This is a genomic window from Microbacterium bovistercoris, from assembly GCF_003387575.1.
Taxonomy (GTDB): Bacteria; Actinomycetota; Actinomycetes; order Actinomycetales; family Microbacteriaceae; genus Microbacterium; species Microbacterium bovistercoris.
Map to the genome: position 1 here is coordinate 1 of NZ_QUAB01000047.1, position 56,251 is coordinate 56,251.

54 protein-coding genes, 1 pseudogene and 1 riboswitch (2 of these 56 running past the window's edge) are annotated in these 56,251 nt (G+C 69.0%); of the genes and pseudogenes, 30 read left to right on the forward strand and 25 right to left on the reverse strand.

Annotation, left to right across the window (positions count from 1 at the left end; genetic code table 11):
- Positions 1-105: 105 nt before the first annotated feature.
- A complete protein-coding gene (locus DY023_RS14835; RefSeq protein WP_425453468.1) occupies positions 106-879 on the reverse strand; it encodes an IclR family transcriptional regulator in 774 nt (257 codons plus the stop codon).
- Between the two features lie 52 nt (positions 880-931).
- On the opposite strand from DY023_RS14835, the gene hutH reads away from it, so the two are divergent.
- From hutH to DY023_RS14855, 4 genes are read left to right on the forward strand one after another with little or no spacing between them, the layout of a single operon-like run.
- Complete coding sequence (gene hutH, locus DY023_RS14840) at positions 932-2,473, forward strand: histidine ammonia-lyase (protein ID WP_116243122.1); 1,542 nt, start codon at positions 932-934, stop codon at positions 2,471-2,473.
- On the forward strand, positions 2,466-4,136 hold the full coding sequence (hutU, locus tag DY023_RS14845) for a urocanate hydratase (protein WP_116243123.1): 1,671 nt from the start codon (positions 2,466-2,468) through the stop codon (positions 4,134-4,136). Before hutH ends, hutU begins: the two co-directional genes overlap by 8 nt.
- Positions 4,136-5,302, forward strand: a complete 1,167-nt coding sequence (gene hutI / locus DY023_RS14850) for an imidazolonepropionase (protein ID WP_220347333.1) — start codon at positions 4,136-4,138, stop codon at positions 5,300-5,302. Before hutU ends, hutI begins: the two co-directional genes overlap by 1 nt.
- 29 nt (positions 5,303-5,331) lie before the next feature.
- Entirely contained in the window at positions 5,332-6,219 is an 888-nt protein-coding gene (locus DY023_RS14855; RefSeq protein ID WP_116243125.1) for an arginase family protein, read from the forward strand.
- Between the two features lie 33 nt (positions 6,220-6,252).
- Here DY023_RS14855 and DY023_RS14860 read toward each other — a convergent pair whose 3' ends face one another.
- Both DY023_RS14860 and DY023_RS14865 read right to left on the reverse strand, forming a co-directional pair.
- Entirely contained in the window at positions 6,253-6,594 is a 342-nt protein-coding gene (locus DY023_RS14860) for a hypothetical protein (RefSeq protein ID WP_116243126.1), read from the reverse strand.
- 4 nt (positions 6,595-6,598) lie between these two features.
- Positions 6,599-6,826, reverse strand: a complete 228-nt coding sequence (locus DY023_RS14865) for a hypothetical protein (RefSeq protein WP_220347334.1) — start codon at positions 6,824-6,826, stop codon at positions 6,599-6,601.
- 145 nt (positions 6,827-6,971) lie between these two features.
- On the opposite strand from DY023_RS14865, the gene DY023_RS14870 reads away from it, so the two are divergent.
- Positions 6,972-7,619, forward strand: coding sequence for an NAD(P)-dependent oxidoreductase (locus tag DY023_RS14870; protein WP_116243128.1), 648 nt, complete (start codon positions 6,972-6,974; stop codon positions 7,617-7,619).
- 6 nt (positions 7,620-7,625) lie between these two features.
- Here DY023_RS14870 and DY023_RS14875 read toward each other — a convergent pair whose 3' ends face one another.
- From DY023_RS14875 to DY023_RS14890, 4 genes are all read right to left on the reverse strand, one after another.
- Entirely contained in the window at positions 7,626-9,995 is a 2,370-nt protein-coding gene (locus DY023_RS14875) for a LamG-like jellyroll fold domain-containing protein (protein ID WP_116243129.1), read from the reverse strand.
- A gap of 140 nt (positions 9,996-10,135) precedes the next feature.
- The gene (locus DY023_RS14880) at positions 10,136-10,438 is read right to left on the reverse strand and encodes a YrdB family protein (RefSeq protein ID WP_181905866.1); all 303 of its coding nucleotides are present in this window, start codon (positions 10,436-10,438) and stop codon (positions 10,136-10,138) included.
- 116 nt (positions 10,439-10,554) lie between these two features.
- Positions 10,555-11,217: a hypothetical protein gene (locus DY023_RS14885; protein WP_116243131.1), complete on the reverse strand. Its 663-nt coding sequence runs from the start codon at positions 11,215-11,217 to the stop codon at positions 10,555-10,557.
- A 33-nt stretch (positions 11,218-11,250) separates the two neighbouring features.
- Positions 11,251-12,546, reverse strand: a complete 1,296-nt coding sequence (locus tag DY023_RS14890) for a DUF445 domain-containing protein (RefSeq protein ID WP_116243132.1) — start codon at positions 12,544-12,546, stop codon at positions 11,251-11,253.
- A gap of 34 nt (positions 12,547-12,580) precedes the next feature.
- Here DY023_RS14890 and DY023_RS14895 point away from each other — a divergent pair, with 34 nt between their 5' ends.
- From DY023_RS14895 to DY023_RS14920, 6 genes are all read left to right on the forward strand, one after another.
- On the forward strand, positions 12,581-12,853 hold the full coding sequence (locus tag DY023_RS14895; protein WP_116243133.1) for a metal-sensitive transcriptional regulator: 273 nt from the start codon (positions 12,581-12,583) through the stop codon (positions 12,851-12,853).
- Between the two features lie 114 nt (positions 12,854-12,967).
- Positions 12,968-14,098: an ABC transporter ATP-binding protein gene (locus DY023_RS14900; RefSeq protein WP_116243134.1), complete on the forward strand. Its 1,131-nt coding sequence runs from the start codon at positions 12,968-12,970 to the stop codon at positions 14,096-14,098.
- A 41-nt stretch (positions 14,099-14,139) separates the two neighbouring features.
- On the forward strand, positions 14,140-15,318 hold the full coding sequence (locus DY023_RS14905; RefSeq protein ID WP_181905867.1) for a polyamine ABC transporter substrate-binding protein: 1,179 nt from the start codon (positions 14,140-14,142) through the stop codon (positions 15,316-15,318).
- Entirely contained in the window at positions 15,311-16,237 is a 927-nt protein-coding gene (locus tag DY023_RS14910; protein WP_116243136.1) for an ABC transporter permease, read from the forward strand. Before DY023_RS14905 ends, DY023_RS14910 begins: the two co-directional genes overlap by 8 nt.
- Complete coding sequence (locus DY023_RS14915) at positions 16,234-17,151, forward strand: ABC transporter permease (protein WP_116243137.1); 918 nt, start codon at positions 16,234-16,236, stop codon at positions 17,149-17,151. Before DY023_RS14910 ends, DY023_RS14915 begins: the two co-directional genes overlap by 4 nt.
- A gap of 1 nt (position 17,152) precedes the next feature.
- Positions 17,153-18,808 carry an amidohydrolase gene (locus tag DY023_RS14920; protein WP_116243138.1) on the forward strand — a complete coding sequence of 552 codons (1,656 nt, stop codon included), beginning with the start codon at positions 17,153-17,155 and terminating at the stop codon, positions 18,806-18,808.
- 61 nt (positions 18,809-18,869) lie between these two features.
- Here the strand turns inward: DY023_RS14920 and DY023_RS14925 are convergent, their stop codons facing one another.
- Positions 18,870-20,222, reverse strand: coding sequence for an aspartate aminotransferase family protein (locus DY023_RS14925; RefSeq protein WP_116243139.1), 1,353 nt, complete (start codon positions 20,220-20,222; stop codon positions 18,870-18,872).
- Between the two features lie 28 nt (positions 20,223-20,250).
- Positions 20,251-21,750, reverse strand: coding sequence for a CoA-acylating methylmalonate-semialdehyde dehydrogenase (locus DY023_RS14930; protein ID WP_116243351.1), 1,500 nt, complete (start codon positions 21,748-21,750; stop codon positions 20,251-20,253).
- A 108-nt stretch (positions 21,751-21,858) separates the two neighbouring features.
- Between DY023_RS14930 and DY023_RS14935 the strand changes: the two genes are divergently transcribed.
- Positions 21,859-23,370, forward strand: coding sequence for a PucR family transcriptional regulator (locus DY023_RS14935; protein WP_181905868.1), 1,512 nt, complete (start codon positions 21,859-21,861; stop codon positions 23,368-23,370).
- On the opposite strand, the gene DY023_RS14940 is transcribed toward DY023_RS14935, so the two are convergent.
- From DY023_RS14940 to DY023_RS14960, 5 genes are all read right to left on the reverse strand, one after another.
- Positions 23,371-23,715, reverse strand: coding sequence for a cupin domain-containing protein (locus tag DY023_RS14940; RefSeq protein WP_116243141.1), 345 nt, complete (start codon positions 23,713-23,715; stop codon positions 23,371-23,373).
- Positions 23,712-25,115, reverse strand: a complete 1,404-nt coding sequence (locus DY023_RS14945; RefSeq protein ID WP_116243142.1) for an NAD(P)/FAD-dependent oxidoreductase — start codon at positions 25,113-25,115, stop codon at positions 23,712-23,714. The genes DY023_RS14940 and DY023_RS14945 overlap by 4 nt, the downstream gene beginning before the upstream one ends.
- Positions 25,116-25,183: 68 nt before the next feature.
- On the reverse strand, positions 25,184-25,603 hold the full coding sequence (locus DY023_RS14950) for a DUF3237 domain-containing protein (RefSeq protein ID WP_116243143.1): 420 nt from the start codon (positions 25,601-25,603) through the stop codon (positions 25,184-25,186).
- The gene (locus tag DY023_RS14955) at positions 25,600-26,841 is read right to left on the reverse strand and encodes a flavin-dependent oxidoreductase (RefSeq protein ID WP_116243144.1); all 1,242 of its coding nucleotides are present in this window, start codon (positions 26,839-26,841) and stop codon (positions 25,600-25,602) included. The genes DY023_RS14950 and DY023_RS14955 overlap by 4 nt, the downstream gene beginning before the upstream one ends.
- A gap of 22 nt (positions 26,842-26,863) precedes the next feature.
- Complete coding sequence (locus DY023_RS14960) at positions 26,864-27,535, reverse strand: TetR/AcrR family transcriptional regulator (protein WP_116243145.1); 672 nt, start codon at positions 27,533-27,535, stop codon at positions 26,864-26,866.
- Between the two features lie 147 nt (positions 27,536-27,682).
- Here DY023_RS14960 and DY023_RS14965 point away from each other — a divergent pair, with 147 nt between their 5' ends.
- From DY023_RS14965 to DY023_RS14985, 5 genes are read left to right on the forward strand one after another with little or no spacing between them, the layout of a single operon-like run.
- Complete coding sequence (locus DY023_RS14965) at positions 27,683-29,374, forward strand: amidohydrolase (protein ID WP_116243146.1); 1,692 nt, start codon at positions 27,683-27,685, stop codon at positions 29,372-29,374.
- A complete protein-coding gene (locus tag DY023_RS14970; protein WP_116243147.1) occupies positions 29,371-31,020 on the forward strand; it encodes an ABC transporter substrate-binding protein in 1,650 nt (549 codons plus the stop codon). Before DY023_RS14965 ends, DY023_RS14970 begins: the two co-directional genes overlap by 4 nt.
- A 19-nt stretch (positions 31,021-31,039) precedes the next feature.
- On the forward strand, positions 31,040-31,996 hold the full coding sequence (locus tag DY023_RS14975; protein ID WP_116243148.1) for an ABC transporter permease: 957 nt from the start codon (positions 31,040-31,042) through the stop codon (positions 31,994-31,996).
- Positions 31,993-32,859, forward strand: a complete 867-nt coding sequence (locus DY023_RS14980) for an ABC transporter permease (RefSeq protein ID WP_116243149.1) — start codon at positions 31,993-31,995, stop codon at positions 32,857-32,859. The genes DY023_RS14975 and DY023_RS14980 overlap by 4 nt, the downstream gene beginning before the upstream one ends.
- Entirely contained in the window at positions 32,856-34,436 is a 1,581-nt protein-coding gene (locus DY023_RS14985) for a dipeptide ABC transporter ATP-binding protein (RefSeq protein WP_116243150.1), read from the forward strand. Before DY023_RS14980 ends, DY023_RS14985 begins: the two co-directional genes overlap by 4 nt.
- A gap of 55 nt (positions 34,437-34,491) precedes the next feature.
- Here DY023_RS14985 and DY023_RS14990 read toward each other — a convergent pair whose 3' ends face one another.
- Positions 34,492-35,874 (reverse strand): aspartate aminotransferase family protein, encoded by a 1,383-nt coding sequence (locus DY023_RS14990; protein WP_116243151.1) that lies wholly within the window; start codon positions 35,872-35,874, stop codon positions 34,492-34,494.
- The gene (locus DY023_RS14995; RefSeq protein ID WP_116243152.1) at positions 35,871-36,338 is read right to left on the reverse strand and encodes an Lrp/AsnC family transcriptional regulator; all 468 of its coding nucleotides are present in this window, start codon (positions 36,336-36,338) and stop codon (positions 35,871-35,873) included. Before DY023_RS14995 ends, DY023_RS14990 begins: the two co-directional genes overlap by 4 nt.
- A 121-nt stretch (positions 36,339-36,459) precedes the next feature.
- Here DY023_RS14995 and DY023_RS15000 point away from each other — a divergent pair, with 121 nt between their 5' ends.
- On the forward strand, positions 36,460-37,896 hold the full coding sequence (locus DY023_RS15000; protein WP_116243153.1) for a gamma-aminobutyraldehyde dehydrogenase: 1,437 nt from the start codon (positions 36,460-36,462) through the stop codon (positions 37,894-37,896).
- Between the two features lie 7 nt (positions 37,897-37,903).
- On the opposite strand, the gene DY023_RS15005 is transcribed toward DY023_RS15000, so the two are convergent.
- Positions 37,904-39,070, reverse strand: a complete 1,167-nt coding sequence (locus tag DY023_RS15005; RefSeq protein WP_116243154.1) for an MFS transporter — start codon at positions 39,068-39,070, stop codon at positions 37,904-37,906.
- 376 nt (positions 39,071-39,446) lie between these two features.
- Between DY023_RS15005 and nrdH the strand changes: the two genes are divergently transcribed.
- The 4 genes from nrdH to nrdF are packed head-to-tail and all read left to right on the forward strand — an operon-like array spanning position 39,447 to position 43,288.
- Positions 39,447-39,680 carry a glutaredoxin-like protein NrdH gene (nrdH, locus tag DY023_RS15010; protein WP_116243155.1) on the forward strand — a complete coding sequence of 78 codons (234 nt, stop codon included), beginning with the start codon at positions 39,447-39,449 and terminating at the stop codon, positions 39,678-39,680.
- Between the two features lie 10 nt (positions 39,681-39,690).
- Complete coding sequence (gene nrdI, locus DY023_RS15015) at positions 39,691-40,125, forward strand: class Ib ribonucleoside-diphosphate reductase assembly flavoprotein NrdI (protein ID WP_116243352.1); 435 nt, start codon at positions 39,691-39,693, stop codon at positions 40,123-40,125.
- A complete protein-coding gene (gene nrdE, locus DY023_RS15020; RefSeq protein ID WP_116243156.1) occupies positions 40,107-42,266 on the forward strand; it encodes a class 1b ribonucleoside-diphosphate reductase subunit alpha in 2,160 nt (719 codons plus the stop codon). Before nrdI ends, nrdE begins: the two co-directional genes overlap by 19 nt.
- A 41-nt stretch (positions 42,267-42,307) precedes the next feature.
- The gene (nrdF, locus tag DY023_RS15025; protein ID WP_116243157.1) at positions 42,308-43,288 is read left to right on the forward strand and encodes a class 1b ribonucleoside-diphosphate reductase subunit beta; all 981 of its coding nucleotides are present in this window, start codon (positions 42,308-42,310) and stop codon (positions 43,286-43,288) included.
- An 84-nt stretch (positions 43,289-43,372) separates the two neighbouring features.
- On the opposite strand, the gene DY023_RS15030 is transcribed toward nrdF, so the two are convergent.
- Genes DY023_RS15030 through DY023_RS15040 form a run of 3 tightly spaced genes read right to left on the reverse strand, consistent with a single transcriptional unit; the run spans position 43,373 to position 45,965 of the window.
- Positions 43,373-43,918: a flavin reductase family protein gene (locus DY023_RS15030; RefSeq protein WP_425453473.1), complete on the reverse strand. Its 546-nt coding sequence runs from the start codon at positions 43,916-43,918 to the stop codon at positions 43,373-43,375.
- Positions 43,919-43,923: 5 nt separating this feature from the next.
- Positions 43,924-44,952 (reverse strand): methionine synthase, encoded by a 1,029-nt coding sequence (locus DY023_RS15035; protein WP_116243159.1) that lies wholly within the window; start codon positions 44,950-44,952, stop codon positions 43,924-43,926.
- Between the two features lie 20 nt (positions 44,953-44,972).
- A complete protein-coding gene (locus DY023_RS15040) occupies positions 44,973-45,965 on the reverse strand; it encodes a DUF1852 domain-containing protein (RefSeq protein WP_116243160.1) in 993 nt (330 codons plus the stop codon).
- Between the two features lie 119 nt (positions 45,966-46,084).
- On the opposite strand from DY023_RS15040, the gene DY023_RS15045 reads away from it, so the two are divergent.
- Positions 46,085-47,026, forward strand: coding sequence for a LysR family transcriptional regulator (locus DY023_RS15045; protein WP_116243161.1), 942 nt, complete (start codon positions 46,085-46,087; stop codon positions 47,024-47,026).
- Between the two features lie 30 nt (positions 47,027-47,056).
- Here DY023_RS15045 and DY023_RS15050 read toward each other — a convergent pair.
- Positions 47,057-47,500: pseudogene (locus DY023_RS15050) on the reverse strand (6,7-dimethyl-8-ribityllumazine synthase); the annotation flags it as partial.
- A gap of 7 nt (positions 47,501-47,507) precedes the next feature.
- Positions 47,508-47,652: riboswitch (FMN riboswitch) on the reverse strand.
- 136 nt (positions 47,653-47,788) lie between these two features.
- Here DY023_RS15050 and DY023_RS15055 point away from each other — a divergent pair.
- Positions 47,789-48,049, forward strand: coding sequence for a DUF6458 family protein (locus DY023_RS15055; RefSeq protein WP_116243163.1), 261 nt, complete (start codon positions 47,789-47,791; stop codon positions 48,047-48,049).
- Between the two features lie 49 nt (positions 48,050-48,098).
- On the opposite strand, the gene DY023_RS15060 is transcribed toward DY023_RS15055, so the two are convergent.
- Complete coding sequence (locus DY023_RS15060) at positions 48,099-48,479, reverse strand: VOC family protein (RefSeq protein ID WP_116243164.1); 381 nt, start codon at positions 48,477-48,479, stop codon at positions 48,099-48,101.
- A gap of 109 nt (positions 48,480-48,588) precedes the next feature.
- Here DY023_RS15060 and DY023_RS15065 point away from each other — a divergent pair, with 109 nt between their 5' ends.
- Positions 48,589-49,101 (forward strand): GNAT family N-acetyltransferase, encoded by a 513-nt coding sequence (locus tag DY023_RS15065; protein ID WP_181905870.1) that lies wholly within the window; start codon positions 48,589-48,591, stop codon positions 49,099-49,101.
- Here the strand turns inward: DY023_RS15065 and DY023_RS15070 are convergent.
- The gene (locus DY023_RS15070; protein ID WP_116243166.1) at positions 49,098-49,382 is read right to left on the reverse strand and encodes a hypothetical protein; all 285 of its coding nucleotides are present in this window, start codon (positions 49,380-49,382) and stop codon (positions 49,098-49,100) included. The genes DY023_RS15065 and DY023_RS15070 overlap by 4 nt on opposite strands.
- 194 nt (positions 49,383-49,576) lie before the next feature.
- Here DY023_RS15070 and DY023_RS15075 point away from each other — a divergent pair, with 194 nt between their 5' ends.
- Complete coding sequence (locus tag DY023_RS15075) at positions 49,577-50,005, forward strand: VOC family protein (protein ID WP_116243167.1); 429 nt, start codon at positions 49,577-49,579, stop codon at positions 50,003-50,005.
- Positions 50,006-50,025: 20 nt separating this feature from the next.
- On the opposite strand, the gene pgi is transcribed toward DY023_RS15075, so the two are convergent.
- Positions 50,026-51,705 carry a glucose-6-phosphate isomerase gene (pgi, locus tag DY023_RS15080; RefSeq protein WP_116243168.1) on the reverse strand — a complete coding sequence of 560 codons (1,680 nt, stop codon included), beginning with the start codon at positions 51,703-51,705 and terminating at the stop codon, positions 50,026-50,028.
- Positions 51,706-51,735: 30 nt separating this feature from the next.
- Positions 51,736-52,623 (reverse strand): LysR family transcriptional regulator, encoded by an 888-nt coding sequence (locus tag DY023_RS15085; protein ID WP_116243169.1) that lies wholly within the window; start codon positions 52,621-52,623, stop codon positions 51,736-51,738.
- A 111-nt stretch (positions 52,624-52,734) separates the two neighbouring features.
- On the opposite strand from DY023_RS15085, the gene DY023_RS15090 reads away from it, so the two are divergent.
- Positions 52,735-54,339, forward strand: coding sequence for an ABC transporter substrate-binding protein (locus DY023_RS15090; RefSeq protein ID WP_116243170.1), 1,605 nt, complete (start codon positions 52,735-52,737; stop codon positions 54,337-54,339).
- Between the two features lie 4 nt (positions 54,340-54,343).
- Positions 54,344-55,360, forward strand: coding sequence for an ABC transporter permease (locus tag DY023_RS15095; protein ID WP_116243171.1), 1,017 nt, complete (start codon positions 54,344-54,346; stop codon positions 55,358-55,360).
- Positions 55,357-56,251: the 5' portion of an ABC transporter permease gene (locus tag DY023_RS15100; protein WP_116243172.1), read on the forward strand. Its footprint extends 2 nt past the window's final position; the window shows 895 of its 897 coding nt (coding positions 1-895); the start codon lies at positions 55,357-55,359; its stop codon straddles the right edge of the window (only 1 of its three bases is visible, at position 56,251). The genes DY023_RS15095 and DY023_RS15100 overlap by 4 nt, the downstream gene beginning before the upstream one ends.
- Positions 56,250-56,251, forward strand: partial view of an ABC transporter ATP-binding protein gene (locus DY023_RS15105; protein WP_116243173.1) — a 2-nt sliver only. The gene runs 958 nt beyond the window's last position; just 2 of its 960 coding nucleotides fall inside the window; only part of the start codon is in view: it crosses the right edge, with 2 bases visible at positions 56,250-56,251; the stop codon falls past the right edge of the window. Before DY023_RS15100 ends, DY023_RS15105 begins: the two co-directional genes overlap by 4 nt.

Sequence of the window (56,251 nt, forward strand, 5' to 3'; positions counted from 1 at the left end):
TGGTACTGCAGGGGGGACCCTGTGGGAGAGTAGGACACCGCCGAACTCCTTCTAAACGAAAGAGCCACCCAAAGCTGGGTGGCTCTTTCGCGTTAACACGCCCTTTCAACGCACCCGCTGTGACAACACCTCCGCCGCTTCCACGACCGCATCGGCGGTGCGGCCGGCGTCGACCGCAGTGTCCGTCCACGTCACGGCGATCGCCGCGGCCGGCCAGCCGGCGTGATCCGTGACGGCAGCGGCGACCGATCGGAAACCCTCGGTGATCTCGCCGTCTTCGGTGGCCACACCGCTCTGACGGACCATCCGGAGCAACTCGCGAAGCTCGGAGGGCTTCCTTGGACCCCGGCCTGTGCGCTCGGTGAACGACGAAGCATCCGGGTACAGCGCGCGCACCTGTACCTTCGGCAGCGCGGCGAGCATCGCGCGCCCGGTGGCCGTGAGGTGTGCGGGCAGCCGTACGCCGACATCCGTCACCAGAGCCGGCCGTCGCACCGCGCGCTCCTCGACGATGTAGAGCACGTCGCGTCCGCTCATCACGGCGAGGTGTGCGCTCTCGCCGAGTCTGTCCGCGAGTCCTGCGACCAGCGGCCGCCCCAGACGCGCGAGGGGCTCCTGCCTGGCGTATCCGCCGGCCAGCTCGAACGCGGACGTGCCGAGGCCCCACCGCCGGTCCTGCGCGAGATGGACGACGAAGCCGTGCTCTTCGAGCGTCGCCAGCAGGTGATAGACGGTTGAGCGCGGGATATCGAGATCCCGTGCCAGGGCGGATGCCGCGATCGGCGCCGGTCTGCGGGCCAGGTGCCGCAGGATGCGCAGGGTCTGGTCGGCCGCGGGCACCTGAGGACGTCGATCCACTTCGTCTGAGATCACAGACAAAGGATGTCACATCCCCCTGTTACGCGGGGGAGAGGGGGTGTGGAATCGTCTTATGCCTCAGAACTCCTCGGTCGTCGTCGGCGCCGCCCCTCTCGCGCCGGCTGACGTCGTCGCCATCGCCCGTCATCACGCCCCCGTCGTCATCGACCAGGGCGCGCTCGGTCGGGTGGCCGACTCGCGTCGTGTCATCGACGCCATGGCCGCCGACCCGGTGCCGCACTACGGCGTCTCCACCGGGTTCGGTGCTCTGGCCACCACCTTCATCGCGCCTGATCGCCGCCGTCAGCTGCAGGTCAGCCTGATCCGCTCGCACGCGGCGGGGACGGGCCCCGAGGTCGAGACCGAGGTCGTGCGCGCGCTGCAGCTGCTGCGTCTGCAGACCCTGGCATCGGGTCGTACCGGCGTACGCCCCGTCGTCGTCGAGACCTATGCCGCCATGCTCAACGCCGGCATCACCCCGCTGGTCCGCGAGTACGGATCGCTGGGCTGCTCCGGCGACCTCGCGCCCCTCGCGCACGTCGCCCTGGCCGCCATGGGCGAGGGAGAGGTGCGCAACTCCGACGGCGACCTCGTCCCGGCCGCGGACGCCCTCGCCGCCGCCGGCATCGCGCCGCTCGTGCTGGAGGAGAAGGAGGGCCTCGCCCTCATCAATGGCACCGACGGCATGCTCGGGATGCTCGTGCTGGCCCTGCACGACCTCGAGATGCTGGTCACGACCGCGGACCTCTCGGCCGCGATGTCGATCGAGTCCCAGCTCGGCACCGACGCCGTCTTCGCGGAAGACCTCATGGCCCTCCGCCCGCAGGTGGGACAGGCGGCATCCGCGGCCAACCTGCGCGCGTTCCTCGGCAACTCTCCCATGGTCGCCAGCCACAAGGGACCCGACGACGGCCGGGTGCAGGACGCCTACTCGCTGCGCTGCTCGCCGCAGGTCCACGGCGCCGCACGCGACACCATGGCGCACGCCACGATGATCGCCGAGCGTGAGCTCGCCTCGGTCGTCGACAACCCCGTCGTCACCCTGGACGGGCGCATCGAGTCCAACGGCAACTTCCACGGCGCACCGGTCGCCGTGGTGCTCGACTTCCTCGCGATCTCGGTCGCCGACGTGGCATCCGTCTCGGAGCGCCGCACCGACCGCGCGCTCGACCCGGCGCGCAGCCACGGACTGCCGCCGTTCCTCGCCTCCGAGGTGGGCGTCGACTCCGGCCTGATGATCGCGCAGTACGCTGCAGCCGGCATCGTGTCCGAGCTGAAGCGTCTCGCCGCCCCCGCATCCGTCGACTCGATTCCGTCGTCGGCCATGCAGGAGGACCACGTCTCGATGGGCTGGGCCGCCGCCCGCAAGCTGCGTCGCGCGATCGACGGGCTGGCCCGCGTGCTCGCCATCGAGATTCTCACCGGCGCCCGGGCGCTCGACCTGCGTGCGCCGCTCGTCGCCGGACCCGCCACCGGCGCGGTGCGCGACCTGGTCCGCACCGTCGCCGGCGGTCCCGGCCCCGACCGCTTCCTCTCGCCCGAGATGGAAGCCGTCTTCGAACTCGTCATCTCGGGCGCCGTCGCCCGCACCGCCAAGGAGAACGCGAATGTCTGACGCCACCCTGCACGACCCGACCCGCACCATCCGCGCCCCGCGCGGCAACGAGCGCACCGCGAAGAGCTGGGGCGCAGAGGCCGCCAAGCGGATGCTGATGAACAACCTCGACGCCGAGGTCGCCGAGCACCCCGAGGACCTCGTCGTCTACGGCGGCACCGGCCGCGCGGCCCGCTCCTGGGAGGCGTACGACGCGATCGTGCGCACCCTCGACGAGCTCGAGGCCGACGAGACCCTGCTGGTGCAGTCCGGCAAGCCGGTCGGCGTGTTCCGCACCCACGAGTGGGCGCCGCGCGTGCTCATCGCCAACTCCAACCTGGTGGGCGACTGGGCCACCTGGCCGGAGTTCCGCAAGCTCGAGGCCGAGGGCCTGATGATGTACGGCCAGATGACCGCAGGATCCTGGATCTACATCGGCTCGCAGGGCATCCTGCAGGGCACCTACGAGACCTTCGCCGCCGTCGCACGCTCGCTCGGTAAGGACTCGCTCAAGGGAACCCTCTCGCTCACCGGTGGCGCGGGCGGCATGGGCGGCGCGCAGCCGCTCGCCGTGACGCTCAACGAGGGCGCCTGCCTCATCGTCGACGTCGACGAGACCCGCCTGTCGCGGCGTGTCGACCACGGCTACCTCGACGTGTACTACACCGACCTCGACGAGGCGATCGCCCGCGCGGTTGCCGCGAAGGAGGCCGGCGAGGCGCTCTCGGTCGGCATCGTGGGCAACGCAGCCGAGGTCTTCCCCGAGCTGCTGCGCCGCGGTGTGCCGATCGACATCGTCACCGACCAGACCAGCGCACATGACCCGCTCGCCTACCTGCCGATCGGTGTCTCCGTCGCAGACTGGAAGGCCGAGGCCGAGCGCGATGCGGAGGAGTTCACCCGTCGCTCGCGCGAGTCGATGGCCGCGCACGTCGCCGCGATGGTCGCGTTCCAGGATGCCGGCGCCGCCGTGTTCGACTACGGCAACTCGATCCGCGCCGAAGCGGTGCTCGGCGGCTTCGACCGTGCCTTCGAGTTCCCGGGCTTCGTGCCGGCGTACATCCGGCCGCAGTTCGAAGAGGGCCGTGGCCCGTTCCGCTGGGCAGCGCTCTCCGGGAACCCGGAGGACATCTACAAGACCGACCGTGCCATCGCCGAGCTGTTCCCCGAGGACAAGGCGCTGCACCGCTGGCTCGAGAAGGCCGGCGAGAAGGTGCACTTCGAGGGCCTCCCCGCCCGCATCTGCTGGCTCGGATACAAGGAGCGCCACCTGGCGGGCCTGAAGTTCAACGAGATGGTCGCCTCCGGCGAGCTGTCCGCGCCGATCGTCATCGGCCGCGACCACCTGGACTCGGGCTCCGTCGCGAGCCCTTACCGCGAGACCGAGGCGATGAAGGACGGCTCCGACGCGATCGCCGACTGGCCGCTGCTGAACGCGCTGCTCAACACCGCCTCCGGCGCCAGCTGGGTGTCGCTGCACCACGGTGGCGGCGTCGGCATCGGCCGCTCCATCCACGCCGGTCAGGTGACCGTCGCAGACGGGTCCGAGCTGGCGGCCGAGAAGCTGGAGCGCGTGCTGACGAACGACCCCGGCACCGGAGTCATGCGTCACGTCGACGCCGGCTACGACCACGCGAAGGACATCGCCCGCGAGCGCGGCCTCAAGGTGCCGATGGGGCTGTGATGTCGACGCTCATCACGAACATCGGGGAGCTGACGACCAACGCCGGCTCCCCGGACGACCGCCTCGGCACCCTGCACGACGCCGCGGTGCTCATCGAGGACGGCAGGATCGCGTGGGTGGGGGCCTCGGGGGATGCCCCCGCCCACGCGGATGAGTTCGTCGACGCCGGCGGCCGTGCCGTCATCCCGGGCTTCGTGGACAGTCACAGCCACCTGGTGTTCGGCGGCGATCGAGCCGCGGAGTTCGAGGCGCGGATGGCCGGCCAGAAGTATGCCGCCGGCGGCATTCGCTCGACGGTGGCAGCCACCCGCGGCGCCACGGACGACGAGCTGCGCGCGCGGCTGCGCGGCTTCATCGCGGAGCTGCTCGCTCAGGGCACCACGACCGTCGAGATCAAGAGTGGCTACGGTCTCGACGTCGCCACCGAGGAGCGCCTCGTGCGCCTGGCATCCGAGGTGACCGAAGAGGTCACCTACCTCGGCGCGCACGTCGTGCCCGCCGAGTACGCCGACCGGGGCGACGAGTACGTCGACCTGGTGGTGGGGGAGATGCTGGATGCCTGTGCGCCTCACTCCCGATGGATCGACGTGTTCTGCGAGACCGGTGCCTTCACCGTCCCGCAGTCCCGGCGGGTGCTCGAAGCCGGCATCGCCCGCGGCCTGAAGCCGCGCGTGCACGCCAGCCAGCTCGGCCCGGGCGACGGCGTCCGACTGGCCGTCGAGCTGGGCGCGGCATCCGTCGACCACGGCACCTACCTGACCGATGACGACATCGCAGCGCTCGCCGCGTCGGACACCGTGCTCACGCTGCTGCCCGGCGTGGAGTTCTCCACGCGGCAGCCCTATCCCGACGCGCGCCGGCTGATCGACGCCGGTGTGACAGTCGCGATCGCCTGCGACACCAACCCGGGGTCGAGCTTCACGAGTTCGATGCCGTTCTGCATCGCCGTAGCCGTGCGCGACATGCGGATGACGGTGGCCGAGGCGGTCTGGGCGGCCACCGCCGGGGGAGCGGCGGCCCTGCAGCGCGAGGACGTCGGGGTGATCGCGCCCGGCAAGCGCGCCGACGTCGTGCTGCTCGACGCCCCGACCCGCGTGCACCTGGCCTACCGGCCCGGCGTGCCCCTGGTGAAGCAGGTCTGGAAGGACGGGGTCGCGGCGCTCTGAGCGTCCGGCCCGGAAGCGGAGGAGAACACATGGCACTGTCGCACGACGACCTCTGGCCCCGCGCGGGAGGCTGGCCCGCGTTCGACGGCGCGGCCGATGCCGTGCTTCTCGGCATCCCCGCGTGGCGCTCTTCGCTCTCGCCCACCGGTGCGCACGCCACGCCGTCCGCGGTGCGCGAGGCGCTGCAGCGCTACAGCGCGACCCTGATGACGAGCCCACCGCTCGACCTGAACGCTGCGCTGCGCATCGCGGATGCCGGCGACGTGACCGAGCCCGACGGTGACGAGGGAGTCGAGCGCGCGGTGGCGCGCGTCGCGGGGATCGCCGCGGCCGCCGATCTCACCATCGCGATCGGCGGTGACAACTCGGTGACCTATGCCGCAGCCCGTGGATCGCGTGCGGACGGCCTCATCACGATCGATGCGCATTTCGACCTGCGCGACGGGGTGTCCAACGGATCGCCGGTACGCCGTCTGGTCGAGGATGCCCCGGAGCCGATCGACCCGCGCAGGATCGTGCAGATCGGCATCGCCGACTTCGCGAACTCGGCCGCCTATGCCCAGCGCGCGGCGGACTGGGGGATCCGCGTGATCACCCTCGACGAGCTGCGCCGGCGCGGGATCGAGGACGTCGCCTCCGAGGCCCTCGAGATCGCGGGAGCCGGGTCGCGGATCCACTTCGACATCGACGTGGACGTGTGCGACCGCTCCGTCGCTCCCGGATGCCCGGCGAGCGTCCCGGGTGGACTCGCGGCGTGGGAGCTGCGTGCGCTGACGCGCCGCATCGCCGCCGATCGGCGAGTGGTCAGCGCGGACATCGCCGAGGTCGATGCGACGGCGGACACCGAGGATGCCAGGACCGTGCGCCTCGCGGCGCTGTGCGTGCTCGAACTGCTCGCGGGTCTCGCCTCGCGCTGAGCCGCCCGCTTCGGGGCGTCGTCCTGCGGCGGGTCAGGGGACCCGCGACCAGGCGATCATGGTGCACACCGTCAGCCCGGCCAATGCCACGACGGCCATGCCGAGCATCAGCACGGCCAGCCACCGCAGCCGCCGGGCGTGGTCGGCTGCGCCGAGGCGCACGGCGATCATTCCGGCGTAGAGCAGCATCGTCGCGATCAGCGTGATCCAGGCCATCGGTCGCGCGGCGCCCGGTGACATCAGGACCAGCGTGAGCGGGATCGCGCACAGGACGAGGAAGACCCCTCCGGCGACGAGCCAGATCCGGCCGCTCGACGTACGGAGCGCCGGCTGGTTGCGCACCAGCGTGGGGTCGGCCTCCTGGTCCTCGGTCACGGCATCAGCGCTCTTCTCCCGGCTCGGCGAGCCGGTCGCGCAGCATCCGCTTGCCCTGCTCCCCGGCCTTGAGGCTGTTGTGCTGGATCTTGCGGAACCATTCGGCCAGCTCCGCGTCCTCGGCGAACTCCGCGTCCTCGATGTAGGTCTGCATGGTCCAGGCGTTGCGCAGCGACGCCTCCAGCACGCAGACGAGGTTGTAGTTCTTGTCCTTCATCGTGCTCTCGGGCATGTCGTCCATCTCCTTCTCTCGTCTTCCGTGACCACTCAGCGTCGGTCCCGCATCGGGTTCCGTGCAGGGGGTGGCGTCCGGCGGCCGGGCGGCGTATCCTCGGTGGCCGGTGACGCCGCTCCTCCGGACGAGTAGCGTGGGCGCCATGGCTCGGATCCTGATCGTCGGCGGCCACGGAAAGGTCGCGCTGCTGCTCGCTCCGCTTCTCGTCTCGCGTGGTGACGAGGTGACCGCGGTCATCCGCAATCCGGCGCATGCGGCCGAGGTGCGCATCACGGGCGCGGATCCCGTGGCGTTCGACGTCGAGCACGAGGATCGTCCGGCGCTCGCGCGTCTGGTCACCGGGCACGACGCCGTGGTCTGGTCGGCGGGAGCAGGCGGCGGTGACCCGGCGCGCACGCACGCCGTCGACTTCGAGGCCGCCGTGCGGTCGATGGACGCGGCGAAGGATGCCGGGACGCGTCGCTACGTGATGGTGTCCTACTTCGGCTCCACTCCGGAGCACGGTGTCCCTGCGACCGACTCCTTCCACGCGTACGCCGAGGCGAAGGCTGCGGCGGACGAGTATCTGCGCGCGACCGCGCTCGACTGGACCGTGCTCGGACCGAGCCGCCTCACCGCCGGGGAGGGAACCGGTCGCATCGACGTCGAGCCGCCGGTCTCCGGCGAGGTGTCCAGGGCGAATGTCGCACAGGTCGTCGCGCAGACCCTCATCGAGCCCGCGACGATCCACCGGACGATCCGCTTCAACGACGGCGAGCGCCCCATCGCTGAGGCGCTCGCCGGTCATTGAGCGCGCTCAGCGCGTCGGTGCCGCTGCCAGCTCGGCGACGTCCTGCGGCGACAGCGCCGAGTTCCACACGGTCAGCTCGTCCACGTCGCCCTGGTACGGGGCATCCCACCAGTTCACGCCGACCGCGAAGAGGCCGGAGTCCGTCGTCAGCACGTCGGGGAATCCCGTTCCCTGGAAGCGGCGCTCGCCGTCGACGTAGACCGTGACCGAGCCGTCGTCGACGACGTAGGCGAGGTGCGACCAGTCGTCCAGCGGAAGGTCTGCGCCGGTGCCGGCGTCGTACCAGGCCGTGCCCGACCACACCATGGCCGAGCCGCCGACCCCGCTGTGCCCGCGCGGCACCAGGCTGACCCAGTGATCCGCGTCGCGTGCGGCGAAGAACGCCGAGGTGTAGGCGGTGAGCTGATCCGGGCGCAGCCAGACGCTCACCGAGTACGATCTGCCGCGCAGCAGGCCGTCGGGAAGGCGCACCCCGGTGCTGCCGTCGAGATGCAGCGCCGAGCCGGACACACCGTCGGCGACGTAGGACACGGTGCCGCCCGCCGCATCGACACGTGCCCCCGTCGGGATGCCGGTGCCGGCTGAGCCCGAGGAGTCCGAGAGATCGCCCGCGAAGGTCCACTCGCCGGCGATCACACCCGCCGTGCGGGCCGGCACGACGACCTCGAACACGCGGGTGCCTGTCGCCGTGCCGTTGGTGGCCGTGGCGCTCAGGGTGACATGGGCGTCGGGTTCGCCGACCTCGGGCCGGGTCACCGTGCCGTCTGCGGCGATCGCCGCATCGTCGGAGGACCACGCGATCGTCGTGCCGCCGGTGCCGGAGGTCGGCAGATCGAGGTCGACGGCGGCGGTGCCGCTCAGCGCGATGTCCGCGAGGACCGCATCGACCGCGGTCTGTCCGCTGCGCTCGACGCTGCGTCGCGCCCACACGGTGACCCCCGATGCGGAGACCGCGGTGAGGCCGGTGGACCATGCCTTCAGGTCGGGGTCCCAGATCGGTGCGAACACACCGACGTAGCGTTCGCCGTCGATCGACAGTGTCGCGGTGTGCTGCCCGGTGAGCTTCCAGCTGCCACGGACGGATCCCGTGATCCGGCCGGTGGTGTCGAGGGTGACGGGCGCCGCCTGCGCCGCCGCGGCGGTGATCTCCTTGCCGAGGTTGACGAGCTGCCAGGTTCCGGCCACATCGGCACGCCTCACCTTGCCGGCGGTCTCGCCGGCATAGCGCATGGGCGAGACCACGGGCCATCCGTCGGCGTTCATCCACATCTGATGCACGCGCACCTGGTGCATCTCGCCGGTTCCGGGGAAACGGGAGTGGAACACCATGAATCTCCGTCCGGCGTCATCGACGTACCAGGAGGTGTGGCCGGGGGAGACGTACCCGGTGCCTGCGCCCGTACCGGGGTCTCCGAGCTCGCGGCCGAACAGGTGCCCGCCCATCAGCTTGACACCGAACGGCTGCACCGAGGCGTCGTCGAAGATCGGCAGCGACGGGTCGGCCTTCACCTCGCGCATGTCGTTGCCCTGCGCGTCGAGGTACGGGCCTGCGACGTTCTTCGACCGGGCCACGCGCACGTCGTAGCCGCCCGCGGCGTCCAGCCCGCCGAACGACAGGTACAGGTAGTAGTAGCCGGTCTGGGCGTCGTACTGGATGGTCGGACCCTCGATACGGCTGTGGTTGCCGCCGACCAGGTGGGTGCCGTAGCCCTGGCCGGGGAGCGGCGTGCCGGTCGCGGCATCCATCTCGAGCAGGAAGATCCCGCCGGAGTACGAGCCGTAGACCATCCAGAGCTTCCCGTCGGCGTCGTAGAAGGCATCGGGGTCGACGGTGTTGGGGTGCTTCCTGGCGTCGTAGATCTCGCCGGGATTCTCGGACTCCCCGGTCATGCCGGACTTGAGCAGGATGCCCTGGTTCTCATACGGCCCGTCCACGGAGTCGGAGGTCGCCAACCCCAGGGCGGACAGCGGCCGGCTGCCCTCGCAGGCGTTGTAGTACATCGCGAAGCGGCCATCCGGCAGCTGGATCACGTCCGCCGCCCAGAGCGTACTGGTCCGGGCCCAGGCGAAGGTGTCGGCGAGCTCCGTGCGGACGTCGTCGAAGAGCGCGTTGTCGGCGTTCTGCGACAGGTCGACGGTGTACTGCTCCCAGTTCATCAGATCGGTCGTACGGGCGGAGGCGCCGTGCGAGCCGAATACCCAGATGTCGTCGCCGGAGGCGACGATAGACGGATCGTGCACGCTGACGTCCTGGAACTGCGGAGGTGGGGGTGTCTGCTCGGCGCCGCCGAAGGCGGGCGGCGCGATCAGAAGCGCTGCGGCGACCGAGGCGGCCGCGGTCAGCGCCAGAACGGCGCGGGTCGTGCGTCTGGGCATGGGGATCCTGTTCATCGTCGGACGGATGCTGCGGATGCCGGTGTCGGCGTCAGCGGCAATCTACAACGATGTAGAACCGTTGTGCAACGATGTAGAGAAATCCCGGAGTTGAATGGCGACTCGGGACGCGGTCTGAACGATCAGCGCAGGACGGTTATCGCGATCCGGTCGAGGGCCCAGGCGCCCCACAGCGCGATCCCTGCGCCGCCGAGTCCGGTCGTCCACAGAGCCACGCCGACAGCGCCGAAGAGCACGGCCTCGAGGATGATGCGCGCAGCGACCGGGATCACGAGTCGTGCCTTGGGTGAGAGGAACGTCCCCCAGATGAGAGTCACCATCACGACCGCGGTGGGCGCGAGCACCCACGCCCAGACGCCCGGTGCCAGACGCCAGACGGTGACGGCCGCGCCGGCGAGCAGTGCGAGCTCCAGAAGGAAGCGCACGACGAGCGCGGTTCGAAGGCCGGGACCCCCGTCTGTGAACGCGTCTCCGCCGGTCATATGTCGGTGCGGGCCGCGGCGAGACCGCGCGAGAAGGGCAGCGTCAAGGGCGCCGCTGCTCAGCTGTCGCGGGTGAGCGCGAATCCATGCTGGGCACCGGCGGCGTGCAGCAGCTGCAGCAGCTGCTGCATCTCCGCATCGCTGCGGCCCATGAGGCCGACCATCACCGTCGCGGGGTCGCCGAGCATCGGCCCGTAGAGCACCATCTTCCGCGCCTTGGTGGTCGCCCGTGCCTTGACGGCGTCGTAATCCTTCAGCGAGATCGTGACGGACTTCTTGGATCGGTCCACGCCGGCGGAGTCCATGGCCTTGCCCGCGGCGTTGGCGGCCACTCCGGCGAGGCCGCCCGTGAACGAGGGGGCAGCGCTCCACAGATAGTTGATGCGCGCGACTTCCGACCACAGGACGGGGAGACCGCCCTGTACGAGCAGGCCCTCGTCGGCCACCACGATCTCGATGAGGTCATCGCCGGTCATCTTCGCCGCGGCTTTCGAGTTGAGCGCGATCAGAGACCACACCAGCGCGCCGATCACGCCGAGGGCCACGACGATCCAGCCGAGGATCGGGCGCCCGAGGGCGATGAGCGCGACGCCGATCCCGACACCGACGATCGAGATGAGCGCGATGATGATGCCCTTGGACCCGAGGGACTTCTGCGTCGACGGATCGGTCACGAGCCGGTAGCGCTCGGTCCAGGTCTCAGGGCGTGCGAGGTCAGTCATGGCATCATCCTAGGGGACGGGCACGCCGCCCCGTCACACCGGGATCAGCGCATGCGCGACGGCGAAGATCGCGAGACCCGCGAGGGCGCCCACGACGGTTCCGTTCAGGCGGATGTACTGCAGGTCGCGCCCCACCATGAGCTCGATCTTCTCCGTGGTCTCGGCGGGATCCCAGCGCTCGATGGTGTCGGTGATGATCGACGCGATGTCGTGACGGTAGCGATCGACGGCGAAGACCGCGGCATCCGTCACCCAGCCGTCCACGCGGCGCTGCAGCGCAGCATCCGTCGTGAGCCGCGTGCCGATGTCGGCGATGGCCGACGCGGCCCTGGTGCGCAGTCCGCTGTGCGGGTCCTCGAGCGAGCGGATCAGGCCGGTCTTCGCCGCCTGCCACGCCTCGGCGGCCAGCGCCGCGACGCGCGGGCTGTCGAACAGCCCGCTCTTCGCGTTCTCGAGTCTCGCCCGCATCGACGGGTCGTGCTGCAGCCGATCGGCGAGGCGCTCGAGGTAGCCGTCGATCGCGACCCTCGCCGGATGCCGCGGATCTGCCTGCACGGCGTGCGCGAACTTCACCGCCTCCCGGTACACCGTCTCGTCCACCATCCGATGCCCGATCGACGGCACCCACGACGGCAGGCGCCGCGACACCAGCCCGCGGAACGCCTGCGCGTTCGCATCCAACCAGGTCACGATGCTGTCCACGGCCAGGTCGACGGCGCCGTGGTGCGCGCCGGCGTCCACGATGCGCTCCAGCCACGCGCCGGCCGGCGGGCCCCACTCCGGGTCGACCAGGTGCTGGCGGGCGAGGTCAGCGATCACGTCGCGCACGTCGTCGTCGCTGAGCGCGTGCAGGACGGCGGTCGCGATCGTCGCACCCTCGGCCGCGACCCGCTCGGCATGAGTCTGGGTCCCTGAGCCTGTCGAAGGGTCGCTGAGCCACTCACCGAGCCGCTTCGCGACCCGGGTCTGCTCCAGCTTGGTGCGCACGACCTCGGCGGAGAGGAAGTTGGTCTCGACGAACTCGCCCAGGCTGCGCCCGATCTCGTCCTTGCGGTTGGGGATGATCGCGGTGTGCGGGATCGGCAGGCCGAGCGGATGCCGGAACAGCGCCGTCACCGCGAACCAGTCCGCGAGCGCACCGACCATCCCGCCCTCGGCCGCGGCGCGCACGTAGGCGAGCCACGGCTGGCGGTCCTCGAGCGCGAAGGCGATCACGAACGCGACCGCCATGAACAGCAGTGCGCCGAGCGCGACGGCCTTCATGGTCCGCAGCCCGCGCAGCCGCTCCTGATCGGCGGCGGACAGCAGCGCCATCGGGGTACGCGACATGCCCTCATCCTGCCACGCCGGGTACCCTCGATCTGTGATCGAAGACATCAAGAAGCGTGCTCTGCACCGCACCAGCATCCTCGAAGGTCAGCTGCGCGGTATCGCGCGGATGATCGAGAACGACGAGTACTGCATGGACATCATCACGCAGTCGCGCGCCGTGCAGCGCTCCCTCGAGTCGCTGAACCGCCTGCTGCTCGAGAACCACTTGCGCACCCACGTGACGCACATGTTCGAGGAGGGCGGCGACCAGCGGGAGCAGGCCGTCGACGAACTGCTGAAGGCATTCGACTTCCATAGCAAGTAAGGCGTGAAGCGACGGATATCGTCGCTTTGAGACTGTTTCGCAACTGTTTCCGCTTCCGTTGCGCCACCAGGTGTGCAAGACTCCTTCGACCGAGATTCTCGATGAGGAGGATGAATGGCTGAGACCCTGGCCACCGCCGGCGGCGTTGACATCGCCGGTATCACGAAGCGCTACGGTGACGCGACCGCGGTCGACGACCTGACACTGCAGATCAGGCAGGGCGAGTTCCTCTCGCTGCTGGGTCCCTCGGGATGCGGCAAGACGACCACACTGCGGATGATCGCGGGCTTCGAGCACCCCGACGAGGGCGACATCCGCATCTCCGGACGGAGTGTCCTCGGCGAGCCGCCGTACAAGCGCGAGGTGAACACGGTCTTCCAGGCATACGCGCTGTTCCCGCACATGACGGTCGCCGAGAACGTCGCCTACGGCCTGCAGCAGCGCAGGACGCCGAAGGCCGAGATCCGCACCAGGGTCGCCGAGGCCCTCGACCTCGTGCAGATGCGCCATCTCGCCGACCGCAGGCCCACCCAGCTCTCCGGCGGCCAGCAGCAGCGCATCGCGCTGTCCCGCGCGCTGGTCAACCGCCCCGCGGTTTTGCTGCTCGACGAGCCCCTCGGCGCCCTCGACCGGCAGCTGCGCGAGGAGATGCAGCTCGAACTCAAACTGCTCCAGTCCCGCCTGGGAATCACATTCGTGTTCGTCACTCACGACCAGGGCGAGGCGCTGTCGATGAGCGACCGCATCGCGATCATGAGGCACGGAGTCGTCGAGCAGATCGCCGACCCGGACACGATCTACTCGCGCCCGGCATCCGCCTACGTCGCCGCGTTCGTCGGCCAGCAGAACTTCTTCACCGGCCCGGTCGCCGAGGGCGGCACGGCCGTCGAGACGCCCGAGGGCCTGATCCGGGGCGCAACCGCCGATCTCGCCGGTGTCGCCCGCGGCCAGGCCGCCGTGCGGCCCGAGTTCGTGCGCATCGCCGCCGAGCAGGATGCCGCGAGCACGGCCCCTGTCAACAGCGTGCGCGGGACGCTGCTCGGCGTCGCCCACCTCGGCGAGACCATGCAGTACCTGGTGCGCGTCGGCGACGACACCAGCCTCATCGCCCGGCGCCCCACGCCGGAGGCGCCCTCCCTGACCGTCGGCGACGCAGTGCTGTGCTCGTGGGAAGCCGCGAACGTGCTGCTCTTCCCGGCGGACGACGCCGCCGCCGACGGCGGTTACGTCGCCCCTCCCGCCTGACCCTTCCGGAACCCGTCCACCCACCCGACCTGGAGACAATGATGTCCGAGACCCCGATCCGCATCCTCGCCAGCAGCGAAGCCGTTCCCGTCATCCGCCGCGAGCTGTCCCGCCGCGGCTTCCTCAGCGTGGCAGCCGCCGCCGGCGCCGCCGCGCTCCTCACCGCATGCTCGCCCGGAGGCGGCGGCTCGCCCGCGCCGGGCGCCACCGGAGGCGCGCTCGAGAGCGACCTGTCCGTGTACACCTGGGGCGACTACGACAGCCCCGACGTGCTCGAGGCGTTCACGAAGGAGCAGGGCCCGAAGATCGAGCTGTCCTCGTTCAACTCGAATGAGGAGATGATCGCGAAGCTCACCGCGGCCAAGGGCAGCGCGGGCTACGACATCGTCGTGCCGACGGGCGTCTACATCCCGCAGATGGTGCAGAACGGGCTGCTGCAGAAGCTCAACCACGACCTCATCCCGAACCTGAAGAACGTCGACCCGGCGTTCTCCGGCCGCGGCTGGGACCCCGACAACGAGTACTCCATCTGCAAGGCCTGGGGTACCACGGGCTTCGTCTACGACAAGACCGTCATCACGCGCGAGCTGACGGGCTGGGCGGACTTCCTCGACGCGGCGCAGAACGAGGCGAGCGGCAAGACCTCGATGCTCGACGATGCCAGCGAGCTCACCGGCGTGTACTTCTGGGCCAACGGCATCCCGTGGACGACGCAGGACACGGCCGACCTCGATGCCGCCGAGGACTTCCTGGTCAACACCCTCGCACCGCACATCGAAGCCTTCGACTCCTACCCGGGCGGCGGAGCGATCCAGCAGGCCTCCCACGTGCTGATGCAGGCGTACAACGGCGACGTCCGTCTCGCGCTGATGGAGAGCGAGGAGCCGGACCGCTGGCAGTGGGTCTTCGGCGGCCCGAAGACCGAGATCTGGATGGACAACTGGGCGATCCCCGTGGGCGCTCCGCACCCCGAGGCCGCGCACGCGTTCATCGACTACGTGCTCGACCCCGAGGTGTCACTGCAGGAACTCGACTACATCGGCTATCACACCGGCGTCGCAGGCATCGAGCAGGCGGCCAGGGATGCGGGGCTCGTGATGCTCGACCTGGTGTTCTTCACCCCCGAGCAGATCGAGACCATGGAGGAGGGCGAGGTCAACGACTCGCTCACCAGGGTCGTCGACATCTACAACAAGGTGAAGGCGGCGGCGGGTGCCTAAGAAGGCCGGAGTCGCGCTCGCGTTCCCCGCGTGGGCCTGGCTGCTCTTCTTCTTCGTCATCCCCGTCGGGTACGTGGTCTGGTATAGCTTCGGCTACAAGCCCGGGCTGTTCGGCACGCACGCGAACGACCGCCTCTCGTTCGACCGCTATCTCGAGGTGCTCACGCCGACGTTCTTCGCGACGTTCCAGAACACGCTGTGGATCGGCATCATCGGTACGCTCGCATGCCTGGCCATCGGAGCACCGGTCGCGTACTGGATGGCGGTCAAGGCGCCGCCGTCCAGGCGGGGACTGCTCGTCGCCCTGGTGATGGTGCCGTTCTGGACCAATTTCCTGGTGCGCACGATCGGATGGCAGATCATCCTGGCGCCGAACGGCTGGCTCTCCGGCGTGTTCGAGAGCCTCGGCTTCGGGCCGCTCGAGATCCTCTACAGCCGGCCCGCCGTGCTGCTGGGCGTGATCTACAACTACCTGCCGCTCATGATCCTTCCGCTGTTCGTCGCCTTCGACCGCGTCGCGCCGTCTCTGCGCGAGGCGTCGAAGGACCTCGGAGCGAACCGCTGGATGACCTTCCTGCGGGTGACGCTGCCGATCGCGCAGCCGGGTCTGGTCGCAGGCATCCTGCTGGTGTTCATCCCGCTGATGGGTGACTACATCACCGCGACCATCCTGGGCGGGGCGAAGGGCAACATGATCGGCCAGATGGTGGCGATCCAGTTCCAGACAGCTCAGAACTGGGCACTCGGCTCGGCGATGGCGGTCACGCTGATCATCATCATCATGCTCACCGCGGCGGTCGCTCTGGCACTGGTCTGGCTGATCGGACTCCCGTTCCGGCTGCGCAACCGCGTCGTGCTCGATCCCGCCCCCGCCTCGCCGGCGTCCGCCGTCGTCACCACCACCGGAGGTGCCGCATGACCGCGGTCGACAGCCGTCCGCTCGGGGACGACACCCGCACGATCGTCACCGCGCGCAGCACCGTGAAGCCGCGGCGCCAGCGCTCCCGCGGCGATCGCGGATTCACGATCTGGGGCGTCGCCGTGCTGGCGTTCCTGTTCCTGCCCATCGCCGTGGTCGTAGTGTACTCGTTCAACACCGGGCGGCTGCTCACCTCGTTCACCGATTTCGGGTTCGACTCCTTCGCCGCGATCGTGACCAACAGCGTGATCCGCGACGCCGTGCTGGTGTCGGTACAGACCGGCTTCATCGCCGCTCTGCTGGCGAGCGCGCTCGGAACGCTCGCCGGCATCGCGATGGCCCGGCACCCCGGCAAGTGGGTGTGGTGGTTCCTCGGCCTGCTGCTGCTGGTGTCCGTCACCCCCGAGATCGTCGACGCGGTCGCCCTGCTGCCCTGGCTGGTGACGCTCGGTCAGGACTGGGGCATAGGGCTGTTCGCGAACGGCATCGTCCGCCTCGTGGTGGGCCACTCGCTGTTCTCGGTGGCGATCGTGTCGTATCTGGTGCGCGCTCGGCTCATCGGCCTGGACGCGCAGCTGGAAGAGGCATCCGCCGACCTGTACGCACGGCCGCTGACGACGTTCCGTCGCGTGACGCTGCCCCTCGCGATGCCCGCGGTGCTCGCCGGCTTCCTGCTGTCGTTCACGCTCAGCCTGGACAACACCGTGATCGCGGCATTCGTCTCGGTGGCGGGATCGACGCCGTGGCCGGTGTACATCCTCGGCTCGGTGCGCACCGGGCTGCGGCCCGAGATCGCTGCCGTGTCGACCATCATGCTCGTGCTCACGCTGGTCGCGCTCGCGGTGGTCGCCATCGTGCTCAAGAAGGCGGGCGATTCCGCCGCCGACATCGCCCGGACGATGGCGGGTGGCTGAGATGACGTACGCGGACATCGTCTTCACCGGAGGTCGACGCGGGGGCAGGGCCTTCCTCGCGGACGGCGCACGCGGCACAGCACAGGCCGTCGCCGTCACGGCCGGCAGGATCAGCGCGGTCGGACACGACCTGAGCGAGCTGATCGGGCCGCGGACCGAGGTGGTGGACCTCGCCGGGCGACTGCTCGTGCCCGGGTTCCAGGACGCGCATGTGCACCCCGTCTGGGGCGGGCTGGACATGCTGCGCTGCGACCTGGCGGCGCTGGGGACCAGGGACGAGTACCTGGCACGGATCGGCGCGTTCGCCGTCGAGCACCCCGACGACGCCTGGGTACTCGGCGGCGGGTGGCAGATGTCGGCGTTCCCCGGCGGAACGCCGACGGCCGCCGACCTCGACACCGTCGTGCCGGACCGCCCCGCGTTCCTGCCGAACCGCGACGGGCACGGCGCCTGGGTCAACTCGCGCGCGCTCGCGCTGGCCGGGATCACCAGGGACACCCCCGACCCCGCCGACGGCCGGATCGAGCGGGATGCCGACGGCCACCCCAGCGGCACCCTGCACGAGGGCGCGATGGGCCTGGTGAACCGGCTGCTGCCCGACGAGCCGCCGGAGCGGCTCGTGGAGGCGCTGCTGCTCGGCCAGCAGCACCTGCACTCCTTCGGCATCACCGCGTGGCAGGACGCCATCGTCGGCACGGAGTACGGCGACGCGGGAGACCCGCTCCCGGCATACCTCGCGGCCGGGGCATCCGGCGCGCTCACCGGCCGGGTCGTGGGGTCGCTGTGGTGGGACCGGTCGCGCGGGCTCGATCAGATCGACGACATCGTCGCCCGCCGGGAGGCCGGCACCGCCGGGCGGTTCCGCGCCCGCAACGTGAAGATCATGCAGGACGGCGTCGCGGAGAACTTCACCGCGTCGATGCTCGAGTCGTACTGCGACGGTCACGGGCATCCGACGGGCAACGACGGCATCTCGTTCGTCGCTCCCGATGTGCTGAACGAGGCCGCCGTGCGGCTGGATGCGCTCGGCTTCGGCCTGCACTTCCACGCGATCGGCGACCGTGCGGTGCGCGAGTGCCTCGACTCCGTCGAAGCGGCGCTCGCCGCGAACGGGCCGCGTGGCAATCGGCATCACATCTCGCACATCCAGGTCGTGCATCCCGACGACATCCCGCGGTTCCGTGCACTCGACGTGGCGGCGAACATGCAGATGCTGTGGGCCACGCTGGAGCCGCAGATGGTCGAGCTGACCATCCCGTTCCTGGGTGAGACCCGCGCGGCCTGGCAGTACCCGTTCGGCGACCTGCTGCGCTCGGGCGCCACCCTCGCGGCCGGCAGCGACTGGTCGGTGTCGACACCGGACCCGCTCGCCGCCATCCACGTCGCGGTGAACCGGCAGTCGGCGCCGAGCGAGTGGGAGGGCGACTACCCGCCGTTCCTGCCCGAGCAGGCGATAGACCTGGGCACCGCGCTCGCCGCCTACACGGCGGGTTCCGCGCGGATCAACCACCTCGACGACACCGGCACCATCGCCGTCGGGATGCTCGCCGACCTGGCGCTGCTCGACCGCGATCCGTTCGAGCATCCGGCCGAGGAGATCGGGCACACCCGAGTGGTCGGAACCTGGGTGCAGGGGGAGCGGGTGTATACGGCCTGACGTCCTTGACAAAAGGGTGCGGGCCGGGATCACTGATCCCGGCCCGCACCCTTTCGCGTGGTCAGACGGTGTATCCGTCCGCGACGTCCAGCGCCTCATCGATCACGCCGAGACCGCGCACCAGGTCCTCCTCCGAGATCACCAGCGGCGGGGCGATGTGCGTGCGGTTGAAGTGCAGGAACGGCCACACGCCGCCCTCCTTCGCCGCCGCCGCGAAGGCGCCCATCGGTGCGGCATCCGCGCCTGCGGCGTTGAACGGCACCAGCGGCTCGCGGGTCTCGCGGTCGCGCACCAGCTCGATCGCCCAGAACAGGCCGCGGCCGCGCACCTCGCCGACCGACGGATGCTTCTCCGCCATCGCCCGCAGCGCGGGCTCGACGACACGGCTGCCCAGGTCGCGCACGCGCTCCAGGATGCCGTCGCGGCGGAACACCTCGAAGGTCGCGACGCCCGGCGCACAGGCCAGCGGATGCCCGGAGTAGGTCAGACCGCCGGGGAACGGCGCGTCGTCGAAGTGCTTCGCGATGCGATCGGAGATCACCACGCCGCCGAGTGGCACGTAGCCCGAGTTCACGCCCTTCGCGAAGGTGATGAGGTCGGGCTTCGCGTCGAAGGCGTCGATGGCGAACCACTCGCCGATGCGCCCGAAGCCGACCATCACCTCGTCGGCGATGTACACGATGCCGTGCCGGTCGCACAGCCCGCGCACACCGTCGAGGTATCCGGGCGGCGGGACGAGCACGCCGTTGGTGCCGACCACGGTCTCGATGATGATGGCCGCGATCGTGCCGGGCCCCTCGAGCAGGATGGTCTGCTCCAGGTGCTCCAGGGCGCGCTGCGACTCCTCCTCGATCGTCGTCGAATGGAACGCCGAGCGGTACAGGTACGGCCCGAAGAAGCGCACGGTGCCGTTGTCGCCGATGTCGTTCGCCCAGCGCCGCGGGTCGCCGGTGAGCGAGATCGCGGTCGCCGTGGAGCCGTGGTAGCTGCGGTACATCGACAGCACCTTGCGGCGCCCGGTGAACTGGCGGGCCATGCGCACGGCGTACTCGTTCGCCTCAGCACCGCCGTTGGTGAAGAACACCTTCTCGAACCCGTCCGGTGCCACCTCGGCGATCAGCCGAGCGAGCTCGCCGCGGACGTCGTTCGCCATGGACGGCTGGATCGTGGCCAGCCGTCCCGCCTGCTGCTGCACGGCGGCGACGAGGTCGGGATGCTGGTGGCCGAGGTTCAGGTTCACCAGCTGACTGGAGAAATCGAGGTAGGTGTTGCCCTCGTAGTCCCAGAACGACGATCCCTCGCCGCCGGCGACGGGGAGCGGGTCGATCTTCGCCTGTGCGCTCCACGAGTGGAACACGTGGGCGCGGTCGTCCGCGCGCACCTGGGCGTCGGTCTGTGCGGTCTGCGTGGTCATGGTCTGCCTCCTCAGTGCTTTCAAGGACTCAGTGGTTGCTCGGGAAGCCGAGGTCGACCTGCGCCGGGGTGTGGTCGGGCCAGCGCGTGGTGACCACCTTGGAGCGGGTGTAGAAGTGGATCGACTCCGGACCGTAGATGTGCGAGTCGCCGAACAGCGAGGCCTTCCAGCCGCCGAACGAGAACGCGCCGACCGGCACGGGGATCGGCACGTTGATGCCGACCATGCCGACCTCGATGTCGAACTCGAACTGGCGTGCGGTGCCGCCGTCACGGGTGAAGATCGCCGTGCCGTTGCCGAACTGGTGGGCGTTGATGAGCTCGACGGCCTCGGCGTAGGTCTCGACGCGCACGACCGACAGCACGGGGCCGAAGATCTCGTCCTCGTACAGCTTCATGCCGGGCTTGACGTCGTCGATCAGGCTGATGCCGGTGAAGAAGCCGTCGCCGTCGAGGCGCTCGCCCGCGGCGATGCGGCGGGTGCCGTCGATGAGCACGGTGGCGCCCTCGGCCTCGGCGCCCGTGACGTAGGACTCGACGCGGTCGCGGTGCTCGCGGGTGATCAGCGGGCCCATCTCGCTGGCGGCATCCGTGCCGTCGCCGATGCGCAGGTCCTGGACCTTCTCGGTGATCGAGGCGATGAGGGGCTCTGCGACGTCGCCGACGGCGACCAGCACCGAGACGGCCATGCAGCGCTCGCCGGCGGAGCCGTAGGCGGCAGAGACGGCGGCGGCCGCTGCGCTGTCGATGTCAGCGTCGGGCATGACCACCATGTGGTTCTTCGCACCGCCGAGGGCCTGCACCCGCTTGCCGTTCGCGGACGCGCGCTCGTAGATCGACTTCGCGATCGGGGTGGAGCCGACGAAGCTCACGGCCTTGACGTCGGGGGAGTCCAGCAGGGCGTCGACAGCGGTCTTGTCGCCGTTGATGACGTTCAGCACGCCGTCGGGCAGGCCCGCCTCCTGGAACGCTTTCGCCAGCCAGATGGCGGCGGACGGGTCCTTCTCACTGGGCTTGAGCACGACGGTGTTGCCGCACGCGATCGCCGAGGCGACCATCCACAGCGGCACCATCACCGGGAAGTTGAACGGCGTGATGCAGGCGACGACGCCGACGGGCTGCTTCACCGAGTGCACGTCCACGCCGCGGGCGACCTGCTCGGCGCGCTCGCCCTTGAGCAGGTGCACGAGGCCGGCGGCGAACTCGACGTTCTCGATGCCGCGGGACACCTCGCCGGCAGCATCCGAGAGCACCTTGCCGTGCTCGCTGGTGACGATCGCGGCCAGCTCGGGAGTGCGGTCGGCGAGGATCTGACGCAGCCGGAAGAAGACGTCGGCGCGCTTGATCAGACTGGTGGCGCGCCAGGCAGGCAGGGCGGCCTTGGCCGCGGCGATCGCGCGCTCGGTCTCCTCTGCGGTGGCGACGGCCACCTGACGGTGCGCCTCGCCGGTCGCGGGGTTGTAGACGGGCAGTGTGGTGGCCGCCTCGGCGCCTTCGACGCCGTTGATGTAGTGCGGGATGAGAGTCATCTTGATCTCCTGGTCGAACACTCTGACCGACACGAACGCGCATCGGGATATCCTTATCCTGACTCTGATCAGGAGGGGCCCATGGCGGCAGATCGTCAGGAAACGGAGGTGATCCGGACAGAACGTCCGGATGCCGGTGCGCTGATCACCGTCGCGGATGCCCTGGCGATCCCGGCGCTGCGGGGCGGGCGGCCCGATGTGCTCGTCGGGGGCGCGTTGCTCGACGTGCCGGTGCGCTGGGCGCACATCTCCGACAGTGAGGACGCCGCTCGGATGCTCGAGGGCGGCGAGCTGCTGCTCACCACGGGCGCGGGCTGGCCCGGCGCCGACGACCGGCTGCGGGCGCTCGCCGAAGGGCTGCACTCCGCGCGCGCAGCAGGCATCGTGCTCGAGCTGGGCGGTCGATTCCCGACGGTTCCGCCCGCGCTGGTGCAGACCTGCCGTGACCTGGGGCTCGCCCTGGTCGTGCTCGAGCAGGAGGTGAAGTTCGTCGCCGTCACCGAGGCGATCCACCGCCTGATCACCCAGGTGCAGTTCGATGCGCTGCAGGCCAGGCAGCGGGTGCACGACCTGTTCACCGGACTGAGTCTGCGCGGTGCTCCGGCCGGCACGGTGGTGCGCGAGACCGCCCGCATCCTTGGGGCTCCGGTGCTGCTGCGGACCGCCGCCGACGAGACGGTCGCCTTCGCCGCCGCGGGGCGTGAAGAGGCACAGGTGCTCGACGCGTTCCGTGACGGCGAGGTGTGGGAGCGCGTCACTGTCGAGGCGCGCGGCACGCGCTGGGGCCGGCTGCACGCGCATCCGGATGCCGGGCATCCCGCCGGCGTGCTCACTGTGCTGGAGAGCGCGGCGACCGCGCTCGCCCTCGGTCGCCTCGCCGACGGCGACGACCGCGCCTGGGAGCGGGCGGCGAGCACCGCGCTGGTGCGCGACCTGCTCGACGAGTCGTTCGCGACGCCGGCCGACGCGCGCGCACGGCTCGAGTCCGGTGGTTTCCCCGTGCACGGACGCGTGCTGCACACGCTCGTCGTGCGCGACGCGGATGCCGCGATGCTCGACGCCGTGACCGCGTCGCTGTCCACGCGGGGCGCCGTGCGACAGGCGGTGGACGGACGGGACGGGATCGTGCTGGTGTCGCTGCCGGACGGCATCCGCGCGTCCGAGGTGGACCCGCTGCTCGCCGGCGTCGGCGCTGCGCTGGCCGCGTCCGGTGCGGGGGCTGCCTGGGGGCCGCGGGCGGATGGCGTGGAGGGCATTGCCGCGTCGGTGCGCGCAGCGCGGGTGCTCGCGGCGCGCGCTGTCGCCGGAACCGTCGCACGCGGCGACGGCCGGCCGCTGATCCGCCTGGCGGGCGAGCTGCAGGGCGACCCGCGACTGGCCGCGCTGCGCGAGGAGCTGCTCGCCCCGCTGGAGGAGTGGGATGCCGCGCATCGCGGCGACCTCGTCGAGGTGCTGCGCGCCCTGGTCGCGCACCCCACCAGCAGAACCGCCGCGGCTGCGGCATCCGGTCTGTCCCGCTCGGTCTTCTACCAGCGCCTGGAGCTGATCGCCGATCTCACCGACGCCGACCTGGAGGACGGCGAGACCCTCGCCGCCCTCCAGCTGGCCCTGCTCGCCTGATCAGGCGATGTAGACCTTCCGCACCGTCTCCGTCACGGTCCAGGTCGTGCGCATGCCTTCGGCGAGGCGCACGACCGAGCCGGGGCCGATCTCGAGATCGGCCAGCGCCGGGTCGTCGAAGGCGACGACGGCTCGGCCCGAGAGCACGACGAACAGCTCGTCCGCCTCGGTGTCGGTGGCGACCCCCGGGGTCATCTCCCAGATGCCGATCTCGCGCTCACCGGTGTCGTCGAGCACGGCGACAGCGGTTGTGGGGGCGCCCTCGACGACATCCGACGCGGGCAGCGCCTCGTGCACGAGCGCGAGATCCGTGACGGCCGAACCCGCCGCGGGCAGCGCGGTCACGAGTCGAATCCCATGCCGACGGCGTCGAGCACCTTCAGCAGCGGACCGCGTCGTCCCTCGTTGTGGTCGGCGCGATCCATGGCCGCACGCACCATGTTCACGCCCATCGCCGCGGCGGGCTCCGGCGGGAACGGGATCGGCTTCTTGCGCACCATCTCCAGCTCGGTGCGCTCGGTCTTCTCGCCCGCCAGCTTGTCGAGCATGACGTCGGCGCCGAAGCGGGAGGCCCCCACGCCGAGCCCGGTGAACCCGGTCGCGTAGGCGATCCGGCCCTTCCGCGCCGTGCCGTAGAACGCGCAGAACCGGCTGCACGAGTCGATCGCACCTGCCCAGCGGTGCGTGAAGCGCAGACCCTCGAGCTGCGGGAACGTCGTGAAGAAGTGCTCCGCCAGCTTGCGGTGGCTCTCCATGCGGTCCTCGTACTCGGCGCGCACCTTGCCGCCGAAGTGGTAGATCGCGTCGTAGCCGCCGAACAGGATGCGGTTGTCGGCGCTGAGCCGGTAGTAGTGGAACTGGTTCGCGCTGTCGGCCAGGCCCTGGCGGTTCGACCAGCCGATCGACGCCAGCTGTTCCGTGCTCAGCGGCTCGGTCATCAGCACGTAGTCGTACACGGGCACGGTCATCAGGGCGTTGCGCTTGAGCAGCGACGGGAACACGTTGGTCGCCAGGGCGACTCGCTGCGCGTTCACGCGGCCGCGGTCGGTCACCACCGTGACGGCGCCGGATCCGTCGCCGTCCAGGCGCTGCACGCGGCTCTGCTCGAAGATCTCCACGCCGAGGTCGGCGGCGACACGGGCGAGCTCGAGGCCGAGCTTGGCGGGATGCACCATCGCGCAGCCCTCCTTGTCCCAGGAGCCGGCGAGGTAGGTGTCGGAGTGCACCTCGGCCTGCACGGCCTCGCGGTCGAGGAAGCCCTCCTCCTCACGCAGCCACTCCACCTGGTGCGGCTCGACCGCCAGCGCGAGCTGGCCGGTGCGCTCGAAGTCGGCGTCGATGCCGTAGCGGCGGATCGAATCCTCGATGCCGTCGAGGTTCTCGAGGCCCATGCGCTCGAGCTGATCGATCTCGTCGGGCCAGCGACTCAGGCCGTTCTCGTGGCCGTGCGTGAGGCTCGCCTCGCAGAAGCCGCCGTTGCGGCCGGTGGCAGCCCAGGCGACGCGGGACGCCTCGAGCAGCACGACCCGGCGCTGCGGGTCGCGCTCCTTGGCGCGGATCGCGGTCCACAGACCGGTGTAGCCGCCGCCGACGATCGCGAGATCGGCGTCGATCGTCGCAGTGAGGGGCGGATGCTGCACGCGCTGCACGTCGTCGAGCCAGAACACGGCGAACGCCGTGTCCCTCAGCGCGTTGTCAACGATGGTCGGGTTCGGGCGACGGCGTTCGAAGACCGTGGTACCCATCTATATCTTCCTCTCGGGATGATCCCGCAGACCGCGGAATCCGTATTGGTTTCGAGTTGAAACTGTCGTTATCGTACGTGAAAGGCGCGATAGCGCACGAGATTCGTATCGCGTACGGCGCTGGCGACGAAGACGCGGTCCTGCAGCCGGCTGAGCGCGGGAGAGGACGTCTCCACCTCGAGTGCAGTGTGGAAGGGGCCCTCCATGCCGGCGCGGACGCCACGGGCGCGCAGCAGAAGCAGCTCTCCGCCGGCCGTGCGGGCCGAGTAGCGGGCATCCAGGTCGAGCGCCCCGTCGGCGCGGATGATCTGCCAGTCGGCGCCGCCGGGCAGGATGTCGGCCTCGACGCCGCCGGTGATCCGGCCGCCGATGATCGGCACGACACGGCGGGTGCCCGCCCTGGTCGCGCCGTGCAGTTCCGGCTCGCCGAGTTCGACGACGACGTCGAAGGCGTGCTCGAGGACCGGGTCGGCGATCGGCGCGGTCATCGCCGCACCGACAGTGACGCGCGCTCGTTGAGCGTCGCCGGGTGGAAGCCCGCGGCCTGCTTGTACGCCGTCGCGACGGACTCGAGCTCCTCGGCGGGGATCACGTCGAGGATGTCGTCGAAGCCCTGCGGCGCGCGCTCGGCGGCGAGGATCATCACCTGCTCCGGCCCTGTGGCGCGGGTGGATGCCAGCAGTGCGGTCATGGCCGGGCGGCGGGCCTGCTCGTAGGCGGCGAGCCCCTCCTCGATCGACGGGGCGGTGGTGAGCTCGTAGGCGAGGGTCCGCGCATCCAGGATCGCCTGCGAGCCGCCGTTCGACCCGTTCGGGTACATCGCGTGCGCGGCGTCTCCGATCAGCGTGGTGCGGCCGAAGGTCCACTGCGGCAGCGCGTCGCGGTCGACCATCGGGTACTCCAGGATCTCGTCCGCGGCGGCGATCAGTGCGGGCACGTCGATCCAGTCGAAGGTCCAGTCGCGGAACAGGTCCACGATCGGCCCCGGGTCGACGGCGCGGTTCCAGTCCGCGTCCGGGCTGCCCTCGCCGCGCCGCTCCGCGATGAAGTTGATCTTCACGCGGCCGTCGGCATCGGGGGAGGAGAGCGGATAGGCGACGAACTTCTGGTCGCCGTCGCCGGCCATCACCATGGTCCGCCCGTCCAGGAACGGTTCGGCGGTCGTGACGCCCCGCCACAGGGTGAGTCCGCTCCACGGCGGCGCGCCCTCCGCGGGGTAGCGGATCGCGCGCAGCGACGAGTGGATGCCGTCGGCGCCGATCACGACGTCGGCCTCGATGCGCGCCTCGCCGTGCGCGGTCTCGAAGACGGCGGTCGTGGGAGCGCCGTCGACGATGCCGGTGAGGCGGTGGCCGAGACGGATGACATCGTCGCCGAGGCGTTCCCGCACGGCGTCCCGCAGCAGCAGCTGCAGGCGGCCGCGGTGCACGGAGCACTGCGGCCAGCGATAGCCGGCCTCTCGTCCGCGCGGCTCCGACCAGATCAGCTGGCCGAACCGGTTCGTGTAGGTGAGCCGCTCCGGTGCGACGGCGAGGTCCTGGATGCGGTCGGCCAGTCCGAGCTCGTCGAGCTCGCGGATCGCGTGCGGCAGCAGGTTGAGGCCGACTCCGAGGCCGCGGATCTCGCGGCTGCGCTCGTAGATCTCGATGTCGTCGTGCCCGGCGGCCTTCAGACTGAGGGCGGCGGCGAGTCCGGCGATGCCGGCCCCGATGATGGCGATCTTCATGGTGCTCCTGTCGGTGCGTCGCTCAGTGGGCGCCGACGCGCTCGGCCGACTGGATGATGGTCTCGACACCTGCCATGAACAGGTCCCGATCCTCCAGTTCGGCCAGTGCGACGACGTTCTGCGCGACGAGCGGGTACTTGCGGGGGTCGGCGAGCAGCGGGCCCTCGAACCACGGGCTGGAGGTCGCGTCGGCGTCAGCGGTGCTGCGCGCCCTGGCGATGCCGGATGCTCCGGAGAGGATGTGGGAGGCCATCAGTGCGTAGTGCCGCACGAGATCTCCGTCACGGAGCCCTGCGACGGTGAAGGCGTCGAGCATGAACTCCACGGCGGTGAGTTCGCCGTCGCCGTGGGTGGTGAGCACGGTGGCCTCCGCACCGATGGCGGGGTAGGCGATGTACCACTTCAGCGTCGACGCGGCGAGCTCGCGCAAGCGGGCCTGCCACTGCTCGCGAGGAGCGGTCACCTCGGCTGCCGCGCGCAGGTCGATCTCGTCGAGCAGGGCGCTCATCAGGGCGTCCTTGCTGCGGAAGTGCCGGTAGATCGCGGTCGGATCCGCGCCGAGGTGCACACCGAGCTCGCGCACGGAGATGGCGGGCACGCCGGTGCCGGCGAGTTCGAGACCCGCGTCGACGATGGTCTGCGCGTCCAGGCGCGCTCGCCGTGCGGAACGCGCGGATGCTGCTGAGTCGGTCATGAATCCTTCTTTCGTCGCCTCACCATCGTGGCACGGCGACGGGGCCAGTACGGCTGGTGGACAACGGTGTAGTCAACAGCGTTGACAACGCTGGATCGAATGGATAGCGTGAACGCCGATCACCCTTCGACGAAGAAAGGTCGGGCGATGACGCAGGAGATCGTCTTCCACGGCGGTGCCGTGTTCACAGGAGCCGGAGAGCCTCTGCACGGCCACGCGGTCGTGGTGCGCGGGAAGCGCATCGTCGCCGTCGTGCCGGAGGAGCACGCAGTCGAGATCGCACCGGATGCCCGGCGCATCGACCTCGCCGGAGCACTGTTGAGCCCCGGGTTCCAGGACGCGCACATCCACCCCGTCGGCGGCGGCATCGAGCTCCTGCAGTGCAACCTCACCGAGGCGGAGACCGCCGAGGAGACCGCCGCGCTCATCCGCGCCTACGCCGAGAGCCACCCCGACGAGGAGTGGATCCTCGGCGGCGGCTGGGGCATGGACCACTTTCCCGGCGGGAACCCGCCGCGCGGCCTCCTCGACGAGGCCGCCGGCGGCAGGCCTGTGCTGCTGCAGAGCCGCGACCACCACAGCACCTGGGCGAGCACCGCCGCCATCGAGCGCGCCGGGATCACCGCCGAGACCCCCGATCCCGCCGACGGCCGGATCGTGCGGGAGCCGGACGGCTACCCGGCCGGCACCTTCCATGAGGGTGCGGGGGACCTGTTCGAGGGCGTTCGCCCGGCGACCACGGCCGAACTGTCGTATCAGGGTCTGCTGCGCGCGCAGGAGGAGCTGATCGCCCTGGGCATCACCGGATGGCAGGACGCCATGGTCGGCGCGGGGGTCGCGGGCATCGCGGACCCGCTCACCGCCTACGAGCGCGCACTCTCCGAGGACACGCTCCAGGTGCATGTGGTCGGTGCCCAGTGGTGGGTGCGTGACGGCGGCCTGGACCAGGTCGAGACGATGGTCGCGCGCCGGGAGAGGATCGCGGCGGAGCATTCGGATCGCCGGCTCGATCTGGCGACCACGAAGATCATGGTCGACGGCGTCGCCGAGAACCAGACCGCGGCGATGCTCACCCCCTACCGCGACGGTCACGGGCACGACACGGACAACAGCGGGCTGAGCTTCATCGACCCCGAGGCGCTGCGGCGATATGTGACCGCGCTCGATGCCGCAGGTCAGCAGGTGCACATGCACGCGCTCGGAGACCGGGCGGTGCGCGAGGCGCTCGATGCCCTGCAGGACGCCAGGCAGGCCAACGGCGACACCGACGGACGTCACCACCTCGCGCACCTGCAGATCGTGGCGCGGGCCGATGTGCCGCGCTTCGCCGATCTCGACGCCGTCGCCAACATCCAGGCGCTGTGGGCGACCCACGAGGACCAGCTCGACGAGCTCACTCTCCCGTTCCTCCAGGACGGCCAGGTCGACCGCCAGTACCCCTTCGGCGACTTCGCCCGCGCAGGTGCCCGGTTCGCCGCCGGGAGCGACTGGCCGGTGTCCACGGCCGATCCCGTCCAGGCCATCCACATCGCCGTGAACCGGGCGTACCCCGGTTCCGTGCAGGGGCCGCTCGGCGGACCGCAGCAGTGCCTCGATCTGGCCACGGCGATGGCCGCCTACACCTCGGGCAGTGCTTTCGTGAACCGTCGCGAGTACGACACCGGCAGCATCCGCGAGGGCTACCTCGCCAACCTCGTCGTGCTCGACCCCGATCCGTTCACGCTGCCGGCATCCGAGATCCACACCTCGCGCGCCGTCGCGACCTGGATCGAGGGTCGCAACGTCTACTCCGCAGTACCCGCAATCGCAACATCCGACACCCGCAAGGAGCTCTCATGACCCGCACCCGCACCCTGCGCGCGGTCGTCCTCGGCGCAGCGACGCTGCTCGCCGTGGGCGCGCTCACCGCATGCAGCAGTCCTTCCGGCGACGACGCCGGCAAGGACGACAAGAACATCGACTGGGAACTGACCACCGAGACCGCCGCGCCCAAGGGTGACATCGACGAGATCACCTGGGCGAACTACTCCGAGCCCTACTCGCTCGACTACGCGTACGCCTTCGACTACAGCGACAACCAGGTGCTCGCGAACGTCTGCGAGTCGCTGCTGCGCCTCAATCCGGACTTCACGCTCACTCCGTCACTGGCCGAGTCGTTCGACCATCCCACTCCGCTGACCTGGGTCTACACCGTGCGCGACGGCGTGACCTTCCACGACGGCACCCCGCTCACGGCGGACGACGTGGTCGCCTCGCTGAGCCGTCACCTCGACCCCGCAGTGGGCTCGTCGTGGTACTCGGTGTACCAGAACGTCGCGAGCATCGAGAAGACTGGCGACCGTGAGGTGACCGTCACCATGAAGTCGCCCGATTCGCAGTTCAACCTGTCGATGGGCGGCTCGGCCGGCGTCATCGAATCGGCGAAGACGCTCGCCGAGAAGGGCGCGGACTACGGCAACTCGACGGGCGGCGTGAACTGCACGGGTCCGTTCTCCCTCACCGAGTGGAAGTCGGGGGAGTCGATCACCCTCACGCGCTACGATGACTACTGGGACGAGGGTCTGAAGGCGAAGTCGAAGAGCTTCGAGTTCGTGTTCATGGGCGACTCCACCGCCCGCGTGAACGCACTCAAGTCGGGCAGCGTGGACGGTTCCTGGATGATCCCGATCGAGGCCGTGCCGACACTGCGCGCATCCGGCAAGGGCGACGCGCTGTTCGCGCCCAGCACCGCCGTCGGCGACATCGTGATCAGCAACCTCGACGGACCGCTCGGCGACGTCCGGGTGCGCAAGGCGCTGCTGATGGCGATCGATCGGCAGGGCATGCTCGATGCCGCCGCCCGCGGCGTCGGCGAGGTCACCGACGTGTTCACCTCGGAGAACGTCTGGGGAGAGGCGTCGGATGCCGCGCGCACGGCCGCTTTCGACGACGTCGAGCACTACGGCTACGACGTCGCGGCGGCCAAGAAACTCATCGAGGAGGCCGGCGTCGAGGGGGAGACCCTCACCTACGTCACCGCGCCGATCGGCAACGACTTCGCCGTCATCTCGCAGGCCGTCTCCGCAGCAGCGCAGTCGATCGGCCTGAAGGTGAAGGTCGAATCGGTGAGCCCGGCGGCCTACACCGCGCTGTTCTCGGACCCGAGCGCCCGTGAGGGCGTGGACATGTTCTACACCAGCTGGTACCTGTCCAGCCCTGACGCGCTGGAGATGTACTCGGTGCTGCGCACGGGCGAGTTCAGCAACTACGGCGGCTGGTCGAACCCCGAGTTCGACGAGGTGGTGAACCAGGCGATCGCCACGGACGACCCGAAGGCGCGCAGCGAACTGACCGCGAAGGCGCAGCAGATCGCCAACGCCGAGCTTCCCTGGCTGCCGCTCTCAGAAGGCCCGATCCCGTTGTTCATGGGCGAGCGCGTCACCGGCATGCAGCCGTCGATGGCGTTCCTGTACTACCCGTGGGCCGCGACCCTCGGCGCCCGCTGATCAGGAGCATCCGCCGACGATGAATGCATTCCGACGAGTCGCCGGGAAACTGGGTGGCCTGCTGCTGACGCTGTTCCTGGCGTCGCTGCTGGTGTTCTTCTCCCGGTTCCTGGTACCCGGTGATCCGGTGTCCTTCCTCCTCCGGGGTCGCAAGCCGACCCCGGAGGCGGTGGCCCAGGTCACCGCGCAGTACGGGCTGGACCTGCCTCCCTGGCAGCAGTACCTGAACTGGATCACCGGCATCCTGCACGGCGACTTCGGCCGCTCCCTGCAGTTCCGGCAGGATGTCAGCGTCGTCATCGGCGAGCGTCTGCCCGTGACGATGACCCTGGTCGTGATGGCCGGATCGATCATCGCCGTCGTCGGTCTGCTCTCGGGGGCGATCGCCGCGCTGAACCGCGGGCGGGTCGCCGACCGCGCCATCCTGATCGGTCTGACCGTGCTCGGTGCGATCCCCTCCTTCGTCGGATCGATCGTGCTCATCGCGGTGTTCTCGGTGCAGCTCGGCTGGTTCCCCTCGTTCGGATCGGGTGAGGGGTTCTGGGACACGATCTACCACCTGACGCTGCCGTCGATCGCACTCGCGATCGTGTTCATCGTGCTCGTGGGCAAGGTGACCCGTTCCGCCATGGTCGAGCAGCTCGGCCGCGAGCACGTCGAGGTGGCGACGAGTCGAGGCCTGAAGCGCTGGGACGTCGTGCGGCGTCACGTGCTGCGCAACTCGCTGTGGCCCATCCTCACGGTCAGCGGGGTGCTCGTCGCCGGGCTGATCGTGGCGAGCTCGATCGTCGAGGCCGCTTTCGGCCTCGCCGGCATCGGCTCGCTGCTCGTGCAGTCGGTCGACCGGCTGGACTTCCCCGTGGTGCAGGCGATCGTGCTGCTCGTGGTGACGGCGTTCGTCGTCATGAACGCGATCGTCGACATCCTCGAACCGCTGATCGACCCTCGATCGGCAGCAGGAGCAGGTGCCCGATGACCACCCCCACCCCCACCCTCGCCGTGCGGCTGCTGAAGACGCCGCGCAGACCCCGCCCGCCGATGCTGCTCACCATCAGCGTCATCGTGCTGGCGGTGGTGACTCTCGCGGCGATCTTCGCACCGTGGGTCGCCCCGTACGACCCGGACGCCGTCGATTTCTCGGCGTTCTATGCGCCGCCGTCGCCAGAGCACTGGCTCGGCACCGACGGCCTCGGCCGCGACCTGCTCAGCCGCATCATCTACGGCGGCCGCACCGCGTTGGTCGGGCCGCTCGTCGTCGTGATCTTCTCGACGATCCTCGGCATCCTGCTCGGGCTCTTGGCAGGGTGGCGCGGCGGCTGGATCGACGCCGTGCTCGGCCGCGTCTTCGACGTGCTGTTCGCATTCCCGTCGTTGCTGATCGCGATCATGGCGGTCGCACTGTTCGGCAAGGGCCTGGTCGCACCGGTGATCGCGATGAGCATCGCCTACGCGCCGTTCGTCGCGCGGCTGACCCGCGCGCTGGTGACCACCGAGCGCAGCCGCCCGTACGTCTCGGCCTACCGGGTACAGGGCTTCGGCGGCGGCTGGATCGCACTGCGGCGCGTGCTCCCGAACGTGTCGCCCATCGTCGGGGCGCAGTCCACCCTCAACTTCGGCTACGTGCTCGCCGAGCTCGCCGGGCTCTCGTTCCTCGGCCTGGGCGTGCAGCCGCCGACCGCGGACTGGGGCGCGATGATCAACGAGGCGCAGTCCGGCATCGCATCGGGCGAGTTCTTGCCCGCGATCGCCCCGGCTGTCGTCGTGGTGCTCGTCGTCGTCGCGGTGAACATCATCGGCGAGGAACTGTCCGACCGCATCGGAGGCGAGATCCCCGCATGAGCGAACTGCTGAAAATCGAAGACCTCACGCTCGACCTGAACGACGGCACGCGCCTGCTGCACGGCATCAGCCTGTCGGTGGCGGCGGGCGAGACCGTGGGCCTGGTGGGTGAGTCCGGATCCGGCAAATCCCTCACCGCCAGGACCGTGCTCGGCCTGCTGCCCGACCGGGCGGTCGTCGGAGGCTCCGTCTCGGTCGACGGGCGATCCCCGCTCGATCGGGACGACCTCCGGCACGTGCGCCGGAAGGATGCGGCGATGGTGTTCCAGGACCCGCGCGCCGGCATCAACCCGATGCGCACCATCGGCGACCACGTCACCGAAGCGCTGCGGCTGTGCGCGGGCCTGAGCCGGCAGCAGGCGCGGCAGCGCGCCCTCGACCTGCTCACCGCGGTGAAGCTGCCCGATCCCGTCGCGCATCTCGGCCAGCATCCGCACGAGCTGTCCGGTGGCATGCTGCAACGGGTGATGATCGCCGGCGCCCTCACCACCGGCCCGCGGCTTCTGGTCTGCGACGAGCCGACCACCGCGCTGGACGTCACCACCCAGGCCGAGATCGTCTCCGTACTGCGCGAACTGTGTGCGCGCGAGGGCATGGGGATGCTCTTCATCACGCACGACCTCAACCTCGCGGGTTCGCTGTGCGACCGGCTGGTCGTGATGAAGGACGGTGCGGTCGTCGAGGAGGGCCCTGCGACGCAGGTGCTGACCCGGCCCGAGGCCGACTACACCCGGCGCCTGGTGGCGGCGACGCCGAAGCTCACCGGCGACGGCGGTGCCGCCGGCGCGGGCGCGCAGGACGAGCCGATGCTGGTGATCGAGGGCGTCTCGAAGACCTATCACGTACGCGGGCGAGGGGACGTGCACGCGGTGCAGGACGCACGCGTGACCGTTCCGCGCGGCGGCGCACTCGCGGTGGTCGGGGAGTCCGGGTCGGGCAAGTCCACGCTGGCTCGCATGGTGGTCGGGCTGGAGAACGCCGACAGCGGTGAGATCCGCACCGACGGTGTCTCGGTCACTGAGGCTCCGCGCGGGCAGGCGGAGCGCCTGGAGCGCGCACGCAGCGTGCAGATGGTGTTCCAGGATCCGTACCTGTCGCTGGACCCCCGGATCCCCGCCGGGCAGGCGATCTCGGATGTGCTGCGGCTGCACCACAGGATGGATGCGGCGGCGGCGCGGGCGCGCACTCTCGAACTGCTCACCGCCGTCGGGCTGGGGGACGAGCACGTGAAAGCCCGGCCGAGGACGCTCTCCGGCGGTCAGCGGCAGCGCGTCGCGATCGCCCGCGCCCTGGCCATCCAGCCCGACCTCCTCGTGATGGATGAGGCGACCAGCGCGCTCGACGTCTCGGTGCAGGCGCAGGTTCTCGACCTGGTCGCCCGGATCCGCGCGGAGCAGGGGCTGACGCTGCTGTTCATCAGCCACGACCTCTCGGTCGTGCGGCGGGTCTGCGAACGCACCGTCGTGATGCGCCGCGGAGAGATCGTGGAACAGGGTCCCACGCAGCAGTTGCTGGACGACCCGCAGCACGAGTACACCCGGCTGCTGATCGACTCCGTCCCGGTGCCGGTGGTGTGAACACGAGAAGAGCCGGATGGCGGGTTTCCCCGGCATCCGGCTCGTCTCGTGCTCTTCAGAGCTTCGATGCCGCCGCGCCGAGCACACCGCGCAGGATGCTGCCGATCTCGCGGAACTCCGCGGGGCCGATCGTCAGCGGAGGCGCGAGCTGGATGACGGGGTCGCCTCGGTCGTCGGCGCGGCAGTACAGCCCGGCCTCGTAGAGCGCGGGGGAGAGGAAGCCGCGCAGCAGGCGCTCGGACTCGGCGTCGTCGAATGTCTCCTTCGTGGACTTGTCCTTGACCAGCTCGATGCCGAAGAAGTAGCCCTCACCGCGCACGTCGCCGACGATCGGCAGGTCGAGCAGTGTCTCCAGCTCGGCGCGGAACAGCGGCGAGTTCTGCACGACGTGCTCGTTCAGTCCCTCCTCCTCGAAGATGTCGAGGTTCTCCAACGCCACGGCCGCCGAGACCGGGTGCCCGCCGAACGTGTAGCCGTGCGGGAACATCGCGTCACCGGTGGCGAACGGCTCGTGGATGCGGTCGCTGACGATCGTCGCGCCGAGCGGCGCGTATCCGCTCGTGATGCCCTTCGCGCAGGTGATCATGTCGGGCACGTAGCCGAGTCGCTCGCAGGCGAACATCGAGCCGAGCCGGCCGAAGGCGCAGATGACCTCGTCCGAGACGAGCAGCACGTCGTGCCGGTCGCAGATCTCTCGCACGCGTGCGAAGTACCCGGGCGGAGGGGGGAAGCATCCGCCGGAGTTCTGCACCGGCTCCAGGAAGACCGCCGCGACCGTGTCGGCACCCTCGAACAGGATGGCCTCCTCGATGCGGTCGGCCGCCCAGCGCCCGAACGCCTCGATGTCGCCCTCGGGCGCGCCCATCTCCGCGGCACGGTAGAAGTTCGTGTTCGGCACCCGCAGGCCGCCGGGGGTGACCGGCTCGAACATCGCCTTCATCGCCGGGATGCCGGTGACGGCGAGTGCGCCCTGGGTTGTGCCGTGATAGGCGATGGCACGGGAGATCACCTTGTGCTTGCCCGGCTTGCCCTGCGTCTTCCAGTAGTGCTTGGCGAGCTTGAAGGCGGTCTCGACGGCCTCGCCGCCGCCGGAGGAGAAGAACACCCGGTTCAGGTCGCCGGGCGCGTAGTCCGCGAGCCGGTCGGCCAGCTCGATCGCGGCCGGATGCGCGTACGACCAGAGCGGGAAGAACGCCAGCTCCTCGGCCTGTTTCGCGGCGGCCTCGGCGAGGCGGCGACGCCCGTGGCCGGCGTTGACCACGAAGAGGCCGGCGAGCCCGTCGATGTACTTCCGTCCCTCGGCATCCCAGATGTGATGTCCCTCTCCGCGCGTGATGATCGGCGCTTCCGGCAGCGTGGACTGCCGGGAGAAGTGCATCCAGAGGTGATCGCGGGCGCTTTCGCGCAGGCGATCGGCGTCGTAGGTCTTTCCGGTCATCGGGTCCCCCAGTTGTAGAGCTGCTTGTGCAGGCGGGCGTAGACGAAGGTGTCGGTGGACAGCACCCCGGGAATGCTGCGGATGCGGCGCGCGAGCAGCTCGAGCAGATCCTCGTCGCTCTCGCACACGACCTCGGCGAGCACATCGAAGCCGCCGAGCGTGACGACGACGTAGTCGATCTCGGTGATCTCCGCGAGGGCTGCGGCGACCACCTCGGGATCGCCGCTGACGCGGATGCCGATCATGGCCTGGCGGAGGAAGCCCAGCTGCAGAGGATCGGTGACGGCGACGATCTGCATCACGCCGGATTCCGTGAGGCGCTGCACACGCTGTCGCACGGCGGCCTCGCTGAGCCCGACCTCGCGGCCGATGTCGGCGTACGCACGCCTGCCGTCCTCTTGGAGCAACTCGATGATCGTCTTCGACACATCGTCCAGCACTGCATGCTTCTGCTTTGAGGCCATGTGCTGATCCTGACATTCAAGAGCCGCGCTAGCAACAGAATCCGCAGATTTCCTTGCATTGAGCAACCGATACCGTCGAAAATCGGTGGAACTCCCGGAGTGTCTCAGATAGGATTCAACAATGTTGACAACGTCGTTGCAGAATGTGATCGCCGGCCGGCGGGCCCCCGTCGACTCGGATCGGACGATGGACCTGGTCGACCCGGCGACAGAAGAGGTCTACGGCCAGGTGCCCGTCTCCGGTGCCGTCGAGGTGGACGCCGCCTACGCCGCCGCGAGCGGCGCCTTCGCGCAGTGGCGCGACGCGCCCCCCGCCGAGCGGCAGCTCGCGCTGTTCCGCATCGCCGAGGAGATGAAGGAGCGCGCCGACGAGTTCGCCGACCTCGAGTCGCAGGACACCGGCAAGCCCCGCGCGAGCCTGGTCGCCGACGAGATCGACCAGTCCGTCGACCAGCTGCGCTTCTTCGCGGGTGCCGCGCGCAGCCTCGAGGGTCGCGCCGCGGGGGAGTACCTGTCGGGTCACACCTCCTATGTGCGCCGCGAGCCGGTCGGCGTGATCGGGCAGGTCACGCCCTGGAACTACCCGCTGAACATGGCCGTCTGGAAGATCGGACCGGCGATCGCCGCGGGCAACGCCGTCGTGCTCAAGCCGGCCGAGACCACCCCGCAGAGCACGCTGCTGCTCGCGGAGGTGGTCGCCCATCACACGCCTGCGGGTCTGTTCAACGTCGTGCTCGGCGACCGCGAGACCGGGCGGATGATGGTGGAGCACCCCCGCGCCGACATGGTCGCGATCACCGGGTCGGTGCGCGCCGGCATGGAGGTCGCGAAGTCCGCGGCATCCGATCTCAAGCGTGTGCACCTCGAACTCGGGGGCAAGGCGCCGGCCGTGGTGTTCCCCGACGCCAACCTCGAGAAGGCGGCGTCGGGCATCGTCACCGGGGCATATTTCAACGCCGGGCAGGACTGCACCGCTGCCACGCGCGTCATCGTGCACGAGAGCATCCATGACGAGTTCGTCGCAGCCCTCGTGGAACGCGCGCGTACGCATGCCCGCACCGGCGGACCTCACGAGGAGGGCGTGCTGTACGGTCCTCTGAACAGCCGCGCACAGCTCGACGGCGTCTCCGGATTCATCGAACGTCTGCCTGCGCACATCCGGGTCGAGACCGGCGGCGCCCGCCAGGGCGACCGCGGGTACTTCTGGGAGGCGACGATCCTCTCCGGCGTCCATCAGGACGATGAGGTGGTGCAGCGCGAGATCTTCGGCCCCGTGCTCACCGTGCAGTCCTTCTCGGACGCGGACCAGGCCCTCGCCCTCGCCAACGGCGTGCCGTTCGCGCTCGCCGCCTCGGTGTGGACCCGAGACCACGCGACCGCGATGCGGTTCACGCGCGATCTCGACTTCGGCTGCGTGTGGGTGAACACCCACATCCCGTTCGTCTCGGACATGCCGCACGGCGGCTTCAAGCACTCCGGCTACGGCAAGGACCTCTCGCAGTACGGCTTCGACGACTACACGCGCGTGAAGCACGTGATGTCGGCGCTGGAGGTCTGAGCGCGCCTCACACCGTCGGGATGGACAGCGTCTCGGTGTCGGGGTGGGGGCTGGGGTCGCGGTGCCGCAGGTCGGGGAACGCCCTGACGAACACCACCGAGACGATCACTCCGGCGACAGCGAACAGCGTCGCGGCGAGGTAGGCGCCCTGGGCGCCTCCGGTGCTGTCGACGAGGAACCCGGCGACAGCGGATCCGGCGGCTGCGCCGATCAGCTGGCCGGTGCCGGCCCAGCCGAAGGCCTCGGCGGTCTCGGAGAACTTCACACTCGCCGTGGTGATCGCGAACAGCACGGCGAGGGCCGGCGCGATGCCGATGCCGGCGATCAGCAGGGTGCCGCCGAGCCAGAACGCGTTCAGCATGACCATGGTCAGGGACAGGCCGACGGCGACGATGATGAGGCGGCGGGCCATCGCCCAGGGGCCGATGGGGATGTGCCCGAACGACAGCCCGCCGATCAGGCTGCCGATCGAGAACACGGCCAGCACCAGGCCCGCCTCGAGGCTGCCGTGCTCGAACGTCGCGACGACGCCGACCTCGACGGCGGCGCAGGCGCCGATCAGGAGGAAGCCGATCACGGTGGCCAGAAGCACGGGCGGCTTCAGCACGACACGGCCGAAGGCGCGGCGGCTGCGCGGGATGCGGACCCGGCCGACCTCGGGGGAGGCGATGAACCACCCGCACCCGACGACGAGGAACGCGGCGACCAGAAGCAGGCCCTCCGTCGTGCCCACCTGTGTGGACACCAGGGTGATCACCACCGGGGCGAGGATCCAGATGATCTCCTGCAATGAGGCGTCCAGCGAGAACAGCGGCGTCAGCTGCGAGGAGTTGACGAGCTTGGGGTAGATGGTGCGCACCGCCGACTGGATCGGAGGCGTGGAGAGGCCGGCGACCAGACCGAGAGCCATGTATCCGGCGAGGTTCAACGGCAGCAGGGCGAGGCAGAGCACTGCCGCGACGCAGACCGCTGCGGTGAGCGTGAGCACGCGGCGCATGCCCCACGCGCCCATCCACCGGCTGGTGACGGGGCCCGCCACCGCCTGCCCGACGGAGGTCGCGGCGAGGACGAGGCCCGCGGCGCCGTACGATCCGGTCTGCTGCTCGACGTGCAGCAGGATGGCCAGTGAGGCCATGCCGTTGGGGAAGCGCGCGGTGAGCTGAGCGGCGATCATGCGCCCGACGCCAGGCGTGCGAAGTAGGTCCCGATATCCCGCCACCAGCCAACGATATCCGACACGCCGCGACACGCCGGGATGCCCTCTCCACAGAAAATCGGATGTCGGAGGCCAGGCGTAGCGTCCGGTCTGTGGATGGATTCCGATCCGTCCTCCGCGACCCGCGAGATCTCGCGGTTCGCGGCGGTCGGAACGGGCGCCGGAACTGTGGATGGATGCGTGGAGAACCTGTGTTGAAGCCGTGGAGAGCGGTGGAAAACTACAGGGATGTAACTACTAGCCCTTGTGGTCGCATCCAATGTCCGTCCCTATATGTAGTATTGAAGTCCCGGCGGGGGGTCTGCCCGGGAAGAGAACGATTTGAGGGGAAGAGATGTCGATCACCGTCTACACCAAGCCTTCGTGCGTGCAGTGCAACGCCACCTATCGGGCGCTCGACGCCAAGGGCATCGAGTACGAGATCCACGACCTCTCCGAGGACGCTGACGCGCTCGAGCAGGTCAAGGCACTGGGCTACCTGCAGGCCCCGGTCGTCGTCACCGACGAGGACCACTGGTCGGGCTTCCGCCCCGACAAGATCGACGAGCTGGCGTCCCGCCTGGCGTGATGTGACGATCATGAGCGCCGTCGCCACAGCCGCGCCGCTCCTGGTCTACTTCTCGAGCGTCTCGGGGAACACCGCCCGCTTCATCGACAAGCTGGGCCTCCCCGCCCGCCGCATCCCGCTGCACCGGCAGGACGAACCCCTCGTCGTCGACGAGCCGTTCGTCCTGGTCACCCCCACCTACGGGGGCGGGCAGGGGAGCGGTGAGGAGAAGGGCGCCGTCCCGAAGCAGGTCATCCGGTTCCTCAACGACGAGCGCAACCGCAGCCTGATCCGGGGAGTGATCTCCGCGGGCAACACGAATTTCGGCGAGGCGTTCTGCCTCGCGGGCGAAATCATCAGCCGGAAGTGCCGCGTGCCGCACTTGTACCGGTTCGAACTCTTCGGCACGCAGGACGACGTCGATCGCGTGAGCGACGGATTGGAACGATGGTGGACAGCACAGTGACCGAGACGGTGGCTTTCAAGGCGAACCCGGCGTACGAGGGCCTCGACTATCACGCCCTCAACGCGATGCTGAATCTCTACGACGCGAACGGTCAGATCCAGTTCGACGCCGACAAGCGTGCGGCGCGGGAGTACTTCCTGCAGCACGTGAACCAGAACACGGTGTTCTTCCACTCCCTCAAGGAGCGGCTCGACTACCTGGTCGAGAAGGAGTACTACGAGCCCGCCGTCATCGAGAAGTACTCGTTCGACTTCATCACGAAGCTCAACGACTTCGCCTACGGCAAGAAGTTCCGCTTCGAGACCTTCCTCGGCGCGTTCAAGTACTACACCAGCTACACGCTGAAGACGTTCGACGGCAAGCGCTACCTCGAGCGCTTCGAGGACCGCGTCGTGATGACCGCCCTCGCGCTCGCCGACGGCGACGAGAAGCTCGCGACCTCGCTGGTCGACGAGATCATCTCGGGCCGCTTCCAGCCGGCCACCCCGACGTTCCTCAACGCCGGCAAGGCGCAGCGCGGCGAGCTCGTCAGTTGCTTCCTGCTGCGCATCGAGGACAACATGGAGTCGATCGCCCGCGGCATCAACTCCGCACTGCAGCTCTCCAAGCGCGGCGGCGGCGTGGCGCTGCTGCTGAGTAACATCCGCGAGTCGGGTGCCCCGATCAAGCAGATCGAGAACCAGTCCTCGGGCATCATCCCCGTCATGAAGCTGCTCGAAGACAGCTTCAGCTACGCGAACCAGCTGGGCGCGCGTCAGGGCGCCGGTGCGGTGTATCTCAACGCGCACCACCCCGACATCATGCGGTTCCTCGACACCAAGCGCGAGAACGCCGACGAGAAGATCCGCATCAAGACCCTGTCGCTGGGCGTCGTCGTGCCCGACATCACGTTCGAGCTGGCGAAGAACGGCGAGGACATGTACCTCTTCTCGCCGTACGACGTCGAGCGCGTCTACGGTGTGCCCTTCGGTGACATCTCGGTCACCGAGAAGTACCGCGAGATGGTCGACGACCCGCGCATCAAGAAGACGAAGATCAACGCGCGCGAGTTCTTCCAGACCCTCGCCGAGATCCAGTTCGAATCGGGCTACCCGTACATCATGTTCGAGGACACGGTGAACAAGGCCAACCCGATCAAGGGCCGGATCAACATGTCCAACCTGTGCAGCGAGATCCTCCAGGTGAACACGCCGACCACCTACAACGAGGACCTCTCGTACCAGCAGATCGGCAAGGACATCTCCTGCAACCTCGGCTCGATGAACATCGCGCTGGCGATGGACGCCGACGACCTGGGCAAGACCGTCGAGACGGCCATCCGGGCTCTCACCGCGGTCAGCAACCAGAGCCACATCGGCTCGGTGCGCTCGATCGAGGACGGCAACGACCGCTCGCACGCGATCGGCCTCGGGCAGATGAACCTGCACGGCTACCTCGCCCGCGAGCACGTGTTCTACGGCTCGGAAGAGGGCATGGACTTCACGAACATCTACTTCTACACGGTGCTGTTCCACGCGCTGCGCGCCTCGAACGAGCTCGCGATCGAGCGCGGCGTCGCCTTCGACGGCTTCGAGGACTCCACCTACGCGTCGGGCGAGTTCTTCGACAAGTACATCGACCGGGCCTGGGTTCCTGCGACCGAGAAGGTCAAGGAGCTGTTCGCCGGCAAGCACATCCCCACGCAGGAGGACTGGGCGGCGCTGAAGGACTCGATCCAGAAGCATGGCATCTACAACCAGAACCTGCAGGCCGTGCCGCCGACCGGTTCGATCTCCTACATCAACAACTCGACCTCGTCGATCCACCCGATCGCCTCGAAGATCGAGATCCGCAAGGAGGGCAAGCTCGGTCGCGTGTACTACCCGGCGCCGTTCATGACGAACGAGAACCTGGAGTACTACCAGGACGCGTACGAGATCGGCTACGAGAAGGTCATCGACACCTACGCCGCCGCCACCCAGCACGTCGACCAGGGCCTGTCGCTGACGCTGTTCTTCAAGGACACCGCCACCACGCGTGACATCAACAAGGCCCAGATCTACGCCTGGAAGAAGGGCATCAAGACGATCTACTACATCCGGCTGCGCCAGATGGCCCTCGAGGGCACGGACATGACCGAGTGCGTCAGCTGCATGCTGTAATTGTCCCCTGATCAGGTTTTCTCTGGAATAGGAATATTGGAATGACCCCTTCTCCGAAGCTTCAGCTGGTCAGTCACGTCGACGCGATCAACTGGAACCGCATCGAGGACGACAAGGACCTCGAGGTGTGGAACCGTCTCACCGGCAACTTCTGGCTGCCCGAGAAGGTACCGCTGTCGAACGACGTGCAGTCGTGGAACACGCTCACCCCCGATGAGCAGCTGCTCACGATGCGCGTGTTCACCGGCTTGACGCTGCTGGACACCATTCAGGGCACGGTCGGCGCCGTCTCGCTGATCCCCGACGCGGTCACCCCGCACGAGGAGGCGGTGTACACCAACATCGCGTTCATGGAGTCGGTGCACGCGAAGAGCTACTCCTCGATCTTCTCTACGCTGTGCTCGACGAAGGAGATCGACGAGGCGTTCCGCTGGTCGACCGAGAATCAGAATCTGCAGCGCAAGGCGCAGATCATCCTGGACTACTACCGCGGCGACGACCCGCTGAAGCGCAAGGTCGCCTCCACGCTGCTGGAGTCGTTCCTGTTCTACTCGGGCTTCTACCTGCCGATCTACTGGTCGTCGAAGGCGAAGCTGACGAACACGGCCGACCTCATCCGCCTCATCATCCGCGACGAGGCCGTGCACGGCTACTACATCGGGTACAAGTACCAGAAGGGCCTCGAGCAGGAGACCCAGGAGCGCCGCGACGAGCTGAAGGACTACACCTTCTCGCTGCTGTACGAGCTCTACGACAACGAGGTGCAGTACACGCAGGACCTCTACGACGGAGTCGGCCTGACCGAGGACGTCAAGAAGTTCCTGCACTACAACGCCAACAAGGCGCTGATGAACCTCGGCTACGAGGCGATGTTCCCGTCCACCGTCACGAACGTGAACCCGGCAATCCTCTCGGCTCTGTCGCCGAACGCCGACGAGAACCACGACTTCTTCAGCGGGTCGGGCTCGTCGTACGTCATCGGCAAGGCCGAGGCCACCGAGGACGACGACTGGGACTTCTGATCGTTCCCGGTCAAGAGGCGAGTCTCTGACACGAAACGCCCCCGCGACCGCTCATCGAGAGCGGCTCACGGGGGCGCTTCAGCGTCAGATGCGGGAGTGCTCGCCCAGGCGGTGCCAGGTGCGGTTGTGGTAGACCAGCGCGTCACCGGGTACTCCGGGCTCGACGTCACGCTCGATGTGCGACTGCAGCGCGTGCGCGGCGAACACCGTGGCCGTTCCGGTGTCCATGCGATTGACGACTGCGCAGCGCACCCAGGCGCGCACGTCGTGGTAGACCGGCTCCCCGGTGATCAGGCGCGACCAGCGGTGCGTCTCGGCGAAGCGATCGACGCCGCTGCTCGCACCGAGCTCCGCCACCTCGAGGTCGTGAGCGTCCAGCAGGTGCACGACGACGGTCTCGGCACGCGCGAGCACATCGGATGCCGACGACAGCGCCGAGATCGAGAAGATCAGCAGCGGCGGGTCGGCGCTCACCGACGAGACCGACGTCGCCGTCAGCGCGACGGGTCCGTCGCCGGCGTCCGCCGTGATGACGGCGACGCCGCCGGGGTGTCCGCGGAAGAGGGATTTGAGCTCGTCGGGCGAGAGCGAGGCGGAGAAGCCATGCGTGCGCGTCTCGATCTGCGCGATGGCGCTCACCGGGCCAGCTCCTCGCGAACGAGGTTCGTGCCCGCGCTGAGCGCGCGCAGCTTCGCTGCCGCGACGTTCCGGGGGAACGGTGCCATGCCGCAGTTCGTGCTGGGGACGAGCTTGTCCGCATCGACGAACTCGAGCGCGCGGCGAAGGGTGTCGGCGACCTCCTCCGGGGTCTCGATCGCCTCGCTCGCCACGTCGATCGCGCCGAGCATGACCTTCTTGCCGCGGAGGAGCTCGATGAGCTCCATCGGAACATGGGAGTGCTGGCACTCCAGCGAGACGATGTCGATGCCCGACTGCTGCAGCAGCGGGAACGTCTCCTCGTACTGCCGCCACTGCGACCCCAGGGTCGCCTTCCATTCGTTGTTCGCCTTGATCCCGTAGCCGTAGCAGATGTGCACGGCGGTCTCCGCGCGCAACCCCTCTGTCGCACGCTCCAGCGCCGCAATGCCCCAGTCCTGTACCTCGTCGAAGAAGACGTTGAACGCAGGCTCGTCGAACTGGATGATGTCGACGCCCGCCGCCTCGAGTTCCCTCGCCTCCTGGTTGAGGATGGTCGCGAACTCCCAGGCCAGTTTCTCGCGGCTCCGGTAGTGGGCGTCGTAGAGGGTGTCGACCATCGTCATGGGCCCAGGCAGGGCCCACTTGATCGGGCGATCGGTGGTCGCGCGCAGCAGCTTCGCGTCATCGACGAACACCGGCTGCTCGCGTCGCACGGCGCCGACCACGGTCGGCACGCTCGCGTCGTAGCGATCGCGGATGCGCACGGTCTCGCGACGCTCGAAATCGACACCGCTGAGATGCTCGATGAACGTCGTGACGAAGTGCTGGCGGGTCTGCTCCCCGTCGCTGATGACGTCGATGCCGTTGCGGGTCTGCTCCTGGACGGCGAGGCGCAGCGCATCCCGTTTGCCCTCGAGCAGTTCGTCGCCCTCGAGCTTCCATGGAGACCACAGAGTCTCGGGCTGGGCGAGCCACGACGGCTTCGGCAGGCTGCCGACGATCGAGGTGGGCAGGAGCGTCTGCATGATCGAAGATCCTCCGCGGGTCACGCGACGCGAGCGGGGCGCTTGGCGGCCCAGTGCTCAAGGACGGTTCGGTGGGGCTTGATGAAGTGCTCCTCCGTGTACTTGCCCTGCGTGATCGCGAGCTGACTGCGCTCGACGCGGTCGTACAAGATCTGGGTCCGCGAGAAGTCCTGCGAGTCCAGGGTCGGTCGGTAGACCGATGCGGCCGCCGAGTTCGCGTTGTAGATCTCCGGGCGATAGATCTTCTGGAACGTCTCCATGGTGCTGATCGTGCCGATGAGCTGCAGGTTCGAGTAGTCGTTCAGCAGGTCGCCACGGAAGTAGAACGCGAGCGGGGCCACACTGCCGCGCGGCATGAAGTACCGCGCCTGCAGGCCCATCTTCCCGAAGTACTCGTCGGTCAGCGAGGAGGCGTCCTGCACGTACTCGTCGCCGAGCACCGGGTGGTGGTTTCCGGTGCGCCGGTAGGTCTTGCTCGTCGACACGCTGATGCAGACGACGGGCGACTGCGGGAAGCGCTCCTGGTAGGCGGCCGAGTCGAGGAAGTGCTGGAACAGCTTCCCGTGCAGGTCGCCGAAGTCGTCGGGGATGGAAGGCCCGGTCGGGCCCTTTCCGGCCGCTGGCAGCACGATGCTGAAGTCGAAGTCCCGTACGAAGGACGAGAAGTTGTTGCCCACGATCCCGTGGTGGCGGATGCCGGTGCGCCGGTCGACCACATGGGTGTCGAGGACCTCGATGAGTGGGAACTGCCGATCCGCGCCTTCCGCCGCGAAGCTCAGCTGCGCCGAGATGATCTCCAGCTCGACCTCGTAACGGTCCCGGTCCGGGTTGTCCCAGTGCGCGAGGTCGTTGAACCGGTTGTTGATCATCGTGAGCGTGTTGCGGAGGTTCTGCTGACGATGCTCGCCTCTGGCCAGGTTGGCGAAGTTCGTGGTGATCCGGGAGTTCTCCGACGGGCTGTAGTCCTCGTCGAAGCGGGTGGTGGTGATGCTGAAGGTGAAGTCGTCCGCCATGATGGCCAATCCGGTGTGAGGGGCCGCGGTCGGCCTCTGGAAGCAGTGCCTCCATCGTGCAGGAGCGCGCCAGTTATCGGGTAACTCGTGCTGGCTATGCATTCATATAGTGTGTCCCTATGCCCAACGCATCGAGCGGCCTGACCCTGCAGCAGCTGCGGTATTTCATCGAGGTCGCGGCCGAGGGGTCGATCTCGGGCGCCGCCGACGTGCTCTACGTCGCCCAGCCGACCATGTCGGCGGCGATGAAGGATCTCGAAGCCCGAGTCGACCGTCCCCTCCTCGTCCGCTCCGCCCGCGGGGTCACCCTCACCGACGACGGCGCAGAGTTCCTCGGGTACGCACGACAGGTCGTGGAGCAGGTGGAACTGCTCGAGCAGCGCTACCTCGGCAGACCACCATCACGGCGCCTGCTCGGGGTGTCGGCGCAGCACTACTCCTTCGCCGTGGACGCCCTCGTCCGGATGGTCAAGGCCACGGAAGCAGCCGAGTACGAGTTCTCGCTGCGCGAGACGCGCACCTGGGACATCATCGAGGATGTCCGGACCCTCCGAAGTGAAGTCGGCATCCTCTACCGGAACGACTTCAACCGCAGGGTGATCGACAAGCTGCTCCGCGACGCGGGGATGGCATTCCACCCACTCTTCCTCGCGAGCCCGCACATCTTCATCGCCCGGAACAACCCGCTGTCCGCTCAGGCGCGCGTCACACTCGCCGATCTCGAGGATCTGCCGCGGCTCACGTTCGATCAGGGGGCGAACAACTCGTTCTACTTCGCCGAGGAGATCCTCTCCACCCTCTCCAGCAGGCAGGAGATCCGCGTCGCCGACCGAGCGACGATCTTCAACCTCATGATCGGGGTCGGCGGCTACACGATCTCGACGGGCATCATCAGCGACGAGCTCGATCCGGAGATCGTCGCCATCCCGCTCGACGTCGACGAACGCATCGAGATCGGCTGGATCGGCCACGCGGCGATCCCGCTCACCGAGCTGGCGCAGCGCTATCTCAGCGAGGTGCGAGCCGTCGTCGCCGGTTTCGGTGTGGAGCTGCTCGGCTGATCGGTGCGCGCAGCGGCCGGCCCGCTCCGCTCACCGGGCGATCGCGGCGAGGCTCGTGATCGTGGCCGACACGGCGTCGGCGAGCTCGCGGCCCTTCACGGCGAAGTGACGCGTGAAGTACTCGCGGTGCTCGGCGTGCTCGTGGAACTGGTGCGGCGTGAGCACCGCGGAGAACACCGGCACGTCCGTGTCGAGCTGCACCCGCATGAGCGCGTCGACGACGGTCGCGGCGACGAAGTCGGGGCGGTAGATCCCGCCGTCGACGACGAGCGCACTCGTCGCGATGGCGTCGTAACGACCGGTCTCCGCCAGGCGCTTGGCATGCAGCGGGATCTCGAACGCGCCGGGGACTCGGTGCACGTCGACCTCGTCGATGCCGAGATCGGTCAGGCGCTCGAGGAATGCGGAGACCGCCTCTTCGACGATCTCGGCGTGCCACTGCGCGGCGACGATGGCAATTCTGGGCATGGTGGACTGCTCCTTCTGTCCTCTCTCATCCGGACTGTGACCGTCGGCTCCGGAATCGCACCGGATCGGCAGTCCCCACCATGGGGACCGTTCGCGGGCTCGCGCGGACTGGCCGCGACACCGCCGGTGGGGACTCTCACCCCGCCCTGAGGACAGGACGACGCTATCACCGGAACGAGATCCACGGACGCCATGGCGTGCGCTGCGCGCGCCTGTCAAGCCCCTTCTGATCCGTACTGTGGCAGGGCAACCTGACACGACGCGGCACCCGATCGCGGAACGGAGGACACCACCATGAGCATCGGAACCGGAATCGTGCTGTTCGTCATCGGCGCGATCCTCGTATACGCACTGAACGTGCAGGTCGACTGGATCGACCTGGATCTCGTCGGCTACATCCTGATGGGCGCCGGAGCGGTCGTCTTCGTCATCGGGATCGTGCTGATGCTGCGCAGGCGCCGCACTGACACGATCACGCGCACGAGCGTGGATCCCGATTCCGGCGAGCCGGTCACGCGCCGATCGACGCGAGCGAGCAACGACGAGCTGCCGTGACGGAGGCGGTGAGGGTAGGGGCGGATGCCGTGGCATCCGCCCTTTCTCGTCACTCCTGGGCGCCGTAGTCCGGCAGCTCCTGCAGCGTCCACGTGTTGCCGTCGGGATCGTCGAAGGTCACGAACCGTCCCCAGGCTTGATCGTCGACGCCGTTGGCCGCGACACCGAGACCGCGCAGGTGGGCGAGTGCCTCGTCGGCGTCGGGCACGACGACCTGGATCGTGTTCTGCTGCCCCGGTTCGAGGCTGTTGCCGAGACCGGTGCCGAACGCGATCGAGCAGGCCGATCCCGGTGGGGTCATCTGCACGAAGCGCAGTTCGTCGTTCACCTGGTGGTCGTGGTCGGGATTGAACCCGATCCGCGTGTAGAACTCCTTCGCCCGGTCCACATCGCTGACCGGCACGTGGATGAGTTCGATCTTCCAGTCCATGTCGCACGCTCCTCCGCAGCGGCAGTCCGTCTCCCGCCGACATCCACATTAGGCTTGGCCTCCGACATCCGGACAGCGGATGTCGGAGGCCAGGAGGATGCTGGCGGGCATGGATCCGATACGACTCCGGCCCTGGTCGGCGGGCGACCTCGGCCTGCTGCAGGCGGCGAACACTCCGGAGATGACGGCGCACCTGAACGGCCCCGAGACCGAGCAGCAGGTGATCGACCGGCACGCCAAGTACCTTCGGCTGTGGCAGGAGGGCACGGCGCGAACTTTCGTGATCGTCGATGAGCAGGGCCATCCGCTCGGCTCGATCGCGCACTGGGGCGCCGAGTGGCGCGACCAGCCGGTCCGTGAGGCCGGGTGGTTCGTGCTTCCCGAGGCGCAGGGGCGCGGTGTGTCCTCCCGGGCGATCGAGCTGCTGATCGACGACGTCCTGCAGCACCGTGGTGAGGCGCGGTACCTCGCCGCATTCCCCTCGGTCGACAACGCCGCATCGAACGGCGTCTGCCGGCATGGCGGCTTCACCCTGATGGGTACGAAGACGGAGGAGTTCCGCGGTGCGGACCTCACTCTGAACGAGTGGGTGCTCGACCTGGAGGACTCACTACCTGCCTAGAGCCCCTGGTGCGCGGCCCAGCGCGCACCCGCGGTGCTCGCGGCACCGGTGATCAGCGCATCGATCTCGGGGGAGTGCCGCACGGCGAATGACACGTAGGCACCGCGTCCGCCGGCGACGGGGCGGCCGTACGCCTTTGCCGCCAGGGAACCGTCTGGCAGCAGCCTGACGGTGATCGACTGCAGCTCGAAGCGTTCGCCGCGGCGCTCATCCTCCCAGCGCAGCGCGGGCGGGATGCTGACGTTCAGCGCCAGTGCGCCGATCTCGATACCGTCGTCCATCCTGTTGACACTACTCACGAAACGATGCGGAGTCCTGCCGATGCCGGATCTCCCTAGGGTGAGCGCCGCATTTCGCTCCGGCGGACACCGGAATAGACTCGCGCCGAGGGGCACCGTCCGCGCACCCCGAATCGCTGTGGCGCGTCGCGCCGGGCCGGCGCGCGGGTCCCGAGGGCCCCGGACTGGGGAACATCATGTTCGAGAATCTCATGGCCACGGCCGTACTCCCCGCGACGGATCTCGATCGGGCCCGACGCTGGTGGCACGACACCCTGGACCGCGAGCCGATGTACGTCGAGGCCGAGTCGGGCAACCTGTTCTACGACGTCGGCGGCACCGTGGTGCTGGTGTACGCGACGTCCTTCGCCGGGACAGCGCAGAACACGGCGTTCAACCTGGTCTCGGACGACCTGGACCGCGACGTGGCCGCGCTGCGTGAGCGCGGGGTCGTGTTCCACGACTACGACTTCCCCGGGCTGAAGACCGTCGACGGGATCGCCGATCTCGGCGGGGAACGCAGCGCGTGGTTCAGCGACAGCGAGGACAACATCATCGCGATCGGCCAGCCCTCGCCCGAGATGCGTGAGCTCGCCGACGCGATGCGGGCCGGCTCCGTCGGCTGAGCCGACGGCGCCGTCCCGGCTCAGCGGCGGTGCGACCGGTAGTACTCCAGGAGTGCCTGCGTCGAGGCATCCTGCGCAGCCACGGCATCGGCGTCGCCCTCGATGGCGGGGGCGATCTGCAGGGCGAGCTGTTTGCCCAGCTCGACGCCCCACTGGTCGAACGAGTTGATGCCCCAGATCGTGCCCTGCGTGAACGTGATGTGCTCGTAGAGCGCGATCAGCTGACCGAGCACCGACGGCGTGAGCGCGGGCGCGAAGATCGACGTCGTCGGGCGATTGCCCGAGAACGTGCGCGCCGCCACGAGCGTCCCGGTGGTGCCCTCGGCCTCGACCTCCGCGGCGGTCTTGCCGAACGCGAGCGCCTTGGTCTGCGCGAGGAAGTTCGCCAGGAACAGGCCGTGCACGTCGCGGCCGTCTTCCTGCAGCGGGTACGCGGGATTGACGAAGGCGATGAAGTCCGCGGGGATGAGCTGCGTGCCCTGGTGGATCAGCTGGTAGAACGCGTGCTGTCCGTTCGTGCCCGGCTCGCCCCAGAACACCTCGCCCGTGCCGGTCGTGACCGGCGAGCCGTCCCAGCGCACCGACTTGCCGTTCGACTCCATGGTCAGCTGCTGCAGGTAGGCGGGGAAGCGGCTCAGCTGCTGCGCGTAGGGCAGTACGGCGTGCGACTGCGCGCCCAGGAAGTTCACGTACCAGACGTTCAGCAGCCCCATCAGCACCGGCACGTTGCGATCGAGCGGTGTCGTCCGCACGTGCTCGTCGACGGCGTGGAAGCCGGCGAGCAGATCGCGGAAGGCGTCCGGTCCCAGCGTGATCGCGAGCGAAAGGCCGATCGCCGAGTCGACCGAGTAGCGTCCGCCCACCCAATCCCAGAACCCGAAGGCGTTGGCGGGGTCGATGCCGAACGCGGCGACCTTGTCGAGCGCGGTCGACACCGCGACGAAGTGGTGCGCCACGGCGTCCTGCCGGCTCGCGTCGTCGTCGGCGATCGCACCGGCTGCTGCGAGCCCGGCCCACAGCCAATCGCGCGCGAGGCGCGCATTGGTGAGCGTCTCGAGCGTTGTGAAGGTCTTCGACGCGACGATGAACAGCGTCGTCTCGGGATCGAGGTCGGCGGTCTTCTGCGCGAGGTCGGTCGGGTCGATGTTCGACACGAACCGCGCCTGGACCCCCGCATCCGCGTAGGGCTTCAGGGCCTCGTAGACCATCACCGGACCGAGATCGGAACCGCCGATGCCGATGTTCACGACGTGCGTGACCTTCCTGCCGGTGACACCGAGCCAGTCGCCGGAGCGCACACGATCCGCGAACGCGTACAGCGCCTCGAGCACCTCGTGCACATCGGCGTCCACGTCCTGCCCGTCGACGACCAGCGCCTGATCGGCACCTGCCGGGCGGCGCAGTGCGGTGTGCAGCACGGCACGATCCTCGGTCGTGTTGATGTGCGCGCCCGCGAGCATCTGCGCGTAGCGCTCTGCGACCCCGGTCTGCTCGGCGAGGCGCACGAGCGCCGCGCGGATCTCATCCGTCACGAGGTTCTTCGACAGATCGACGTGCAGGTCGGCCAGGTCGAGCGTGAGTTTCTCGACGCGCTGCGGATCGGCGTCGAACCAGCCGCGCAGGTCGGGCGTGAGGTTCTCCTGCAGCGAGGTGAGGTCCGCCCAGGCGGAGGTGCGCGTCGGATCGATCGGAGCGTTCATGTTCCTCACGCTAGCGCTGCCGCGGACCGTTCAGCGCGTGCGTTGCGGATAGAGGTCGCCGACGAAGAGGCTGAGTCCGTCCAGGTACCGCTCGATGAGACCGTGCGCGTAGTGCGTGGGGTCCCAGACTCCGAACAGGGTGATCGCCAGCTCGCCGCCGTCGGTCGCGATCGGCAGGGTGCTCAGCCCATAGCGGGAGTCGTCCGAGAGGATGCACACGCCCCGGCCCGCGGCTGCCAGGGCCAGGGCGAGTGAGGACGACTCCGTCTCGACCGCCGGCGTGTAGGAGAGCCCCTCCGCGGCGACAGCGTCATCGAACATCTGCCGCACCCGGTGCGCGCGGCTCATCACGATCAGCGGCTCGGTGAGCAGATCGGCGAGTGGCACGTTCCGCCGGGCAGCGAACGGATGCGCGGCAGCCACCTGCGCCCACAGGTAGGCGTCACCGACGACCCGTGAGTGTAGCTCACGTGGCGGGATCCGGGTGCCGACGGCGAGGTCGGCGTCTCCGCGGGCGAGCACCCCGTAGACGTTCTCCGGCAGTGCCTCCACGGCATTGCCGATCAGGCCGCCGGCCCCGGCGCTGACGACGTGCGGGGCGATGATGTCGGTCACTGTGGTCGCCGCCGCCGCGACCGTGAGGCCCCGCGCTGCACCGGACGCGATCGAGCGCGCCGTCGATGTCGCCTGAGTCGCCCTGTTCAGCAGATCCAGGGCGGTGGGCAGGAACGCCCGCCCACCAGCGGTGAGGGTGAGTCGTCGCGGCCCGCGGTCGAACAGTTCGAAGCCGAGGTCCGTCTCAAGACGGCGCAGTTGTCGGCTGAGAGACGGTTGCGCCACGTGTACGGCCTCCGCTGCGGCATGCACGGTGCCGTACTCGCAGATCGCCACGAAGTAGCGCAGCAGTCGAAGATCCATCTATGCCTCCGAGGTATCAAAAGTGTTGATAACAAGTATTGGATTGTCATGAACCGCTGTCCATAGACTGCGACTGCCGACCACTCCGGCGGCACCTTCCTGGAGGTAGACATGGACGTCACCCGAACCCGCTCCCTGCGCCTGGCCGCCGCCGGAGTGGCCGCAGCGCTCAGCATCGCGGCCCTCGCGGCATGTTCACCCGGCCCTGCCGGCGCCGGCGACGCGAAGACGGATGCCGGCGTGCTGACCGTCGCGGCATCCGCGGCGGTCACGACGTGGGACCCCGTAGCCTCGTTCTCGACCGAGGCGCTGTACATGGGCAACATCTACGAGCCGCTGCTCTGGAAGAACGCCGAGGGCTCATCCCAGGAGTTCACCCCGGCGATCGCGAAGAGCTGGACGACCAGCGACGACGGCCTCACCTGGACCTTCGACATCCGCAAGGGAGTGACGTTCCACGACGGGGAGAAGCTCGACGCGGACGCCGTCGTGAAGAGCATCCAGGCGGCGCAGGAGCGCGCCGGAGCATCCTTCATCTGGACGCCGCTGGAGAGCATCGAGGCAACCGACGACGCCACCGTCGTCATGCACCTGAAGTACTCCGCGCCGATGGACCTCGTTGCAGCCTCCACGTACGGGGCGTGGATCGTCTCGCCCAAGGCGCTCGCCGCATCGGCATCCGACGACAAGTACTTCGAGAAGGGCGTGGATGCCGGCACCGGCCCCTACACACTCGACAGCTACGACCCCGGGTCGAAGGTCGTGCTGAAGGCGTACGACGACTACTGGAACGAGGATGAGGCGCCGACCTACGGCATCGTCGACATCTCGATCACCCCGGACGCCGTGACCGCGCAGCAGATGCTCACCGCGAAGGAGGTCGACTTCGCCACGACTGTCCCGCTGGAGAACATCGACGACGTCGCCGCGCAGATGGACGGGAAGGTGCGCACCGCGAACTCTCCGTTCAATTACGTCGGCTACTTCAACACCCTGCGTCCACCGCTCGACGACCCGAAGGTGCGGCAGGCGCTCAGTTACGCCGTGCCCTACCAGGACCTCATCGACGTGGGCGTGCAGGGCTACGGCACCCAGGCGCACGGTCCGGTGCCCAAGGGGATCTTCCCGTACTCCGAGGACGTCCCGCAGTACAGCTACGACCTGGACAAAGCCGAGGCGCTGCTCGCTGGGGCCGGCCACCCGGACGGGTTCACGCTCAAGCTCACCTACGCGTCCGAGAACCCCGCGGAGGCGCGGTTCGTACCGCTGATCAAGGACTCCTTCGCCAAGATCGGCGTCAACGTCGAGGTGACCGCAGAACTGTTCAACCAGCAGTGGGAGAAGGCGAAGAGCGACCCGGCCAATGCGCAGGACATCTTCATCGTCTACTACTGGCCGACGTACAGCGATGCCGGATCCGACAACCTGAACAGCCTGTTCCACTCCAGTGAGAAGCCGTTCTTCAACCTCAGTTACTGGAAGAACGCCGACTACGACGCACTGATCGACAAGGCCGGCACGCTCACCGGCAGCGACCGCTCGGCGGCGCAGGCCGACTACGTGAAAGCGATGGGCATGCTGTACGACCAGGCACCCGGCCTGTACCTGTTCGACGCCCAGGCCGTCACGGTCGTGCCGAACGCGCTGAAGATCGCGCCGTTCAACGAGAACTACCCGTTCACCACGTTCTTCGCCCCGATCGAGCCGGCCGCCTGACGCCATGTGGAAGTTCCTCGTCCGCCGGCTCGGCACCGCGGTGCTCGTGCTGCTCGTGATCACGGTGGTCGTCTTCGTCCTCGCTCGCGTCATCCCGTCCGACCCGGCGGTGGTGTACGCGGGGCCGAAGGCGCCACCGGAGGAGCTGGCGAGGATCCGGGAGCGCCTGGGCTTCGACCGGCCTCTCCCGGTGCAGTACTTCGAGTACCTCACCGGACTGGTCACCGGCGACTGGGGCGACTCGCTCTCGACCAAGCGCCCGGTGCTGCAGGAGCTCGCGTCCCGGCTGCCGGCCACCCTGGAGCTGCTCCTCGCCGCGATGTTGTTCGCCACCGTCGTCGGCATCGTGCTGGGCGTGATCGCGACCCGCCGGCCCGGCGGACCAGCCGACGGGGTGATCCGCGTGCTCTCGATCGGCGGGGTGTCCGTGCCGGCGTTCTGGCTCGGCCTGCTGCTGCAGGTGGTGTTCGTCGGCCGCCTCGGCGTGCTGCCCGCCACCGGCCAGTTCTCCAAGCAGATCGAGTACACCAGCCCCATCACGACCGTGACCGGATTCCCGCTCTTCGACGCGTTCATCACGGGCAACGTCACCGCCTGGACGGACGGGATGCTGCATCTCATCCTTCCGGCGATAACCCTGGCCGCGTACCCGCTCGGTCTGATCGCCCGGATGACCAGGGCGTCGATGCTCGACGTGCTCGGCCAGGACTACGTGTTCACCGCGAACGCCTACGGGTTGCGTGAGGCGGTGGTGCGCTGGCGCCTCGCGCTGAAGAACGCACTGCCCTCGTCGATGACCGTGATCGGCCTCGCCGCGGCGTATGCGCTGACCGGCACCTTCTTCGTCGAGGTGGTGTTCAACTGGCCGGGCATCGGGCAGTTCGCCAGCGCGGCGATGCTCGCCGTCGACTACCCGTCGATCATGGCCATCACGCTGCTCGGCGCATTCGGCTACCTGGTGGCGAATCTCATCGTCGACCTGGTGCAGGCGCGGCTCGACCCCAGGGTGAGGCTGGCATGAGCGCCACGACGACCCTCGCGCCCCTGCCGCTGCCGCGGCGAGACACTGCGGCCACCCGACTGCTGCGCGTGCTGCGCACCGACTGGCTCGCCGCCGCCGGGCTCGTGCTCGTGCTGCTCGTGGTGGTGCTCGCGGTGTTCGGGCAGTGGCTCGCGCCCTACCCCGCGCAGGGGATGGGGGAGACCAGCGTCGCGACCCGCAACCTCGCCCCGTCGTTCGAGCACGTCATGGGCACCGATCAGCTCGGACGCGACATCCTGTCGCGCGTGATCATGGGCGCGCGTCCGGCCCTGACCGTGTCGACCGTGGTGGTGCTCATCGCCGCGCTGATCGGCATCCCGCTCGGCGCCGTCGCCGGCTACCGGGGCGGATGGCTGGACGAGGTGCTCATGCGCATCACCGAGGTGTTCCAGGCCTTCCCGCCGCTGCTGCTCGCCATGGTCACCGTCGCGATCCTCGGTCCCAGCCTGTTCAACGCCGGCCTCGCCCTCGCGATCTGCTGGTGGCCGTGGTACGCCCGGCTGGTGCGCGCCGAGGCGCGATCGCTCCGGGAACGCCCGTTCATCGAGGCGGCCAGGGCGATCGGCGTGCCGACCTGGCGCATCCTGGTGCGGCACATCCTGCGCAACTGCATGACCCCCGTGCTCGTACAGGCGACCGTCGACGTCGGCTCCGTCGTGCTCGCGGCAGGCTCTCTGGCCTTCCTCGGCCTGGGCGCGCAGCCGCCGACACCGGACTGGGGGCTCATGGTCGCGGAGGGACGCGGTCAGATCTTCACCGCCTGGTGGATCTCGGCCTTCCCGGGCCTCGCGATCTTCGCGACCGTGCTGGGATTCAATCTGCTCGGCGATGCGCTGCGCGACCTCTTCGACCCTCGGCAGGTGAAACGAT

Bases quoted from the DNA above. Each gene is read 5' to 3' on its own strand.
- hutH (WP_116243122.1), top strand. From the start codon at position 932: ATGCCTCAGAACTCCTCGGTCGTCGTCGGCGCCGCCCCTCTCGCGCCG.
- DY023_RS14945 (WP_116243142.1), bottom strand. From the start codon at position 25,115: ATGGGTACCACGGTCTTCGAACGCCGTCGCCCGAACCCGACCATCGTT.
- DY023_RS15065 (WP_181905870.1), top strand. From the start codon at position 48,589: ATGGATCCGATACGACTCCGGCCCTGGTCGGCGGGCGACCTCGGCCTG.
- DY023_RS14915 (WP_116243137.1), top strand. From the start codon at position 16,234: ATGACCGCGGTCGACAGCCGTCCGCTCGGGGACGACACCCGCACGATC.
- hutU (WP_116243123.1), top strand. From the start codon at position 2,466: ATGTCTGACGCCACCCTGCACGACCCGACCCGCACCATCCGCGCCCCG.
- DY023_RS14995 (WP_116243152.1), bottom strand. From the start codon at position 36,338: ATGGCCTCAAAGCAGAAGCATGCAGTGCTGGACGATGTGTCGAAGACG.
- DY023_RS15055 (WP_116243163.1), top strand. From the start codon at position 47,789: ATGAGCATCGGAACCGGAATCGTGCTGTTCGTCATCGGCGCGATCCTC.
- DY023_RS15000 (WP_116243153.1), top strand. From the start codon at position 36,460: ATGTTGACAACGTCGTTGCAGAATGTGATCGCCGGCCGGCGGGCCCCC.
- DY023_RS14930 (WP_116243351.1), bottom strand. From the start codon at position 21,750: ATGACTCTCATCCCGCACTACATCAACGGCGTCGAAGGCGCCGAGGCG.
- DY023_RS14890 (WP_116243132.1), bottom strand. From the start codon at position 12,546: ATGTCGCGTACCCCGATGGCGCTGCTGTCCGCCGCCGATCAGGAGCGG.
- DY023_RS14920 (WP_116243138.1), top strand. From the start codon at position 17,153: ATGACGTACGCGGACATCGTCTTCACCGGAGGTCGACGCGGGGGCAGG.
- DY023_RS14925 (WP_116243139.1), bottom strand. From the start codon at position 20,222: ATGACCACGCAGACCGCACAGACCGACGCCCAGGTGCGCGCGGACGAC.
- DY023_RS14875 (WP_116243129.1), bottom strand. From the start codon at position 9,995: ATGCCCAGACGCACGACCCGCGCCGTTCTGGCGCTGACCGCGGCCGCC.
- DY023_RS14990 (WP_116243151.1), bottom strand. From the start codon at position 35,874: ATGACCGGAAAGACCTACGACGCCGATCGCCTGCGCGAAAGCGCCCGC.
- DY023_RS14970 (WP_116243147.1), top strand. From the start codon at position 29,371: ATGACCCGCACCCGCACCCTGCGCGCGGTCGTCCTCGGCGCAGCGACG.
- DY023_RS15045 (WP_116243161.1), top strand. From the start codon at position 46,085: ATGCCCAACGCATCGAGCGGCCTGACCCTGCAGCAGCTGCGGTATTTC.
- DY023_RS15060 (WP_116243164.1), bottom strand. From the start codon at position 48,479: ATGGACTGGAAGATCGAACTCATCCACGTGCCGGTCAGCGATGTGGAC.
- DY023_RS14965 (WP_116243146.1), top strand. From the start codon at position 27,683: ATGACGCAGGAGATCGTCTTCCACGGCGGTGCCGTGTTCACAGGAGCC.
- DY023_RS14855 (WP_116243125.1), top strand. From the start codon at position 5,332: ATGGCACTGTCGCACGACGACCTCTGGCCCCGCGCGGGAGGCTGGCCC.
- DY023_RS15035 (WP_116243159.1), bottom strand. From the start codon at position 44,952: ATGCAGACGCTCCTGCCCACCTCGATCGTCGGCAGCCTGCCGAAGCCG.
- DY023_RS14950 (WP_116243143.1), bottom strand. From the start codon at position 25,603: ATGACCGCGCCGATCGCCGACCCGGTCCTCGAGCACGCCTTCGACGTC.
- DY023_RS15005 (WP_116243154.1), bottom strand. From the start codon at position 39,070: ATGATCGCCGCTCAGCTCACCGCGCGCTTCCCCAACGGCATGGCCTCA.
- DY023_RS14980 (WP_116243149.1), top strand. From the start codon at position 31,993: ATGACCACCCCCACCCCCACCCTCGCCGTGCGGCTGCTGAAGACGCCG.
- DY023_RS15070 (WP_116243166.1), bottom strand. From the start codon at position 49,382: ATGGACGACGGTATCGAGATCGGCGCACTGGCGCTGAACGTCAGCATC.
- nrdE (WP_116243156.1), top strand. From the start codon at position 40,107: ATGGTGGACAGCACAGTGACCGAGACGGTGGCTTTCAAGGCGAACCCG.
- pgi (WP_116243168.1), bottom strand. From the start codon at position 51,705: ATGAACGCTCCGATCGATCCGACGCGCACCTCCGCCTGGGCGGACCTC.
- DY023_RS15075 (WP_116243167.1), top strand. From the start codon at position 49,577: ATGTTCGAGAATCTCATGGCCACGGCCGTACTCCCCGCGACGGATCTC.
- DY023_RS14960 (WP_116243145.1), bottom strand. From the start codon at position 27,535: ATGACCGACTCAGCAGCATCCGCGCGTTCCGCACGGCGAGCGCGCCTG.
- DY023_RS14865 (WP_220347334.1), bottom strand. From the start codon at position 6,826: ATGCCCGAGAGCACGATGAAGGACAAGAACTACAACCTCGTCTGCGTG.
- DY023_RS14955 (WP_116243144.1), bottom strand. From the start codon at position 26,841: ATGAAGATCGCCATCATCGGGGCCGGCATCGCCGGACTCGCCGCCGCC.
- DY023_RS15040 (WP_116243160.1), bottom strand. From the start codon at position 45,965: ATGGCGGACGACTTCACCTTCAGCATCACCACCACCCGCTTCGACGAG.
- nrdH (WP_116243155.1), top strand. From the start codon at position 39,447: ATGTCGATCACCGTCTACACCAAGCCTTCGTGCGTGCAGTGCAACGCC.
- hutI (WP_220347333.1), top strand. From the start codon at position 4,136: ATGTCGACGCTCATCACGAACATCGGGGAGCTGACGACCAACGCCGGC.
- nrdF (WP_116243157.1), top strand. From the start codon at position 42,308: ATGACCCCTTCTCCGAAGCTTCAGCTGGTCAGTCACGTCGACGCGATC.
- DY023_RS14900 (WP_116243134.1), top strand. From the start codon at position 12,968: ATGGCTGAGACCCTGGCCACCGCCGGCGGCGTTGACATCGCCGGTATC.
- DY023_RS15090 (WP_116243170.1), top strand. From the start codon at position 52,735: ATGGACGTCACCCGAACCCGCTCCCTGCGCCTGGCCGCCGCCGGAGTG.
- DY023_RS15085 (WP_116243169.1), bottom strand. From the start codon at position 52,623: ATGGATCTTCGACTGCTGCGCTACTTCGTGGCGATCTGCGAGTACGGC.
- DY023_RS14870 (WP_116243128.1), top strand. From the start codon at position 6,972: ATGGCTCGGATCCTGATCGTCGGCGGCCACGGAAAGGTCGCGCTGCTG.
- DY023_RS14885 (WP_116243131.1), bottom strand. From the start codon at position 11,217: ATGACTGACCTCGCACGCCCTGAGACCTGGACCGAGCGCTACCGGCTC.
- DY023_RS14985 (WP_116243150.1), top strand. From the start codon at position 32,856: ATGAGCGAACTGCTGAAAATCGAAGACCTCACGCTCGACCTGAACGAC.
- DY023_RS14905 (WP_181905867.1), top strand. From the start codon at position 14,140: ATGTCCGAGACCCCGATCCGCATCCTCGCCAGCAGCGAAGCCGTTCCC.
- nrdI (WP_116243352.1), top strand. From the start codon at position 39,691: ATGAGCGCCGTCGCCACAGCCGCGCCGCTCCTGGTCTACTTCTCGAGC.
- DY023_RS14975 (WP_116243148.1), top strand. From the start codon at position 31,040: ATGAATGCATTCCGACGAGTCGCCGGGAAACTGGGTGGCCTGCTGCTG.
- DY023_RS15095 (WP_116243171.1), top strand. From the start codon at position 54,344: ATGTGGAAGTTCCTCGTCCGCCGGCTCGGCACCGCGGTGCTCGTGCTG.